General features: G+C 34.5%; 38 protein-coding genes and 1 pseudogene (1 of these 39 running past the window's edge). 4 read left to right on the top strand and 35 right to left on the bottom strand.

The annotated features are described in order from the left end of the window. Positions 1-408: 408 nt before the first annotated feature. The 5 genes from F9279_RS13010 to F9279_RS12990 all read right to left on the bottom strand — a co-directional run bounded on the left by F9279_RS13010 (position 409) and on the right by F9279_RS12990 (position 8,860). Positions 409-1,377, bottom strand: coding sequence for a DnaD domain-containing protein (locus tag F9279_RS13010; protein ID WP_152113660.1), 969 nt, complete (start codon positions 1,375-1,377; stop codon positions 409-411). A gap of 1,231 nt (positions 1,378-2,608) precedes the next feature. Continuing rightward, a complete protein-coding gene (locus F9279_RS13005) occupies positions 2,609-3,409 on the bottom strand; it encodes an SMI1/KNR4 family protein (RefSeq protein WP_152113658.1) in 801 nt (266 codons plus the stop codon). Between the two features lie 189 nt (positions 3,410-3,598). After that, positions 3,599-5,479: a DNA mismatch repair endonuclease MutL gene (gene mutL / locus F9279_RS13000; RefSeq protein WP_152113656.1), complete on the bottom strand. Its 1,881-nt coding sequence runs from the start codon at positions 5,477-5,479 to the stop codon at positions 3,599-3,601. Between the two features lie 15 nt (positions 5,480-5,494). Further along, positions 5,495-8,101 (bottom strand): DNA mismatch repair protein MutS, encoded by a 2,607-nt coding sequence (gene mutS / locus F9279_RS12995; RefSeq protein ID WP_152113655.1) that lies wholly within the window; start codon positions 8,099-8,101, stop codon positions 5,495-5,497. Positions 8,102-8,308: 207 nt separating this feature from the next. Continuing rightward, the gene (locus F9279_RS12990; RefSeq protein ID WP_152113653.1) at positions 8,309-8,860 is read right to left on the bottom strand and encodes an outer spore coat protein CotE; all 552 of its coding nucleotides are present in this window, start codon (positions 8,858-8,860) and stop codon (positions 8,309-8,311) included. Positions 8,861-9,193: 333 nt separating this feature from the next. Between F9279_RS12990 and F9279_RS12985 the strand changes: the two genes are divergently transcribed. From F9279_RS12985 to F9279_RS12975, 3 genes are all read left to right on the top strand, one after another. Next, entirely contained in the window at positions 9,194-9,595 is a 402-nt protein-coding gene (locus tag F9279_RS12985) for a hypothetical protein (RefSeq protein WP_152113651.1), read from the top strand. 34 nt (positions 9,596-9,629) lie between these two features. Continuing rightward, positions 9,630-9,938, top strand: a complete 309-nt coding sequence (locus tag F9279_RS12980) for a hypothetical protein (protein ID WP_152113649.1) — start codon at positions 9,630-9,632, stop codon at positions 9,936-9,938. Positions 9,939-10,037: 99 nt separating this feature from the next. Next, entirely contained in the window at positions 10,038-10,400 is a 363-nt protein-coding gene (locus F9279_RS12975) for a hypothetical protein (protein ID WP_152113676.1), read from the top strand. 81 nt (positions 10,401-10,481) lie between these two features. On the opposite strand, the gene F9279_RS12970 is transcribed toward F9279_RS12975, so the two are convergent. The 15 genes from F9279_RS12970 to yfmF all read right to left on the bottom strand — a co-directional run bounded on the left by F9279_RS12970 (position 10,482) and on the right by yfmF (position 27,091). After that, a complete protein-coding gene (locus F9279_RS12970; protein WP_152113647.1) occupies positions 10,482-10,862 on the bottom strand; it encodes a RicAFT regulatory complex protein RicA family protein in 381 nt (126 codons plus the stop codon). Continuing rightward, positions 10,862-12,394: a tRNA (N6-isopentenyl adenosine(37)-C2)-methylthiotransferase MiaB gene (gene miaB, locus F9279_RS12965; protein ID WP_152113646.1), complete on the bottom strand. Its 1,533-nt coding sequence runs from the start codon at positions 12,392-12,394 to the stop codon at positions 10,862-10,864. Before miaB ends, F9279_RS12970 begins: the two co-directional genes overlap by 1 nt. 200 nt (positions 12,395-12,594) lie before the next feature. Beyond that, positions 12,595-13,518, bottom strand: coding sequence for a dipeptidase (locus F9279_RS12960; protein WP_152113644.1), 924 nt, complete (start codon positions 13,516-13,518; stop codon positions 12,595-12,597). Between the two features lie 235 nt (positions 13,519-13,753). Further along, a complete protein-coding gene (gene spoVS / locus F9279_RS12955) occupies positions 13,754-14,014 on the bottom strand; it encodes a stage V sporulation protein SpoVS (RefSeq protein ID WP_016201204.1) in 261 nt (86 codons plus the stop codon). 1,041 nt (positions 14,015-15,055) lie between these two features. Continuing rightward, complete coding sequence (locus F9279_RS12950) at positions 15,056-15,853, bottom strand: TIGR00282 family metallophosphoesterase (RefSeq protein ID WP_152113641.1); 798 nt, start codon at positions 15,851-15,853, stop codon at positions 15,056-15,058. A gap of 158 nt (positions 15,854-16,011) precedes the next feature. Then, on the bottom strand, positions 16,012-17,583 hold the full coding sequence (gene rny / locus F9279_RS12945) for a ribonuclease Y (protein WP_152113674.1): 1,572 nt from the start codon (positions 17,581-17,583) through the stop codon (positions 16,012-16,014). A 497-nt stretch (positions 17,584-18,080) separates the two neighbouring features. Continuing rightward, a complete protein-coding gene (gene recA, locus F9279_RS12940; protein ID WP_152113639.1) occupies positions 18,081-19,127 on the bottom strand; it encodes a recombinase RecA in 1,047 nt (348 codons plus the stop codon). Between the two features lie 204 nt (positions 19,128-19,331). After that, complete coding sequence (locus F9279_RS12935) at positions 19,332-20,567, bottom strand: competence/damage-inducible protein A (protein WP_152113637.1); 1,236 nt, start codon at positions 20,565-20,567, stop codon at positions 19,332-19,334. 54 nt (positions 20,568-20,621) lie between these two features. Then, positions 20,622-21,200 (bottom strand): CDP-diacylglycerol--glycerol-3-phosphate 3-phosphatidyltransferase, encoded by a 579-nt coding sequence (pgsA, locus tag F9279_RS12930; RefSeq protein ID WP_152113635.1) that lies wholly within the window; start codon positions 21,198-21,200, stop codon positions 20,622-20,624. Between the two features lie 135 nt (positions 21,201-21,335). Continuing rightward, complete coding sequence (locus F9279_RS12925; RefSeq protein ID WP_152113633.1) at positions 21,336-22,232, bottom strand: helix-turn-helix domain-containing protein; 897 nt, start codon at positions 22,230-22,232, stop codon at positions 21,336-21,338. A gap of 20 nt (positions 22,233-22,252) precedes the next feature. Then, positions 22,253-23,044: a YmfK family protein gene (locus tag F9279_RS12920; protein WP_152113631.1), complete on the bottom strand. Its 792-nt coding sequence runs from the start codon at positions 23,042-23,044 to the stop codon at positions 22,253-22,255. A gap of 314 nt (positions 23,045-23,358) precedes the next feature. Continuing rightward, entirely contained in the window at positions 23,359-23,616 is a 258-nt protein-coding gene (locus F9279_RS12915) for a DUF3243 domain-containing protein (RefSeq protein WP_152113629.1), read from the bottom strand. 96 nt (positions 23,617-23,712) lie between these two features. Further along, complete coding sequence (ymfI, locus tag F9279_RS12910) at positions 23,713-24,435, bottom strand: elongation factor P 5-aminopentanone reductase (RefSeq protein WP_152113627.1); 723 nt, start codon at positions 24,433-24,435, stop codon at positions 23,713-23,715. A 92-nt stretch (positions 24,436-24,527) separates the two neighbouring features. Further along, positions 24,528-25,811, bottom strand: coding sequence for an EF-P 5-aminopentanol modification-associated protein YfmH (gene yfmH / locus F9279_RS12905; RefSeq protein WP_152113625.1), 1,284 nt, complete (start codon positions 25,809-25,811; stop codon positions 24,528-24,530). Then, positions 25,811-27,091, bottom strand: a complete 1,281-nt coding sequence (gene yfmF / locus F9279_RS12900) for an EF-P 5-aminopentanol modification-associated protein YfmF (protein WP_152113623.1) — start codon at positions 27,089-27,091, stop codon at positions 25,811-25,813. Before yfmF ends, yfmH begins: the two co-directional genes overlap by 1 nt. A gap of 189 nt (positions 27,092-27,280) precedes the next feature. On the opposite strand from yfmF, the gene gpmA reads away from it, so the two are divergent. Continuing rightward, the gene (gene gpmA / locus F9279_RS12895) at positions 27,281-28,072 is read left to right on the top strand and encodes a 2,3-diphosphoglycerate-dependent phosphoglycerate mutase (protein WP_152113621.1); all 792 of its coding nucleotides are present in this window, start codon (positions 27,281-27,283) and stop codon (positions 28,070-28,072) included. A gap of 117 nt (positions 28,073-28,189) precedes the next feature. Here gpmA and F9279_RS12890 read toward each other — a convergent pair. The 15 genes and pseudogenes from F9279_RS12890 to F9279_RS12815 all read right to left on the bottom strand — a co-directional run. After that, positions 28,190-28,653: pseudogene (locus tag F9279_RS12890) on the bottom strand (VOC family protein). A gap of 279 nt (positions 28,654-28,932) precedes the next feature. Next, a complete protein-coding gene (locus F9279_RS12885; protein ID WP_152113619.1) occupies positions 28,933-29,499 on the bottom strand; it encodes a DUF2812 domain-containing protein in 567 nt (188 codons plus the stop codon). A 1-nt stretch (position 29,500) separates the two neighbouring features. Then, the gene (locus F9279_RS12880; RefSeq protein ID WP_152113617.1) at positions 29,501-29,803 is read right to left on the bottom strand and encodes a PadR family transcriptional regulator; all 303 of its coding nucleotides are present in this window, start codon (positions 29,801-29,803) and stop codon (positions 29,501-29,503) included. Positions 29,804-30,822: 1,019 nt separating this feature from the next. After that, positions 30,823-32,118 (bottom strand): IS110 family transposase, encoded by a 1,296-nt coding sequence (locus tag F9279_RS12875; RefSeq protein ID WP_152113615.1) that lies wholly within the window; start codon positions 32,116-32,118, stop codon positions 30,823-30,825. 227 nt (positions 32,119-32,345) lie between these two features. Next, complete coding sequence (locus F9279_RS12870; protein ID WP_152113613.1) at positions 32,346-32,660, bottom strand: hypothetical protein; 315 nt, start codon at positions 32,658-32,660, stop codon at positions 32,346-32,348. Positions 32,661-32,922: 262 nt separating this feature from the next. Beyond that, a complete protein-coding gene (gene pyrH, locus F9279_RS12865) occupies positions 32,923-33,657 on the bottom strand; it encodes a UMP kinase (protein ID WP_152113611.1) in 735 nt (244 codons plus the stop codon). Positions 33,658-34,014: 357 nt separating this feature from the next. Continuing rightward, complete coding sequence (locus tag F9279_RS12860; RefSeq protein ID WP_152113672.1) at positions 34,015-34,512, bottom strand: DUF3267 domain-containing protein; 498 nt, start codon at positions 34,510-34,512, stop codon at positions 34,015-34,017. 504 nt (positions 34,513-35,016) lie between these two features. After that, the gene (gene plsY, locus F9279_RS12855) at positions 35,017-35,640 is read right to left on the bottom strand and encodes a glycerol-3-phosphate 1-O-acyltransferase PlsY (RefSeq protein ID WP_152113609.1); all 624 of its coding nucleotides are present in this window, start codon (positions 35,638-35,640) and stop codon (positions 35,017-35,019) included. Between the two features lie 380 nt (positions 35,641-36,020). Beyond that, positions 36,021-40,634, bottom strand: coding sequence for a LysM peptidoglycan-binding domain-containing protein (locus F9279_RS12850; RefSeq protein WP_152113607.1), 4,614 nt, complete (start codon positions 40,632-40,634; stop codon positions 36,021-36,023). A gap of 1,071 nt (positions 40,635-41,705) precedes the next feature. Continuing rightward, complete coding sequence (locus tag F9279_RS12840) at positions 41,706-42,404, bottom strand: polysaccharide deacetylase family protein (RefSeq protein ID WP_152113603.1); 699 nt, start codon at positions 42,402-42,404, stop codon at positions 41,706-41,708. A 211-nt stretch (positions 42,405-42,615) separates the two neighbouring features. Further along, positions 42,616-42,903, bottom strand: a complete 288-nt coding sequence (locus F9279_RS12835) for a hypothetical protein (protein ID WP_152113601.1) — start codon at positions 42,901-42,903, stop codon at positions 42,616-42,618. 250 nt (positions 42,904-43,153) lie between these two features. Then, positions 43,154-43,624 (bottom strand): NUDIX hydrolase, encoded by a 471-nt coding sequence (locus F9279_RS12830; protein WP_152113599.1) that lies wholly within the window; start codon positions 43,622-43,624, stop codon positions 43,154-43,156. Between the two features lie 147 nt (positions 43,625-43,771). Next, positions 43,772-43,951, bottom strand: coding sequence for a hypothetical protein (locus tag F9279_RS12825; protein WP_152113597.1), 180 nt, complete (start codon positions 43,949-43,951; stop codon positions 43,772-43,774). 406 nt (positions 43,952-44,357) lie between these two features. Then, entirely contained in the window at positions 44,358-44,846 is a 489-nt protein-coding gene (locus tag F9279_RS12820; RefSeq protein WP_152113595.1) for an NUDIX hydrolase, read from the bottom strand. A 134-nt stretch (positions 44,847-44,980) separates the two neighbouring features. Next, positions 44,981-45,532: the 3' portion of a protein kinase domain-containing protein gene (locus tag F9279_RS12815; protein WP_152113593.1), read on the bottom strand. 324 nt of this gene lie beyond the right edge of the window; only the last 552 of its 876 coding nucleotides appear in the window; its start codon lies off the right edge, out of view; its stop codon occupies positions 44,981-44,983.

Raw genomic sequence — 45,532 nt, 5'->3', positions numbered from 1 at the left:
AGATACATATTCTTTATACTCTTGTGAAAAGTGCTTTCCCATATTTTGAACACGTCCTTTTAAATGATAGTTTTATTATAATAAATTCTCATTTATACGTGTCCACTTTTTAGACTAACTCTATTTTTTCTTACTTAACCGGAAAAACTCCGCTTATTATCCTCAAAATAACAGTTTTCCTGGATATAACCGGAAATTCTCCGGTTATTTTATTTGCTATTATTGAAAATTTGGTTGGTGCATCAAACATTATATTAGCACCAAGGTAAAGTTGCTTTAATCCCTCACTGTAAGCTATTTGGAACCCTTCGCATAGCCATAGTCCAGAGTTTTATTCTGTATATAAGGTTTAAACAATGTTTATTAAGGACCTCTCTTTGCTCGGTTTCATACTTTATCTTTAATTGATTATCCATTTCTAAAAGCTGCTATCCTTCTTTCTATATCCCATCTTTTCATTTCCATATCTTGTTGGTTTCCGATACTTTTTTCTTTTACCTCGTGATAATTTGGTTTCCTCATATAATCTGGTATAATTTCTTTCCTCATTATTTTTTTCTGGTTACTTCTTCGTTGGTGTGCTTTATTATCTTGATATACTTGCATTAATGTATGTACTTCTTCAACAGAGTTCACTTTTTTCTCTGCCCAATTTCTCAAGATGGTGTCCACATAAGAGAAAGTTTTTGCTCCACGCTCCACTGCTATTTCCATTGCCTTAAGAACAAGCTCCTCACTAAGGTCTTCACACCACATCTGTATCTTTTGTGAAATATGCCCTGCAATTATTCCAAATCCATTCTGCTCAAAAAAGTGAAATGGGTTCATGCTTACTTGTTTATTTACTTCTTCTTTTAATATATTTGAAGTACTCTTTGGTATTGCTCTTTCATCATGAAAATGGAAGCTTTCATTTTGAAAGTTCGAACTCTTCATTTTAGTTTCTGATAAATCAATGGCTAATCGAGAACCTTCAAGATCATAACCTAAGCTAACTAGATCTTCTTGTATCTTCATTAAATTAAGCCGATATTGAATAGTTTTATCCCAGCGAAACTTAGGATTAGTCCTAGTAATTAGCCAATTCATTTCTACTAATTTTTGTAGATAGCGTCGCATAGTAGCCTCAGAATTAGTTATCATACATTCTTCTGCTAATTCCGCTGCAGATTTATAAATCCAACCATGCTTATGCTCTAAATTAGGCTCCATACTATTGTGAGCAAGGCACTCCTTCTCTTCTTGAATAAACAAATCAAAGTCAGTAATACGTTCAGACCAATACATCATCTGATTCAACACAATAGCCAATTTATAATCACCAGTTAGCTCCACAAGCTCTTCTTTTATGACTACCTTCTTTGTTCGCGATTTCATAAGATTCTCTCCTCTCTACTACACAGGTTCTTCTAATTACTGTCACTGTTAAAATCAACTTAGTAACAACTTGTCACTTTATATATAGATAATCAGACGATAAAAGGACTGGTTTTTCCAAAAAAAATTTTTTCAAGGTTAAAAGTGTTTCTGTTTAATTTAAGAACTGTTGTAACAATAGTTAATATATCTGCTGGAAAATTTTATTTCTTTTACTACATAAACTTAGTAATTTTTGAAATTAATTTCTCTTAACTATAATTTCTAAAATTACCGAATCGGTAGAATTAATTAGAAGATTTATTCCTTTTACATAATCATAATGAGTTGAAAATTTAGTTATACGTGGTCTTCAAACGTTAGTCCCTGGTGTGCCTGATTGGAGAGCAAGTAGAATCCCAAAAACTTTAATGATAGTTATTCCGATTTAGCCTATAATAGGAGTATTAACATTTTGGAAGGATATTCATTGTGAAAAAACAAAAACCTTGGTATCTCAGAAAAAAATTTCTATACTTTATATGTATCATTACACCACCAATCGGTTACATTGTATTGGTTACTAATCTAAGAAAAATTAATCAAAAAGAGAAAATTAATCTCCTCACTGTTTCAACTATTTTGACAGCTATATGGGTTTTGAAATTTTTACCTAAAAACATAGAATTATATATTTGGGGTTTTATATTAGCTATATTGATAGGCAATTTTATTTTAAAGCGTTTTAAGAGGGATAAGTAATAAAGTTAGAGAAAGCGACACTAGGATACATAGTTACTTGTATTTTAGTTACACTATGAGGATTATTTAGTTTTTTAGATCCTATTACTGCTATACGCGTATGTTTTAGAAATGAAAACTTACAGCATCATTTATTGAAAAATTCTTTTAGAAACGTTGTGGTTGGTATACTTTACCCTGTTGTTATATGGTTACTATTTATTAAACTTGTTTAATAAATCTATGTACTGGTAGAGTAAGAAAGTAATCAAACAATATATGATTTATTACGAATACTATATATTATTCCATTGGAACTTAAAAAAGATGACCCCCTGTTCAATACAGAGATCATCTTTTTATGGCAGCTTAGACTTTTAAAAAATGTCCTTTAGAATGGATACACTTTATTAAACAAGTTGGGCTGTTTTATTTTTATATGTATTAGTTTTTGTGCTTTTATTTTCTATTGGTTCACTAGTTCTTCCATTTTTTTCTTCCTACAGGAATTCTATTGTTCGTTTAAAGAATCGTTGATTAACATCAAAAACGTTTCAAATAGCTCCTTGTCACTTTGACCAAAAACTGACTTTATTTTATCTATAAATTCCCTAGGCACATTATATCCTTCCGTTATTACTCTATAAGCTTTTTCTCCCGCAAATTCGACTACCTCTGAATCATTATGGTCTAGTAATCTTATTATCTTATCAAGATATTCAACCATGACAGGTTCCTCATAAATCTTATCATGATATCCTTCAAGACCTCTTATAATATCTTCAGCTTCCTTGCTACTTACTAATTCTCTAACTTCTTCCAAGGTAAATGTAATTACACCATCTACTTCACCATCCTCTTCCACTTCATGAATATATAAATGTTCTAGCATTATTTCAAATGAGTCATAAATTGTTATTATTTGATCTTCATCTGTTTGTATAAATATAATCTTAGGCTCTTCTGAACTATTATAATCAAGTGCTAGCCATTCATGTCCATCTCCACTTAGCAAAATAATATTCTTTCTGTTAATCTCCCATTCTTTAACGTAATAATCCGTTTCCATTATTCCTTCCTTCTTTTTAATACCTAATAAATGATCTATTAGGATATGATCATCATCTTCCCAACGATTAAGAGAAATGGGCAATGCATTATAAAGTAAATCTCCTCCATTCTTTTTCTTTAATAGATCTATATACGCTTGTGGAAGTTTTACATTAAAATGTTTTTCTGCAAGATTTATATCTTCATCAGTTAACTTCTTTAAAGTATAGCTACTTTCCCACTCATCATTCCAAATTTTCATAGACTTTAATCTCCTTTTCTATAGTTAAGTATTTATTGCTCCCAGAGTTGGTATACTACTACGCATCACGAAAACTCTGATTTATCTAAATATAGAATAATTTTTAACAGAGGGGAAGAGTGTTTGGTCAAATTAAATAAATCCAAAACAAAAAACCCTTAATTAATAAGAGTTTCTTCTACAAATTCTCTACATCACACGCTTAAACATCTTCTCCATCTCATAAGTAGAATACTGCACAATAATCGGTCTTCCATGTGGACACGTAAACGGATCGGACGAATGACGTAGCTCATCTAGTAAACTCTGAATCTCATCATTGCGCAAATGACGGTTAGCCTTAATCGATCCTTTACAGCTCATCATGATGGCTGCTTCTTCACGCAGTTTCTTGATATCCACTTTTTTCATGGTCAACACTTGTTCAATCATATCTTCAATTGTTTCCTTCTCTTCTCCTTTTGGAAACCATTGTGGATGGGATCGCACTAAGTAGCTTTGTTGACCAAAGGGCTCAAGAAATACGCCCACTTTCTCTAATTCTACTTTATTTTCTTCAATTTTCATCCATTCGTCTAAAGAATAATCGAGTGTTAGAGGAAGAAGCATTTCTTGGAGCTCTTTATGCACTTCTCCTACTTTTTCTCGATAAAACTCATACTTAATACGTTCTTGAGCAGCATGCTGATCAATGATATATAATCCTTTTTCATTTTGGGCAAAAATATACGTTCCGTGCATTTGTCCTATTGGATAGAGTGGTGGTACTCTTGATCCCTCTACTACCTCTGCCACTTCGACTTCTTCCCATTCCTCTTCTTCCATAACTGGTGGTGAAGGAGGATTTACTTGAAAAATAGGTAGCTGAAACTCCTCTTTTTCTTCTATCGCAAATGTTTGTTCCCTTTCTTCCACTATAGGCTCATCCCAAGTTTCCCTCCCTTCTTCTTTTGGAAGAGAAAAAGTGGTATCAAAAGATGGAACAGATACTGGAATAGAAGGTTCTCTTACTGTATCAAAACTAAAACTCGCTTGCTCTTCTTTTGGCACAGGCTTCTTCTCCCGAATGAGTCCTGCTGGAATTAATTCTTTCTTTTTAAAAGCTGCTTTAATGGCATTGCTTACTAATTCATGCAACTCTTGTTCTTTACTAAAGCGAACTTCCATTTTTGATGGATGAACATTGACATCGACTAAAATGGGATCCATTTCTACATTTAATAAAACGATTGGATATCGGCCAATTGGAAGTAACGTATGATAACCATCTTGAATACTGCGAACCAAGGAGTAATTTTTAATAAAACGGCCATTTATCATCGTAGATATATAGTTTCTAGATGCTCTTGTTATCTCTGGTAATGCAAGATAACCTGTGACAGTGAAATCAAGAGAACTTGCTTGGATCGGAATCATTTTCTTCGCAATGGCCAAGCCATAAATACTTGCGAGAACTTGTCTTACATCTCCATTTCCATTTGTATGAAGAAGCTTTCTATCATTGTGCACTAGGCGAAAGCTAACTTCAGGATGAGCAAGGGCAAGACGATTAACAATATCCGTTATGTTCCCAAGCTCTGTATGAATGGATTTCATGTATTTTAAACGTGCAGGTGTATTAAAAAATAAATCACGAACAATAATCTCCGTTCCTCGTCTGCTTGATGCTCCCTCTTGTTTCACAAGATGACCACCTTCAAGCTCTACCATTACCCCTTTTTCACCCGTTGATGTAGTTAGGGTGACTTGAGAAACAGAAGCGATACTTGGTAAAGCTTCGCCCCTGAATCCCAATGTTCTTATGCGAAAAAGATCGTTTTCGTCTTTAATTTTGCTTGTTGCATGTCTGGAAAAAGCGGTTAACACATCTTCTTCATCAATTCCTTGGCCATTATCTAGTATGCGAATACTTTGTAATCCTGCCTCTTCAATAAAGATTTCTATGGAAGTACTTTTTGCATCTATGCTATTTTCTACTAATTCTTTGACAACAGAGGCTGGCCTTTCAACTACTTCACCTGCAGCAATTTTATTTGATAGTGCATCATCTAGTTGAATTATTCTTGCCATTTTTATCCCTCTTTCTTAATCGTTTCTCACCTTTTTTTGCAAATCATACAGTATATTCATTGCTTGCATAGGTGTCATTTCTAATATATCTAAAGATTTTAGCTTACTTACAATTTGCTTCTCTTTTGAATTTGTCGTCTTAACCTGCTTTTTCTCTTCTGCTTGAGAGTCGAAGAAAGATAATTGAGCTTCTTCTTTTTTGTCTTCTACTTGAACAGTCTCTTTTACCACAGACACTTCTTTCGTATACGTCTCTGTTTGTTCAAGGCTTGCGAGTAGTTCTTGTGCACGCTCAATTAATGCTTCTGGAAGTTCTGCTAGCTGTGCAACATGAATTCCATAGCTTTTATCAGCTGCTCCTTCTTTAATCTTATGAAGGAAAACTACTTTCCCGTTTTGTTCCATTGCACTTACATGCACATTGCTAAGGGATGGTAATTCTTGTGCTAATACAGTAAGTTCATGATAGTGAGTGGAAAATAATGTTTTTGCGCCTACTTCATGATGAATATATTCAATAATGGCTTGAGCAAGTGCCATTCCATCATAGGTGCTTGTCCCTCTTCCTATTTCATCAAATAATATTAAGCTATTATTTGTTGCGTGAAGAAGGGCATTTCTTGCTTCCAACATTTCCACCATAAAAGTACTCTGGCCTGAAATAAGATCATCTGCAGCTCCTATTCTGGTGAAAACTTGGTCAAATAGTGGCAGCACTGCTTTTTCTGCTGGAACGAAACAGCCTATCTGAGCAAGAATGCTAGTTAAAGCAACTTGACGCATATACGTACTTTTACCTGACATATTTGGTCCTGTAATGAGCAGTAATTCTCTTTCTTTATGCATCGTACAATCATTTGCTACATAGCTTTGTGAGTTCATGACCTTTTCTACTACTGGATGACGACCATTAGTGATAGAAAGATTTCTATCTGAAGAGAATGAAGGTTTCACATAATGACGGTCTTCACTAATAGTGGCAAAGCATTGTAAAACATCTAGCATACTTACCGTTCTTGCCAAACGTTGTAGTCTTGGAATATACTCTTTGACTGTTTCACGAATGTTAGTGAAAATCTCATATTCTAGTTCTACCATTTTCTCTTCTGCCTGTAATATAAGACCCTCTTTTTCTTTTAGTTCTGGAGTTATATAGCGTTCTGCATTGGCTAGGGTTTGTTTACGCTCATATTGACCCTCTTGTAATAAATGCACATTTGCTCTCGTTACTTCAATATAATAACCAAATATACGGTTATAGCCTATTTTCAATGATTTAATGCCTGTTTTCTCGCGTTCCTGTCTTTCTAATTGAGCAATCCATGTTTTCCCGTTTCGGCTCGCATCTCTGTAGCTATCTAATTCTTGATGATATCCATCTAAGATGATATTTCCTTCTTTGATGGATAATGGTGGATTCTCCACAATGGATGATTCTAATAAATCAGTGATATCTTCACAAGGATCTAGCTGATTAGCAAGATTACTTGCTTCTTCTGAACCAAGCTCTACAACGATTTGCTGTATGATCGGTACTTGCTGTAGTGATTTTTTTAACTGCACTAAATCTCTAGCATTTACATTCCCAAAAGCAACTCTTCCTGCTAGTCTTTCTAAATCATACACTTCTTTTAACTTTTCTCTTAAATCTTGTCTTTCAAAGTAGTGACCAATCATGGTTTCTACTAGATTTTGGCGGTATTGAATTTCTTCTTTATTTAATAATGGACGATCAATCCATTGCTTTAAAAGCCGTCCCCCCATCGCTGTTTTCGTTTCATCTAACAGCCATAGTAAAGAACCTTTTTTTCCTTTAGAACGGATAGTCTCTGTTAGCTCTAGGTTTCTTTTGGAATGGTAATCAATCTTCATAAATTGATCCATTACATATACAGAAACTGGCTGCAGGTGATCAAGACTTCTCTTTTGTGTACGGTGAAGATATTGAAATAAACGGGAAACAGTTTTCTCTATCGATTCGTCTTGAATATCCTGTAACAAAGATGGCTGGATAGATGTTACTTCATTTTCAATAGATAATGTCACTGTGTTTCGTTCTTGTAGCCTTCTACGGAAATCTTCTGGAAAATCACTTGCTATTACTACCTCTTTTGCACCTGAAGTAGATAATTCATTCAGCACTGCCTCTATCCCACTTAAGATAGTTGCTTTGCTTTCTCCAGTGGAAAGATCTGTATAAGCGAAGCCAAATTTCTCATTAAAAAAAGCTGAGATTGTCGCTATATAGTTATTTTCCTTATCAGATAAATTCTTTCCTTCCATCATCGTACCTGGTGTGATAAGTTGAACAACTTCTCGTCTTACTACACCTTTTGCTTGCTTCGGATCTTCTGTTTGCTCACAAATAGCAACCTTATAGCCTCTTTCTACTAATTGCTCAATATAGTTAGGTGCTGCATGATGAGGTACTCCGCACATTGGAATACGATCTTTGCTTCCACCATCTCTGCTTGTTAACGTAATCTCCAGCTCCTGTGACGCTTTAATCGCGTCATCAAAGAACATTTCATAAAAATCTCCTAAACGAAAAAATAAAAAGGCATCCTGATAATCTGCCTTTACCTGTAAGTATTGTTGTATCATCGGGGTATATGTTGTCATAACTTCCTCCAAAGCTCCAGTTCATGTCTATTATGCTAGTATTATACCATAAAGAGAGGCATATTTTCAGTGGAGGGATTTGGGAACTTTAAAAAGAAGATTCGCGAATTAATGGAAGTTTTTCACGAATAGAAAAAGTGTTTTCGCGCATAAAGCAGTAATACTGTTTAACAACAAAAGAAAAAAGACTAGGAAAAGCTCCTAGCCTTACTCTTCTTCTCCGCCTACTAGAAAATCTGGATTTAATTCTTCAAATTCTTCGTCTTCTACCTCATCTTCAAACCATGCATCATCATCGTCTTTTCCACAATGGTCTGTGCAAACTTCTACACAAATTTTTGTTTCTCCAATTACTTCTACAATGAATTCTCTCTCTACATGAACAATAATTTTGTTGCCATTTGGAGAAATAACAGCTTCAATGCAGTTCGGCTGTTGTAATACGCGAGCAATTACATCATGGTCTTCTAAGCAATCTGGATCACGATACTTTAATTTCACCACATCTGTATACTTTACGCGCTCTGTTACTACTTCCGTTTGTGTATTGTCATTATAAGAATACCAAACGTTGATATCATAATATCCACAAATTTCTACTGTTTTACCAACCTTTTCTGCTTCATACGTATGGTTGATAATCCAGCAGCCCAAAATACTTGAAGGGCTGTTATCTGGGCAAATCGTATGATTGGATTTTGTAAACTTGCGTCCTTTCGCTACGACTGCCTTGGTAATAATCTCTCTATATTCTCCCATTTTCGAGCGAAACCTCCTCATTCATTTTCATTTCATCCTATGCGGGATAGGAGTCTAGTGTGCGTTAATTTTTAAAGACTATAAGTAATGCTTAAACCTACTTCATTGTATGAATGAAATGGGTAAGTGTGCCGATTGAGACGATTTTTCTAGACTAATCCATTAATTTCTAAAGAAGAGAACCGCTTTTTTTACTTTCTTCTATAAGATCACCCTTGATTACATAAGCTTTCAAACACTTTCACTAAAAAATACGCGTTTTAATCAATGCATTCGCGGATACAGCTTGTTTCCTTTTCTATATACTGTACTATACAGAAGGGGGTGAGGGAGTTGGCAGGGTTATTTAATAAAAACGATAATACAGATTTTAAAATTAATGTAAATGGAAAAGATGTTTCTGCTGAAGAAGGTGCACAATTAGCGAAAGAATTCTTCAACAAAATGACATCTGAAATGGGTGGAATAGTAAATAAAATTGCTAAAAACACTACAGGTGTTGAAGCACTAAAAGAGAAAATACCTTCCGATATTAATTTGGATTCCATTAAAGAGAGAATTATGCCACATGTAAACGTAGATTCCTTTAAGGAATATGTAAATGAAGAGACACTTAGTAAGTTACAAGAAAAACTACCTGTAATCGATGCTTCAAATGATGATGGGAATATTAAATTAAATGTAAATGGTAAGCCTCTCTTTACGCTTAACCTTTCTGATTTTATTAAGAAATAAGTCTTTAAATATCCTTGAAAGGAGGTGAAATCATATGTTATCTAACACATTTGATTGTAAAAGAGGGAATGGTTCTGTTTTAGGTACAGATGATGTAACTAATTCTAAAAGCAAAGCAATAGGAAACAAAGGCACAGAACTACGCGGATTCACTAATGCAACTCAAGGTAATGGTAACCTTGCTAACCAATTCTCTGCTGCTGGTGCTGCTGGTGGTGCTGCTGTAGGTGTAAACTTATTGAACTTCTTTATTGGTGGTATCTTAGTAAATGCAAACATCGCTGGAGATGCAACTGCAAGCTCTTATAACGGAAACACTCCTGAAATGATCAACGAAGGTTAATTCTTCTCACACTATTCATTCATGTAGCATAGGATAAAGGGCAGCTTCACTTAGGTGAATGCATGCCCTTTTTTACATAAAAAAGTAAGGGGTGATATGATGGATAAGTTTGAAGATAACTCAACAACTGGTTTAACGGCTGAAAAATTAAGAGAACTTGGAGTACCCGAATCGTTAATTGATAAGATATTAGAATCTGGTGGCCCGTCTGTGAATACACATGCAGAGGGTGGAAATGGTGGAAGTGCAGTCAGCCTTACGTATGTAGATAATTATTCTGTGCTGTTCCTTGTCTATACCTTTTTGCTTCAAAGTACAGAAAATAGTAACTCAAAGGATCGAGACACAAAATATTTAAACAAAGCACTTCTCCAAACATTACAAACGGCCATGAAAGAGCAGCAAGAATATCGCAAAGCATTTTTACAAGCAATCAATGTCCTTAATAACCAAAATAAATAGAAAGAACGGTCTATCCCCCTTTGGAACAGACCGTTCTTTTTTATACACTGGTATTTTTACCGCTATACTTAAAAGTACCGTTTATTTATTATCCTTCTCTTCATTGGAGAGAAGGTCTTGTTCTACTTTATTAGAAATGGTTCTTGTCACCATTTGAAGCAGATCATTTACTTCTTCTTGTGATTCTCTAAAATCACTCACAATAGGTAAATCATCAATTTCCCTCTGCAATTCATCTATCTTTGCTTCGGTTTCTTTCCAAGCAGTTACCTTACCATAATGCTGTAAATTAACTGCTTGTTTTTGTAATTTTTTTATTTGAGCAATACGATCATTCACCTTTTGATTAAGGTTGATTTGTTGTTCTGCTCGTTTATAAAATTCTACTTCCTCTGTCTCACTAATCATTTTGGCAAGGGCTTCTGTTCGTGCTAGAATATCTTCTTTGCTATATTTAGCCATTAGTTTGCCTCAACAGCTTCTAGTACCTCGATCATTTCCCCTTTTAGAGACCATGTTCTAGCATCTGTGATTTTCACTTTTACTAATTTACCAATAGCTGATTTTGGTCCAACAAAGTTCACTAATTTGCTCTTACGTGTATATCCAGCAAGTACGTCTGGGTTATTCTTACTTTCCCCTTCGACTAATACCTCTACCACTTGATTCTCATAGCTCTTCATGGATTGTGCTGACATTTCATTCACAAGTGCATTTAAGCGTTGTAGACGCTCTTTTTTCACTTCCATTGGTACGTTATCTATCATTTTTGCCGCTGGTGTACCTTCTCTTGGAGAATAAATGAACGTATATGCAGCTTCAAAACCAACTTCTTTATAAAGAGACATGGTTTCTTCAAATTGCTCATCTGTTTCATTTGGGTAACCAACAATAATATCTGTTGTTAACGTTAAGTTTGGTATAGCAGCCTTCATTTTTCTTACTAATTCTAAATACTGCTCTCTTGTATATTTACGAGCCATAATTTTTAATACATCTGTTGAACCAGATTGAACTGGTAAATGAATATGCTCTACAAGATTTCCGCCTTTACTTAATACTTGAATTAAATGGTCATCAAAATCTCTTGGGTGACTTGTTGTAAAACGGATACGAGGAATATCAATCTTGCTAATCTCTTCCATTAGATCGCCTAGACGGTAAGTAATGTCTGTGAAATCCTTCCCATATGCGTTAACATTTTGACCAAGTAAAGTAATTTCCTTATAACCTTGAGCAGCTAATTGGCGTACTTCCTGAATAATATCCTCTGGACGACGACTACGTTCTTTTCCACGAGTGTAAGGAACGATACAATATGTACAGAATTTATCACAACCATACATAATGTTAACCCATGCTTTAATTTGCCCATTACGTACTTTAGGAAGGTTTTCAATGACATCTCCTTCTTTAGACCATACTTCTACGACCATTTCTTTAGACATGTATGCTTCTTGAAGGATATTAGGTAATCGGTGAATATTATGTGTACCGAAAATCATATCAACTTGTGTGTAGGTTTTTAGAATCTTGTTAACTACTGATTCTTCTTGGGACATACATCCACAAACACCGATTAATAGATCTGGTTTCTCGATTTTCAAGTGTTTTAAGTGCCCTAGTTCCCCAAACACTTTATTCTCTGCATTTTCACGAATAGCACAAGTGTTAAGTAAAATAACGTTCGCATCATCCACTGTGTCTGTTGCTTCATAGCCTAATGCTTGGAAAATACCAGCCATTACTTCTGTATCATGTTCGTTCATTTGACAGCCATATGTGCGAATATAGAATTTGCGACCTTCACCAAGTCCACGGAATTCTTCTGAAATAGCAAAATCAGCTTCATAGCGAATTTCTTCTTTTCCACGTTTTTTTGCATCTTTTAAAGATGGTGCTTTATATACGGTTTGGAAGTATTGACTATAATCTTTTTCAGGTTTTTTATCTACTGTTAATGCTTGACTCTCTAATCGTTGTTTTTCGTTCATTTTACCATTACTCCTCTCTTATCGATGCGAAACCATCCATAAGCTTTTGTTAAATGCTAGTTAATTTATCATATGCTTATTTCTTTTATAGACATATTTACATTATTCTAGTATAAGCCTTTCGTGTTTTGAAAACAATAGGTAGGTTTCGTGTACATTTTTTCCCCATACTTAAAGAAGCAACAGGATATTCTGTGCTTCTACTTTGGTAATCTTTTAACCATATTTTTATACAAAAATTTTTCTACTTGGCTAGCACTATAGTATTTAAGTAGTTCATTAATAAGATTAGGGTACGCCTTTTGACTCTCTAATCCTTTGACCGTAGTAGTGATTCCATCAAAGTCTGATCCAAACCCCACATGATCCTCTCCACCTAACGAACAAACATAATCTAAATGCCGTAATATATCTGTCAAGTCTGCGAAATCGGAGCAACTCAAAAATGGAGGTACAAATGTAATACCTATTACACTTTTTAATTCTATTAATGCTTTAATCTGATCATCTCGTAAATTACGAGGATGCGGACATAAGCTATAAGTATTAGAGTGAGAAGCATACGGGTGATCCGCTGTTTCTATCACATCCCAAAATCCTTGTTCCGACAAATGAGAAACATCTATCCAAATCTTCTGTTTATTTAATAGTTTTATCACTTCTGTTCCAAAAGCAGTTAATCCACCCCCACGTGGTTCAAGTGCTCCATCCGCTACAGCATTCGCATAGTTCCATGTTAACCCAACAGCCGATACACCAAGTCTTAATAGAGTTTTCAGCTTCATTAAATCGGTTCCAATGGCATCACAGCCCTCAAGTGTTAGTAGTGCTCCTATTTCCCCTGATTGTAATTGATTTATTTCTTCCTTTGTCTGCACATGTTTAATTTCTGGATTAGGTTTAATAATCTTTTCGTGAAAAATATCTACCATTGTTAGAGCTGCTTCAAACTGCATATCTGGATGAACACTTTCTGGTACATAGATGGCAAAGGACTGCACTTTAGCGCCACTGGATAAAAGTGTTTGCTTTGTCACATGTAGCTTATCACTATTTTGAAACTGAATGGTTTTATCCAAAAACATTTTAAATAATACATCACAATGTCCATCAAAATAATACAAGTACTCCACTCCCCAAATATCTATTTATCCCTTATTATATGCTACTATTAATAGCGAGAATATATCTTTTCATAAAAAAAGTGGTCTCTAAAAGGGCTCGCACGAACGATTTACTCAATCGAATATGCTACTTCCTTTTTGAAGAAACCACCTTCTTACTAGTATCTGTAGTAGAATAACATTTGGAAAGTATGTATCTATATTTCTACTTTCCTTCTTTTCTTATGTTCACCTATTATCTGGGTTCTACAATAAGCTTGATAGCGGTTCTTTCTTCGCCATCAATCACAATATCGGTGAAGGCAGGGATACAAATTAAATCCACTCCGCTAGGTGCTACAAATCCTCTTGCGATAGCTACTGCTTTAACCGCCTGATTTAATGCACCTGCACCAATTGCCTGGATTTCTGCTCCTCCTCTTTCTCGTAGAACACCTGCAAGTGCACCAGCTACAGAATTGGGACTAGACTTTGCTGAAACCTTTAATATCTCCATTTCTAGCTCCTCCTTGTTTAACCCCCCCGAATGTTACATTGAACACATCAGGATATATATCATTCCAATGTTACTATATTCCAGCTTTCATACACTTATTCCAGCTTGGACATAAAAACTTCAAATTAATTGTTTGAATTAGGTATGTGGTGATTGTTGTTCTGACTGGGATGGTTTGTTTTTTTTATATAAGTCTGCATTTGTAATAGTATGTGCGTGTTTTTGTTGGTATGACATTATTGGGTGGAGTTTATCATTAGGTTTTGTTGTGTGGGGTTGGGTTGGGTTGGGTTGGGTTGGGTTTGGCTGATTTTGTGGTTTTGGTGGTGCTTAGGCTTTGTTGGAACTTCTTTGCTTACTTTTTAGGGCTTCGGTGGTGCTTATAGGCTTTGTTGGAACCTCTTCGCTTGCTTTTTGGGGCTTTCGTGGTGCTTATAGGCTTTGTTGGAACCATTTTGCTTGCTTTTTGGGGCTTTCGTGGTTTTTATAGGCTTTATTGGAACCATTTTGCTTGCTTTTTGGGGCTTTCGTGGTTTTTATAGGCTTTATTGGAACCATTTTGCTTGCTTTTGGGGGCTTTTAATGGTGCTTATAGGCTTTATTGGAACCACTTTACTTGCTTTTTAGGGCTTTAATGGTGCTTATAGGCTTTATTGGAACCACTTTACTTGCTTTTTAGGGCTTTCGTGGTTCTTATAGGCTTTATTGGAACCACTTCGCTTGCTTTTTAGGGCTTTCGTAGTTCTTATAGGCTTTATTGAAACCACTTTGCTCGCTTTTTGGGAATTTCGTGGTGCTTATAGGCTTTGTTGGAACTTCTTTACTTACTTTTTGGGGCTTCGGTGGTTCTTATAGGCTTTATTGAAACCACTTTCCTCTCTTATTGCTGCCTTTGTAGTTCTCAGGACACTTCTTCCTAAAAGTCTGTAATAGAAATCTCCCCCATACTTCTATTTTTCCTATTAATAGGTTAAATTCCTTTCCATAATTATAGTGAAAAAAAGACCACTCTAAAAAGTAGTCTTTTCTCCAAGTCTATCTTTACGAAAAAAATGGATGATCATCATTTATTAGTATGCGATCAATTTTCTTCGCTTTACCAGTCTTTTTATCTACCTCTATTAAACAGCCACTTAATTGAGCTCTTCCATCCTTTGGTGGCTCAAATCTTGTTGGTAGATTAGTAAGAAATCTGTTTAACACTAATTCTTTATCCATCCCAAGAATAGCGTCATATGGCCCTGTCATTCCAACGTCTGCCATAAATGCTGTTCCGTTTGGAAGGATTCTGTTATCTGCTGTTTGAACATGTGTATGTGTTCCAACTACTGCTGTCACTCTTCCGTCAAGATACCAACCCATTGCTTGCTTCTCACTAGTTGCCTCTCCATGAAAATCAACAAATATAATATCTGTGCGCTTCTTTGCTTCCTCTATTAAATAATCTACTACAAGAAAAGGGTCGTCACTAGGATTCATAAAAGTACGCCCCTGTAAGTTAATTACAGCTACTTCTATATCATTTATTCTTACAAAAATCATCCCTTTGCCAGGATTGTTTTCTGGAAAATTAGCTGGTCTTACTAAGTATTTTGCATCATCAATAAATTCAAAGATTTCACGATTATCCCATGTATGATTTCCTAAAGTAACAGCTTGGGCACCAACTTCTAAAAAGCTTCGATAAATTTTATCGGTTATCCCTTTGCCTCCTGCAGCATTTTCGCCATTAATTATCGTCATTTGCGGATGGTATTTCTCTTTTAATTTTGGGACATACTCCTTAATCATATCTCGACCCATTGAGCCGACTACATCACCAATAAATAAAATATGCATTTATTTCTTCCTACTTTCTTTATTCACTATGTAACAGTTTAACATATATCCTCAAGTATTTAGTAACCTATATCCACTAATTGTAGATAGCTTTCCAGATAGTAGAAAGCAAGTGTATCCTCTCAAAATAAAAAACGGTGCAAACAGCACCGTTTTTTTTATTTCGCATATTCGACTGCTCTTGTTTCTCGGATAACAGTAACCTTAATATGTCCTGGATAATCTAGTTCTTCCTCAATTTTCTTGCGAATATCGCGAGCTAATCGATGTGACTCTAAATCATCTACAATTTCTGGTTTCACCATTATTCTAATTTCACGACCAGCTTGAATAGCAAAAGATTTTTCTACACCTTCATAGGATTCCGAAATTTCTTCTAATTTCTCTAGTCGACGAATATAGTTTTCTAGAGTTTCTCTTCGTGCTCCTGGTCTTGCAGCTGACAATGCGTCAGCAGCAGCTACTAGAACAGCAATAATAGAAGTTGGTTCGGTATCACCGTGATGGGAAGCAATACTGTTTATTACAACAGGATGCTCTTTATATTTAGTAGCAAGCTCTACTCCAATTTCGACATGGCTTCCTTCTACTTCATGATCAATCGCTTTTCCAATATCATGTAGTAAACCAGCTCTTCGTGCAAGTGTTTGATCTTCTCCTAATTCTGCAGCTAAGATTCCAGATAACTGAGCTACCTCCATACTATGTTTCAATACATTTTGACCATAGCTTGTACGGAATTTCAATCGACCAAGAATCTTAATTAAATCAGGGTGTAGACCATGAACTCCCACTTCAAAAGTAGTTTGCTCTCCAATTTCGCGGATATGTTCATCCACTTCTCGACGTGCCTTATCCACCATCTCTTCAATTCGAGCTGGGTGAATTCGCCCATCCTGAACTAATTTATCCAGTGCAAGTCTTGCTGTTTCTCTTCTTATTGGATCAAAACCAGATAGTATAACCGCTTCTGGTGTATCATCAATAATTAAGTCAATTCCAGTTAATGTTTCAAGGGTACGAATATTACGTCCTTCTCGACCAATTATTCGACCTTTCATTTCATCATTAGGAAGATTAACAACGGAAACAGTAGTTTCAGCAACATGATCTGCTGCACATCTTTGAATAGCTAGTGACAGAATTTCTTTTGCTTTTTTATCAGCCTCTTCTTTAGCTCTTGTGTCACTTTCTTTAATCATGATTGCAATATCATGTGCTACTTCTTGCTCTGTACGTTCTAAAATGATGGACTTAGCTTCTTCGCGAGTTAAGCTAGAAATACGCTCTAGCTCCGTTTGTTGCTTGCGAACCATCTCGTCCACTTTGCTTTCCATCTCTTCCATATGCTGTTGTCTTTTATTTAGAGAATCATCTCTCTTCTCTAACATTGTTTCACGTTTATCTAATGCATCTCCCTTACGATCAAGGTTTTCCTCTTTTTGCAATAAACGATTTTCTTGTTTTTGTAGTTCATTTCTGCGATCACGAACTTCTAGCTCTGCTTCACTACGAAGCTTGTGAATCTCATCCTTTGCTTCTAACAAAGCTTCTTTTTTCAATGCATCTGCTTCACGCTTTGCATTTTCAATAATTTGTTCAGCAGTCATAGTTGCATTGCTAATTTTTGCATTTGCATTGGACTTTCGAATAGAATATACAACAAAGCCAACAACCACGGCAATAATGATTAGAACAAGCAAAATGGAGATGAGCATCATTGGATCCATCATTTTCACCTCCTCTTGCTATAAAATTGTGTTCGTTACGATTTTAAAAGTATTGGCTTAATGTTTTTCTTTTTCAATCGAAAATTCTCCCTAGTTCCATCCTTTGTATCTAGGTTTTTCATACTTATAAAAATGTAAATTATACAATTTAATTGTATAGTTGTACCAATTCATTGTCAAGACCTTCAACTGGTAGGATTAGCCTAATTCTCTAGGATGAAACGGCTTACCTAATTTGAGTTAGAAAGGTAAATAAGCAATTTACAAAAGGAAGAATTTAGTATTTTATAGACTTTATGTATTATTGTCAAAATATAGATTGATTAAACTCATTCTCATCAAAAAAGATAACGTTCATCGTTTATGTACATGATCGTGTGAACGACTTCAGAAAAATAAATGTCTTGTTCTACATTGCACAAAAATTTTTTTGAGATAATTATGTGAAAAATAGCAATGAAGATATTATTTCTTCATTGCTATTTTTTATTATCCTATTAATCAATTAAACCAAGTTGTTCTTGGTCTTCCTCTTCGTTAGGCTTTAACGTCACTTCTTTATCTAAGCCATAATGGTCACGAATTTTTTGTTGTATCTCTAGACGAAGAGATACATTCTCTTTTAGGAATAGTTTTGCATTTTCACGACCTTGACCAATTCTTTCATCATTGTAAGAATACCAAGATCCACTTTTCTGGACAATTTCAAGTTCAGAACCGATATCGATAATTTCTCCCTCTTTAGAGATACCTTCACCATACATGATATCTACTTCTGCCACTCTAAATGGAGGTGCTACTTTATTTTTTACTATTTTAATTTTCGTTTTATTACCAACCATTTCTGTTCCTTGTTTCAGTGTTTCAGCACGACGTACTTCCAAACGTATAGATGAATAGAATTTTAATGCTCTTCCTCCAGGAGTTGTTTCTGGATTTCCAAACATTACACCAACTTTTTCACGAATTTGGTTAATGAAAATAGCAATCGTTTTAGACTTATTAATTGCACCTGACAATTTACGAAGTGCTTGAGACATTAAACGAGCTTGAAGACCAATATGTGAATCTCCCATTTCCCCTTCAATCTCTGCTTTAGGAACAAGTGCTGCAACAGAGTCAATAACAAGAATATCTACCGCTCCACTACGTACTAATGCTTCCGCAATCTCTAAAGCTTGCTCTCCTGTATCTGGTTGTGATAGTAATAGTTCATCAATGTTAACACCTAATTTTTGTGCATAAACAGGATCTAAGGCATGCTCTGCATCAATAAATGCTGCTTGTCCACCAGAAGCTTGCACTTCTGCAATAGCATGAAGTGCAACTGTTGTTTTACCAGAACTTTCAGGACCATAGATTTCGATGATACGTCCTTTTGGATATCCACCTACACCAAGTGCAGCATCCAATGCTAGTGAACCACTAGGAGAAGTTGAGATAACTCTATCTGCTTGTTCTCCTAATTTCATAATACTACCTTTACCGAATTGCTTTTCTATTTGTTTTAAAGCCATTTCTAACGCAGCTTGACGATCGCCCAAAAAGTTCTCCTCCTTATATATAAAAATGAACTATTTTTTAATAGATTCATTTGTTGTGCAAAAGATTTCTATATCTAATATAACTTCTTTTTCTCTATTTGTACAGCAAAAAGTAGAACATTCATTCGTTTTTTTATAACACTCTATTAAAAAGGGAAGGACGTAAGTAAATACCATTTACTTACGTCCTTCTCCATCTTAACATTATTGATTTAATTCTCTTAACAAGAAATATTGACCATATTTTACACTTCTTGTACGATTGCCTTCTCTTGTACCACTTAATAAGATTTGCTCTACCTTTGTTTTTCCTTTTACAGAGATCCCGATATAGACAGTTCCTACAGGATGACCCTCTAATTCATCAGGTCCTGCAACACCAGTAAAACTAATTCCAATATCTGCACCTAGTAAACTTGCAACATTTTCCGCTAGTTCTTTCGCACACTGTTCACTCACAACACCATGTTCTTTAATGGTAGATTCTTTTACTTGTAGAAGATTTTGCTTTACTTCATTTGTATAACAAACGATTCCACCACTAAAAATCGAGCTTGCACCAGGAATATTCGTCATTTGCTGTTGAAACATTCCACCTGTTAGACTTTCTGCAGCAGCTACTTTTAAGCCTTGCTTTAATAAAACATCCGCTAACTCATTCATAAGAGTAGTATCATCATATCCATAGAAAAATTCTCCCACTCGGTCGAAAATTTCCTGCTCTGTTTTTTGAATAAGATTTTCTGCTTCCTCGATTGAATCATGTTTACATGTAATACGTAAAGTTACTTCTCCATCACCAGCAAGAGGAGCTATCGTAGGATTTGTTTGGCCATCAATTAAATCTAAAATTTTTGTTTCTAATAGAGATTCTCCAATTCCAAAGAAACGTAAAACTCTCGATAAAATAATATCCTTGTTCGATAGTTTTTCCTGTATTGCCGGATATCCATATTGAACAAACATTGGCTGTATTTCTTTTGGAGGTCCTGGCAATAACATATAAAAGCGTTTATCCTTCTCTAAGAACATACCAGGAGCCATTCCATGATCATTCGGTAGGACGAGACTGTCAGCTAATACTAATGCTTGCTTTTTATTATTTTCTGTCATGGTACGCTTTACTTTATGGAAATATTCTTCAATGGATTGAAGTGCTTCTTGATCAGAAATCAATTCCTTCCCTAAATGAGTAGCAATCGTTTCTTTTGTTAAATCATCTTTCGTTGGACCAAGGCCACCAGAGAAAATAAGTAAATCAGCTCGCTCTTCCGCAATGCGAATGGCTTCTTTTAATCGATTGGCATTATCCCCTACAACCGTGTGATAAAAGACATTCACTCCTATGTCAGCCAATTGTTTTGAAATAAATTGGGCATTCGTATTTGCAATCTGTCCTAGAAGTAGTTCAGAGCCTACTGCGATAATTTCTGCATTCATTCTTACTCCCCCATTCCTTGTTCTCCCTATGTCTCTTAAAAAACTAATTCTTATCTATTTAGAAGATAGAAATACTTTTTTATTTTTAGCAAAGTAATCCCAACCAGACCAGATAGTAAAAATTAGCGCTACCCAAAGCGCAATTATATCTACACGTAATGAAATTAATTGAAAAATCATATTATGTAATAACAAAGCAGAAATAGCTACAATTTGTGCCCATGTTTTAATTTTCCCTAACATGTTCGCAGCTACTACTTCTCCTTCTCCAGCTAAAATGGCTCTTAGGCCAGTAACAGCTGTTTCTCTACTTATTATAATAATAGTGATCCAAGCTGGTGCTAATTCTGCATCAACGAGTACAATTAGAGCAGCAGCTACAAGTAATTTATCTGCTAAAGGATCTAAAAACTTCCCTAGAGTTGTTACTAGATTATATTTTCTAGCATAATACCCATCAATCCAGTCTGTAGTGGATGCAAGAATAAATACTAGTGCCCCTACAAAATGTTCTACAGGTAATGTAGCACCAAGTAAAGTCATTTCTCCCCAGTTAAAATCTACTAGTGTAATCACTAGAAATATTGGGATTAAAAGAATTCTTGATACGGTAATCTTATTTGGTAAATTCATCTTTTTTCCTCCGTTACTAACTATAAACTTCTTTAATTTAATCAAACAATAGTATTATACCTTATATATAGCCCGAATAGCGAAAAAATAGTCATCAAAATGATGACTATCTTAAGTGCTAGAAAAAAGCTATACTTACTGTGGTGTTTCCTTTACATACTTAATGCTAATATCTTGTCTTGATGAAGAATCACCAAGATCTACTTTTTCATCATTTACATAGAGATCCACTTGACTGTTCCCGATGATGATTAAAGCCGCTTCTTCCTGTGATAAGTCTACTTCTTTCGATTCTGTTTGACCACTTTCAAGTATGCCTTGGAAGAAGGAATAGTTCTTACCATTTTGTATATCTGTCCACACTTTTCCTTTTGCTACTAGTTTTACAACAAATTTTTCAGCATTTTTCAGTTCAAAGGTTGTTGTTCTACCTTCTGTACCCACATTTGTTATTTCTTGCTTAGGTTTTTCTTCTTCTGCTGGCTGCTCATCTATTGTAGTATTTTCTTCTTCTACTACTTCTTCGCTGCTGTTTTCTGTTTCTTCTGCTTCATTTTCCTTTTCTGTTAAGGTATCTGACTTCTTATATACAGAGTCATTTACTGTTGTATTATTCTCCACAGGATCGGAATTAGAGTCCTTAGAATTCACAAAATACCAAATCATAAAGATGATCCCAATTACTACAAGAACAATTAAAATGGTTGGAAGTATATCAAACACTTTTGAGTTTTTAGAATCAAGCGTTTTTCTCGAATTCACTCTGGATAAATTTTGAGAGATTTCTTCATTCACAGGAGATGGAATTTCTCCTTCAAATTCTTCAAACAACTCTTCTGGCGAGAGATCAACTGCCTCTGCATACTGTTTTATAAAGGCCCTTACATAAAATTTACCTGGCATCATACTATAATTACCTTCTTCAATGCCAGTTAAATATCTTACTTGAATTTTGGTAATTTCCTGTAGCTCTTCTAACGTTAGCCCTTTTGCTACTCTAGCTTCTTTTAAACGATTTCCTAATTCACTCAAATATAACACCTTCCAACTTACTAAAAATCAAAACCTTGAAATTCACTACCTAAAGCAAAAGCATTCTTTTTATGAAAATCGTAAATAATTTCTTCTCCTGGCTCATGTCTTAGCTCAATAATATAATCAAAATCTTCTAATGTGTATTCTGTATTATGTACAAATGCATCTGGATGTTCTACTACTTTAATAAAAGGCAACTGCATGACTTCTCTGATTACTGCCCAGTGGCGTTCATTTATTTGCTTAGAGGTTACTATACCATCAATAATAAATAAATTATTATCATTATATTCACCGTGCATTAAGGATTGGCGAATCGTCTGCTTTAATAGAGTGGAGCTAATTAAAAGCCACCTCTTATTTGCGTTAACACTTGCAGCAACGATAGATTCCGTTTTCCCCACACGAGGCATTCCTCTTATTCCAATTAACTTATGGCCCTCTGTTTTAAATAATTCAGCCATAAAATCAACTAATAGCCCTAATTCTTCCCGAACAAAACGAAACGTTTTTTTATCATCTGCATCTCGTTGTATGTATCTTCCATGTCTGACTGCAAGCTTGTCTCGTAATGTTGGTACTCGAAGCTTAATTACTTTTATTGTGTCCATTGTATAAAGAATAGATTCTAGTCTTTTAATCCGTTCTTCATCTTTTGCTAACATCAATAGACCTCTACGTCCATCATCCACACCATTAATCGTAATAATATTTATTGAGAGCATACCAAGTAAAGAAGAAATATCTCCTAATAAGCCAGGTCGGTTTTTTTGAATTTCATATTCTAAATACCATTCCTTTTGTTCCAAAAAAGTCCTCCTCACGAGTTGCTAATAGGTGACATGATTCTTTTTTTACATTCTACTCTATCATAAAGGATAAGGGGAAATAATCAAAGAAAAAACAGGGAAATCCACAAAAAATATTGAGATGAAGTTAGTTAACAGCAAGTATTATGTATTCTTGTTCATTACTTTCATTAGCTTTGCTAATGATACTAGATATTCTTACAGATTTAACATGACTTTAGCTTGCTTTTTTTTGAAAATCTAATGTAAAAAAGGGAACTTAATAAATGGGATTCATTTCCTATTCATTAAGTTAACCCTATTTTTATAAAAACCTATTTTGTGCCGTTATTTTGAACTAATTTAACCATCATGTTAGCAATTGCATGCTGCTCTTCTTCAGAAGCAACAGACCATAAATCTGCTAAGATTTTTTCTTGGTCATTTTTAGGTTGTACTTGGTTAGATAAGTAATCTCCAATTTGGAAAGCAAGATCTCCCACAACCTCTTTGTTCATTCCTTCGTTTTGTGCATGGTGAAGACGATCACCTAAGAAATCTTTCCATTGATCCCAGTTTTCTAAAATAGACATATGAAATACTCCCTTCCTTACCTTAAGTGTATTACATAGGTTATTTTGGATACTTTCTTGTAATTATATGCATATAATTTTATTGGAAAAGTATTCTCATACATTCCATCCACCGTTCAGTGACATCACTTGCCCTGTCATATAAGAAGATTTATCTGATAGCAAAAATAAAACACTTTCTGCAATTTCCATTGGCTGACCTAATCTTCCCATAGGAATTTCTTCCATTAGCATCTGTTTATCCGCTTCTGTGAATGTGTGTAACATGTTTGTATCTATTGCTCCAGGAGCAACGGCATTAACACGAATCCCATTGTATGCTAATTCCTTACTTAAAGCTTTGACAAAGGCAATTTGCGCTCCTTTAACAGTAGAATAGGCCACCTCCATAGCAGAGCCAATTTGACCCCATATACTCGATATAACGATAATACTTCCTTGTTGTTTAGTGAGCATCTTTGGTACTAAGTCTCTAGTTAATCCCATCATGGAATGTACATGAATATTCCATAATTCCTCCCACTCCTGATCATGATTATCTACAAATAGCCCGTATGTACTTATTCCACTTGCATGAATAATGCCATCTATGGAAAAGACATTCTCAAGAATTGCTTTATAGCCCTTTTTTTCTGATAAATTCGCTTGGATGGCTAGATATTCGCCACCATACACTTCTATCTCTTCTATTAACTGTTTAATCGCTTCCTTGTTTTGATGATAATGTAAATATAGAGAATATCCTTCTTTCGCCAATAGCTTTGCAATAGCTTGTCCAATTCCACCAGATGCACCTGTAATTAAAATTCGTTTCCCCATATTGATCCCTCTATTTCTCTTGAATATACTTGCAAAAATAGAGTCAAATCTCACCTAGTATCGTACTTGTGAGATTTGACTCTTTAACTTCCTTATTTAGGTACTACTTGACAAGTTGTTAGTCTATCTTCTGCAATTAATCTATTTGCAGCATATTTAATATCCTCTATTGTAATTTCTTCTAAAGTTGGCACCACATCAAATAAGTTCATATCATTAAATGCATAACGTGTAAATTGATTAGCAATATATTCTGGTGAATTTACCGCTCGAAGAAATGCACCTATTTTTTTCTTTTTCGTTCTTTGTAATGTTTCATTGGAAAATTCAATATTTTTCGCACTTCTTAATATCTCTTTAATTGCATTCTCCAAGCCATCTGGATTACTAGTATCTCCACCAATCATCGCGAAGCCAAAGCCCTGTTCCTGTGTATAGTCATAAGAAAAGGTATCATCAATTAAGCCCTCTTGGAAAAGATGTTGATAGTTTTCCGAGCTCTCACTAAATAAAGCATCTAAAAGTAGGTTAATACTCAACTCATTCTTCAACATTTCTTTACCAGACTGATTCACATCGATTGCCTTTATGCCCACCAAGCATTTTGACGTGTGTACATTCATTTTTAACACTTGCTTTTCTTGACTCACATGCTCAGGCTCTTCCTCAAATTTCCTCTTAATTTCACTATGGTTTTGATAATCCTTCTTCGCCTGATTTTCCTTTATTTTTGCTATATATTCCTCTGGCTCTACAGGGCCTATGATGAAAAGGAGCATATTACTTGGATGGTAGAATGTATGGTAGCATTCATACAGCATATCTTTTGTAATATGAGAAATGGATTCGATCGTACCAGCTATGTCAATTTTAACTGGATGATGAACAAACATATTTTGAATTAATCCAAAATATAACCGCCAATCTGGATTATCATCATACATCGTAATTTCTTGACCAATAATTCCTTTTTCTTTCTCTACTGTTTTTTCCGTAAAGTAAGGATCTTGAACAAAATTAATTAACGTTTCTAAATTCTTCTCGACATTTGAAGTGCTAGAGAATAGATAAGCTGTTCTTGTAAAGGAAGTAAAGGCATTAGCACTTGCTCCATTTTTACTAAAGTCCTGAAAAACGTCGCCATCTTCTTTTTCAAATAATTTATGCTCTAAAAAGTGGGCAATTCCATCTGGAACCTGATTAAAATCATTTCCATCTAGAGGAATAAAGGTATTATCAACAGACCCATACTTTGTAGTAAAGGTACAAAATGTTTTATTAAATCCTTTTTTTGGTAAAATATACACCTTTAAACCATTGTCTAATTGTTCATAATATAATTCCTCTTGCAGCTGTTCAAATGGTATCTTTTCCATTAAGCATTCCCCTCCGATCCAGTTAAGAAATAAACAGTATCTAATTCTATTTTACTAGCAGCCGCAATAATTTCTTCTCTTGTTACCTTACTCATTGCTTTCAACCATTCTGCCATGTCCACATAGCTATCACTTACACTGTTATGATAGAATAACTCGACCATTCCTCGAGATGTATCTAGTGTCTCTAGCATTTGATTGTGAATGACTGCTTTTGTTTGCATCATTTCTTGGTCTGTGAATTCGCCTTTTTTCATTAAGTCCATTTGCTCTTTGATAATCTTCACAGCTTTTTCGTAATTTTGATTATCAATACCTGACATAACTAATAGCAGTCCTTTATGACTTTCTAAACGACTAGCTGCATAATAGGCTAAACTTTCTTTTTCACGTACATTTAGAAACAGCTTTGAATGAGAAAAGCCGCCATATATACCGTTTAATACTTGTAATGCAAAATATTCAGCATCTCCATAAACGATATTTGTTCGGAATCCCATATTCAATTTTCCTTGTTTAATATCTTGAACTTCACGAACTTCTTTTACCTTTTCTACAGAAGAAAAATTTCTTCGGTCAATAGATTGCGCGTTTCTTTCTTTAAATGGAAATATTTCTTCTATATAAGTAGAAACATCTGAAACATCTAAATCTCCAACCATATAAACATCTATCTGGTCTTCTGCTATTGCTTGTTGATAATATTGATATAGCGATTGTGGGGTAATACTGTCTACTTCCTCTTTATCTCCATAAACACTAATCGCATATGGTTCGTTCTCACACATAATATCGACAACACGCTGATTAGAATAGCGCATTTTATCATCAAAGATGGATTGAATTCTTTGTTTAAGCGCTCTTTTTTCATTATCAACAATACTTTGTTCAAATGCTCCATCTGTTACATTCGGATGAAAAATGACTTCAGATAAAAATTCTAGACCTTTTCTTAATAATGGCGAAGGATCTGATAGAAATTTCTCATTTACTATTTCCAACGTGAAGGAAACAATATGATATTCACCCTTTTTAGAAAGGTCAATAAAAAAGGTTGCTCCATATAATTCCTCTACATAAGAGCGAAGTTTTGTCGTCGTATTATATTTTTCTGCACTATTCTGCATCACATAAGGAAGCAATGCCCGGTGAGTTACATTTTCTTTAGCAATTGGCGTTCTCCACTTAACAACAATGTTATTTGTTTTAAACTTATCTGTCTTGACCGTATGTAATTGAAAGCCTTTGAATTTCGTTATTTGTTCCGTTGCGACACTCATAACATACCTCCTAATTAATCTACCTCAAATAATACACTATTTCCTAGTATTTACTCCAATTATAAGGTTATTCCCTGTATCTATAGAACATTAACATTTTTTCTATAATATCTACATTTATATGCATGGAATATTTCCATCTTATTGGGGAATATATAGAAAATACTAATGAATAGAATGGAGAACGTAATGAAAAAGCTTGTAATTATTCGTCATGGAGAGAGTCTTTGGAATGTAGAGAACCGCTTTACCGGGTGGACAGATGTTGATTTATCGAATGTAGGCTTAACAGAAGCACGAGAGGCTGGCATTATCCTTAAAAGAAATGGTTATATCTTTGACATAGCTTATACTTCCTATTTAAAAAGAGCTATTAGAACACTTTGGATTCTTCTTCATGAAATGGACCAAATGTGGATACCAGTACATAAAACCTGGAAGCTAAATGAACGGCATTATGGTGCATTACAAGGTTTGAACAAAACAGAAACCTCTCAAAAATATGGAGAAGACCAAGTACAATTATGGAGAAGATCCATGAATATCCAACCACCAGCTTTAACAGAAGATGATCCTAGATATGCCATAAAGGATCCTAAATATCATGATTTGAAAAGGGAAAACATTCCATTAACAGAAAGCTTAGAGGATACAGAAAAACGGGTGCTCACCTTCTGGAAAGAGGAAATTGCACCTACTCTTAAAGCTAATAAAAAAGCAATTATAGCTGCACATGGAAACACTTTACGAGCAATTGTTCATTATTTAGATCATGTATCCTCAGATGGTATTGCCTCTTTAAATATTCCAACTGGTATTCCACTTGTCTATGAATTGGACGATGACTTACATCCAATTAGACATTATTACTTAGGAATTGATGGGGAAGTACCTGCTGGAGTTATTCCTAAGCATATTCCGCCAGAGTGGTTAGACAAGGAAAATATCAAAGATCCAACAGTTAATGTACAGGAGGAATAGAGAGAAATTCTAAGTTTGGATTCCTCTCTATTCTTCTTTTCCAATATTGACTTGCATCCTTTGTTAATTATCAAGATGAAAACCAAATTTATAAAGGAAATGCATATCTATGCTAGATTACTGCTGTGATTTAGGTTTTTTTTTTTGTTGTTTTTCCTCCGCTAACTCCAAAATAATTCCCTCTGGTCCTCGAACGTAGCATAACTTATATCTTTCTTCATACTGCTGGTCTCACTAAAGATATAAGTTCCCTTCGTTTTCAATGTAGCTACAACAGCTTCAATATCTTCAACTGCAAATGCAATATGTCGGATACCCAATGTATTTGCACTGGATTGCTGAATACCTTTATCATCTGTCGGTGTATGAAATTTGATTAACTCAATCCATGTTTGACCGTTCGGCAATCCTAATCCTACACAAGCTACTTTAACGTCATGAAGCCCAATTGCATATCCCATTAAGTCTCCTTCCATTTCCCATTCCCCTTTCACCTCAAGTCCAAAATCAAGAAAAAACACTTTAGCTGCTGAAAGATCATTGACGATTACACCAACATGATCTATTCTATTGAACTTCATCTCCCACATCTCCTTTGGTCTATTTTTTCCATGCGTAGATTCTTAGTTTCACTATTCGATGTTTTAGTTCTGCATTCCTTCCTTAAGTAAACTGCTTGTTACTTTAATAAGGGAAAAGCTATTCTTTGTTATTGACTATCGCCCCCGTTACTTTAAGTACATTACTTCACAATCTTTTGCTCACCAATAAAACTCAATCCCTTAATTGAATTTTCCATTCAAATAGACGCTTTCTCCTTAAAGAAAAGCGCCTAACTGTAGTGAATATATTATCCTCAATTATTCTTTTAATTTTGAATATTTTCGATAAACTCTATAGAAACTGCTACCTAGGAAAACAACCATAATGGCGGGAATCAACCTTAAAAGGGCAAATGGTGTCTCAAATAAAAAAGCTTTCCAAAATAATGAACCTTTCATATTCCAAAGACCTTCGGTTAAATATAAACCTGAATCTTTGTAAAGTATATATGAAACAAACAATAACAATAAACCTAAGCCAGATGAATAACCCATCAATCTTTTATAATAATTACTCATTGATTGGCGGTCTGAGAAGATTTCATTTTGATTATCGATTACTTTTTGCCAATATTTAATTCCACCAAGCGATGAGCCATATACATAACTCCAACCGAAGTCTTGATAAATCCCTTTGTAATCTTTGGACTTTTTCTTTGATAAATAATCTTGATAATCCAGTCGCATCACATATCTCTTGTCGGTTTTTTCGAAAGTATATATACCGAATCCACTAATATTTGTACAACGATAGCCTTTTTGTAATTGCTCGTTCAGCCATTGTTCCTCTTTTTCAATATCAAAAAACACCTTAAACTTCTTCATTTTATTCACTTCCTTCGTACAAGGATAAAATATGCAATAACCTGTTTTGTTCCACTTTCAAAATTGCGCTTCCTTCAGAAGTTATCATATAAACTTTTCTCCGACCCGAATCTCCAACAGGTTCAATCCAACCATGCTTACTCAAGTTTTCAATCGCACCGTATAATGTACCAGCTGCTAAAATAACAGAACCGTTACTTATCTTTTCTATCTTCTGCATTACGGCATAGCCATGGAGTGGCTCACGCAGAACTAATAAAATATAATGCATGGTTTCAGACAACGGTAATAATTTATGTTTCATACATTCACCCCCTTATTCAGTTCAGCTATATAGTTAAACTTAATAATAATATAATTCAGTTCAACTGAATAGTCAACAATACTTTTGAAATTAGGCAAAGAAACTTAAAATAAAGCGTTGAAATCAAGGAGAAATTCAATTTAAAAAGTCGCTTTTCCTCTTACGTAAGGAAAGCGACTTTTGGTGTTGTCTTATTTAATTAATGGATCCCTTATTGAACTGTATTTACTAATCTTTCTTTAAATAATCTACCATGTTTGTTGATTAAACAAAAAAAAGGATTGACTTTACACCCCCCATTCGTTTAAAAAAAGATTTAACAGTGTCAATTTAATCTATTTTTAATTAGTAAAGCTTAATTATTCATTCAAAAAAGGTTACTCCTGCAGTTTATTTATGAACAGTCATGATTTTATATGTTGCAATAATAGCTTTTAAAATCAAAACAATTTTCTTCGTCAAAGAAAGTTAAAAATTTCTAATCGGTACGCAATATTTCCAAAACAGCCAAAGGCATTATTAGGCACCTACATACAGTTTCAAAAATAAAAAAACAACATGTCATCTTAACAGGCTGCTGTTTTTTGATTCAATTTCTGTTCAACTAAACTCCCTCAATAAACAAACACTTATCTCTTAAATACTCAGTTTCTCTCACTATTTCTACATAACTTGTTTAGTCTAATAGATTTGGTTAGTAAGAACAGAGCCCAATCAAACAGTTTACGAGAAAAATGAGCGCAAGAAACTAGCCAACCTACGATAATTTTCTAAAAGTTGGAAGATTAGGTATGTACGCACCAATGGATGTCCACATATCTTATGGGGGTCTACCCTCCCAAGTCTCACAGAGTCTTCGCTCCCACATTCCTTCGTTCAACCTTTCCATAAGGTGGATGTCGGTCATGCTGCCCCACAGGATCTAAGTCCTTACGTTAGTTGCGTTGCCGACTAATCCCATGCTGATTTTGTCCGTTCATCTTTTCAAATCTATTTGTTAATAGTTAGTTTAATAGTGATTAAGCTGCTACTGGTTCTTGGATAAATGCATGCATATGAGGGATGTCCTTCAACATCTTCTCCTCTTGAAACACAAACTGTTTCTTACCAATAGAGAAGAGTATACGGATGAGCTTATTACACAAAGCAATTAAAGACTGCATCTTTTTCAACGGATTGTCAGGTCTCGTTGTGTAGTAATGATGTAGGGCTTTAAAGGCTTTGTTCTTGGCTACTAGAATCATAGATGCCCGGAATAACAATGCTCGTAATTTCTTTCGACCACGTTTGGTTATTCTAGTCCTCCCTTTATGCTTACCTGATGTATTTTCTTTTAAGCTAAGTCCAGCCAGTTTGGTTATTTGGCGTGGATGATTGTATTCACTCAAATCACCTACTTCAGCGAAGAAACCTGCCACTGTATCGCGTCCAATTCCTGTTATTTCTAACATTTGATCAACGCCTGGAATATCTTGAAGTAGTGTATCCAGAGTTTGGTCAAGCTCTTCGAACTTGTTTTGAATGAGTTCATACTTTTGGATTAACGTTCTTAATTCCATTTTAGCCATCATGGCACCCTGACGGATGCCAATCGAGCGATTGGCTGCTTCTTTTAAAACTTGAATCTTCTTAATCCCTATACTGCGTTTCACTGCTTGTCTAAGGTATTCTAGTAATTCTTCTTCTGTATATCTCACCAGTTCTTCCGGTAATGCTTCAAGCTTTAATAAATGAAGAGCTGCCTTCCCTTCCCAACTTTTAAAAACAGTAAAGAACTCTGGAAAATAACGATCAATCCAGTTGTGTACCTGTCCTTGCACTATTTGTAAGTCTACATTTAATAGATCACGTAATTTCTTAGCCACACGCAGTTCTGCGAAAACTCCTTGTGGTATCGTTGGTTCGGAGTATCTACCATCTTTGACTAGTTGTGCAATGACTTTTGCGTCTTTAACATCATTTTTAGTTGGCGAGTTATCGTCTAGCTCCTTACTGTGCTTGACGTGTAAGGGGTTGACCGTGACGAACTTAATCTGTTCCTCCTTTAGAATATGAGCTAAATTAAGCCAATAATGCCCTGTTGGCTCCATTCCAGTAATGACAGACTCCATTTCGTATGAATCTTTAATTTGAGTAATCCAATGAATAAATGTCCTAACTCCTTCTTGAGTATTATCAAAAAAGCAAGTAGAACCTAGCTCTATTCCTCGATAGTCCTGTGCTCTAGCTACGTGATGATGTTTGGCAATATCAATACCAATGACTAAGGTTTTAGGTGTAATTTGAGCTATTTTATGATTTTGGTTATAATTCATGTTGAGACCTCCGAATAGATATTTTGTTCCTTTTTGCTGGCCAGCTCAGGACACATTTATCTTATCAAGAGGTCTTCTTTCATTCAAACCGCATTTTCACTTATTACAGGAATGCTGCCCCTTTTCTCCCATAAGCAAGGTTTCACTTATTACAGGATTGCTACCCCTATAGCGACATTAGAGAAGATCTACCTTTTATTTAAGGAAAGCCCCCGTTGGTTGAAGAGTTAAAAAGGAATTTCGCCTATAAAAAATGGAATAAAAACCCCAACAGTAGAAGCAATTACAATTAACCAAAATGTTTTGGAGGTTAATCTTTCTTTCAGTAACCGACTTTCCTTTGATACAAAGGAGAGTACAACTGTATATAAACCTAAAAGCATAAATGATAAACCAAACCATACGACCCAAACGTTGCCCATAAATCTAATTCCAGCACTTTCATAAACATTTTTTAGAACATTATCAGTTAGTAAAAAACCAACAACTAAGAATAGTATAATTTCAATTGTAGTAATTAAATACATTTTCCAAATAGCCAACTCTTCACCCTCCCAACAACAACCAAATTTACCCATATTTATTATAACATTGTTCCTGCACTAAATTGCCAATTTACTTCCATAAACAATATTTCCTTACTACAGGAATACTGTCTGTGACTTTTAACATAGTAAATAACAAGAGAACCTAACTAGCTTATAATAATAGACTAATTTGGTTGGTTCATAATAAATTACTTTATTAAGTTTCTATACTATTCACTTATGTCACTAACTCAGATTAACCTGTATGTTTCTTACATTAAAGTAAAGTCGTCTCACCCTTATTTATTATTGTCCCTATACGCTCACCCTCTGAAAGTCTCTTCATAACACCAGGTTCATTGAAATCAAAAATATGTACAGGTAGATCAAAGTCTCTTGCTAATAATAAAGCCGATTGATCCATTACTTTAATATTTTTTTGAACAACATCATTATAATTTAATTGTTTAAACATTTTAGCTTCATTAGATGTATTAGGATCAGCAGTGTATACGCCATTTATCCCTTGTTTAGCTACTAAAATGGAATCACAATTCATTTCAACAGCCCTTTGGACACTAGGATAATCTGTTGTTACAAATGGCTGTCCATTTCCACCGCCGAAGATTACAATATATCCTTTATCTAAGTGTTGCATAGCCTTTAGTCTAATATAAGGTTCTGCAACAGACGGAGCGGGAACGGAAGTCATTACCCTAATTTCCTTTACTGTTTTACTTTTCAACACACCTCTGAGCATCAAACTATTAATAATAGTTCCTAGTGTACCAATATTATCAGCTTCTACTCTATCAATCCCCCATTTGCTGGCTAAGTTACCTCTAAAAATATTCCCACCGCCGACTACCACGCATACTTCAATTCCGATATTAGTTAATGATAAGATTTCATCAGTTATATGTTCTAAATTGTCTACACCAAAACTTTCACCTTCATTACTAACTAAAGCTCCACCACTTAATTTAAGTAATACTCTATTGAATTTGCCCATTTTATTCCTCCTCAAAAATAAAGGAGCCAAAGTGATTAACTTTAGCTCCGATTAAAAATATTAAAATGGAAGAACATAGATTAAATAACATCTTTTGCATTAACATAAAATCTACCCCTTCCATTTGTTTTTTCCATTTTATAACATGAAAATTGATTGTTCAAGTACAAATTTAATAGCTTTAACATCATGTACATTTGATTTATGTAAAATCAAACTTCTTTCACTAACTTACTTTGTTACTTTAATAAGGGAAAAGCGCTACCCCGTTATTGAAGAATCGCACCCGTTGAAGAACAACTAAGGTTTTTACTATGCTCAGGCTATAAATAAGTCGTCTGATTATGAAATTATTTATTAATTATTTACTTTGTAGTAACCTCTGCAATAAACTGTGTTCCTTGGTTTTATAGCTATTAAAAAGGAGTTGTAGATATCTGAAGAGGAAATTAATGAATTAAACCAACATATAAATAACAAGATTTCTCTGCTATTACCTGTTGTATAGAGGGACATAATAGCAGGCACAACAGATAATATAATAAAGGGCAAACTCATAAAAACCCAGAATCTCGATTTTGAGAGAGGTTCATTAGTATTTAGCCAAAAAAATATACCGCTAAATGTTAAACTGATATCACCTTTTTTGTATATAACAATAATATGTAAACATTCGTGAATGATGAAGACAAGAATACCTATTATGATGAGTGAAAAAATATTAATATTAGTGAATCCCGACCTAAAGAAATAGGGTATTAGAAATATAATTATCTGGAGTATATATACAAAATTCATATAATGTTTTCGATACCAATTATTCCGTATGAAAGGAGTCCATTCTGAAAAATCCATATTTTTTTGTGGTAAATGTCGAAACCAAATAATCATAGATAGATACTCACCTCCCTCATTTACTTTCTATTTCTTAGATCATTGTTCCACAATTCTGCCCCTATAGCGACAGAAGAGAAACGTTCCCCATTTATTTAAAAAAATAGTACCCGTTAGCCTAGTAATACAATCTTTTATATTCACCTACCTATTCGTTCAAGTATATATGAATAATTGTCAAGTGAAATAGTTGTTTGTAACAACCCAACATTCATCAGCCTTATAATAATTTTTATTTGTGGCAACTTTTGTTTAAGTACAATATTTCACATTTTACTTAAACTTGTAACTGCCTTAAAAAGCACAATATCCTTATGAGCTTCAATGTGCCCGTTCGTTATGTGTATTTCTTTTCTACTCCCGTATTTTTTTCAATAATAATACAGGTATAATGCTACCTATAGTTGAAAAGAAAAGATCTTCAACTATTAATTTCATTGTTGGAACAATTTCCGTAAAAATTATTCAAAAAGAGAGTTTACTTTCTGACCCTGAAAGTAGTCTTTGAATATTTTTCATATGTCTAAAAATTACCATAACCGACATTAAACAAACAAATATATTAAAGTAAAAAGTATGACCCCAAAATGGGATAAATGAAATAGCAGCAACAAGTATTGTAGCACCTATTGATCCTAAAGAAACATAACGAGTTACAGCGACTAATATCACAAAAAATCCAATACATAGAATTGCCAAAATCCAGTCAGCCATAAATAATACAGCCACTGCTGTAAGTGCGCCCTTACCTCCTTTAAACCTAAAATATATCGGCCAGTTATGCCCTATCACTGCTCCAGCTCCTGTCGCTAGAAGGCTTAAGCAATCACTAGCATCCCCCGAAAAAAAGGAAACATTTAAGTATAAGCCTATTAAACATGCAATAATGCCCTTTAATATATCACCCACAAGGACAAACGCAGCAGCAGATTTACCTAATACTCTTAAAGTATTAGTAAGCCCGGCATTTTTACTTCCATGACTTCTTATTTCCTTGCCATATATTTTCCCTACAATCACTGCAGTATTAAGGCTTCCTAAAAGGTAACCCAAAACTAACGCAACAAATATCCTTAAAACGTCCAACACTTATCATCACTCGCTCTCACTTATCTTTCTAGCAATAAAAAGCTTTACTATCCCTAATGTTAATATTCTCTTTTTAAAACTAGAAAACCTTCTTCAATTAAACTGCATCTTTTCTTTCATCTTTCACTAACCGTATTTGTGACACAAGAAAGGTTCTCTTCATTTATTACAGGAATGCTGCACCGTTTCTACCTTCATTATAAGAATGCTTGCCCAATTTCAGAGAGTTCTACTCTCGTTAATGAAAGTGCTCTTTAAACACAGCTCTAAAAAGCCTCTAACCCTTAGCAAAAAGGATTCGAGGCTTTTTCATTATTTAAAGGAACTGAAAGTTATTAAAATGAAATTCTTCCAACTCCTTAGTCGAGGTGCTTAATTAATTAAAGTGTGGTAATTAATAACTTCTGTCCAATATAAACGATATCCTCATCTAAATTGTTTTCTTCTTTTATCTTAGCTACAGTGGTATTATAACGTTTTGCAATGACTGATAAAGAATCTCCATTCACAACTATATAGGTTTCTGGCTGGGAGTTAACGACAACAGAGTCCTTTGTATTCGTTGGCAGCTTCAATGTTTGTCCAACATATATTACATCAGAAGTAAGACCATTTAACTCTCTTATTTTACTAACAGTAGTATTATTTCGTGCAGCAATGACGGACAAAGAATCACCACTAGCTACTTGATATATAAGTAATTCCGTTTCAAGTACTGTTGAAGCAGTTTCTGATGAAGTTGTTGTTATAGGCAATTTTAATGTCTGTCCTATATAAATGTTATCAGATGTTAGTTGGTTCAGCTCTTTTATTTGACTTACAGTAGTATTGTTCCGATTTGAAATCAGCCATAAATTATCTCCTGCTTTTACAACATACGTTTTGTATGAAGGAACAGTTGCAGGTGAACCTTTATCAACTGTCGATGTAACAGGAACCGTCAATGGAAGAACACTAGCGTAACTATTCCAAACCTCTACTCGCTCCTGTGTGATACTCCAATTGCCAATACCCCGAAGATTGTACTTGTTCACAAATGCTAACTTTTGCTTAATAGATTCTTCGTTTTCATACCAAATTATATAAGTACCAGGTGTCCATACACTCCCTCCGATTATTGAAATCGGGTCGCCTTCTTTGATCGTAATGACAGCTTTAGGCGATTTACTAGCTTCATCTAATACAACAGTACCATTATATTTCTTCACTAGATCGTCTACCTGTGTATTAGTGATTCCATACCCTCCATAAGATATCCCTTCTATCCAATATCGTCCATAGTGAGCAACTCCAATCACAATTTTTTCAGCACTCACCTGCTTATTTAAAGCATATTGAATAGAATCTTCTACCCAAGGTGCACTAGCTACAGGACCTGACATCCCACCTGGGTAACTTTCATCATAGCTCATAATCATTAAGTAATCAGCGTACTTTGCCAAATTAGTATAGTCATATGAACCATGCCAACCAGTTGTCCAGTCATTTGGATTTGCTGCAACTGCCACCGAAACTTCTTTTGATAAAGGTATCTTTTCACGTAAAAGTTTAACAAATTCTGTATAATTATCTCGATCGAGATCGGTTACATTCTCAATATCTACATTCACACCGTCTAAATTAAATTTTTCTATAGCATCGGCAATTTGCTGTGCTGCCAGTTCTCTATTTTCTAGCATCATCCTACCTAGGTTGCGGTCCCAATGGTTACTTAAAAATGGAACTACTCGAATTCCTTGACGATGCATTTCATTAATAAATGCTGTATCAACACTATTCGAAAGCTTTAATGTTCCATCTGTATTAATATCAAAATAGCTAGGGGATACCGTATTAATAGCGCTAGAAGTCTGATTTACAATGTCAACATATTGACTAGTATTCCCTGAGTATAAATAACCAAGGTTCATTACCTCACTCGCTGTCACTGGTAAGAGTATTTTTTGATTCCGTTCGACCTTGTCAGTTTCTAAATCATTTAGTTTTCGTAATACTTCAATAGTTGTATTATAGCGCTTCGCAATAATTTCCAAGGTATCTCCTTCCAAAACACTATACTCAAATAGGTTGAATGCTTCTCCTTCACTGCTATTACCTACACTATCTGTTTGTGTAAGAAAGCCAGAACGAATATCTTGAATATCCACCCCATTTAGGTGAATGGCAAGTGAATAATAACCATTCTTATCGGCTGTTGTAGTTGCATTGCTTAACTTCGTTCCTTCCGAATTCAGAAGATGTCCACTTATCTTGGCATACGGTTCAGCCATACCTATAATTGTATAAACGTTTTCTATACCGCCTAAATGAAAACCACTCTTCGAAATATCCAGGTTTTCAATTATACTATCTTTAACAATTGTATAAACAGTGGGATTTCCCTTATTTCCAACTTTGTCTGTTTGGGAAATGGTCATGGATAGTTGACCATCTTTCAAAATGGATAAATCAAAGTTCAAATTAAATCCATTATTTGAGACAGTTGCAGTTTTTGTAATGTCGGTATCACCATCACTGAGTATCACTTCAACATTGGTACCTTCCTCTTCACTTGTACCTGTAATAGAAAATTGACTTTGATTCTCTCTATTTACATAAGGAGGATATGCTAATGATACCTCTGTTGGTGCTTTAGTGTCCTTTAAAAGGTTTAACGTATCCAGTTCTCCTATATTCCCAGCAGTATCCATAGCCCTAAATGATAGAATGATGTTTCCATCATTAAAAGTACGAAAGTCGATAGGAATATCAAAGTTTCCATTTTTATCTGTTGTTAAGCTATAGGAAACACTTCTATTATTATCTGATGCGCTCATTTCAAGCTCAACAAAAGGTTCTGATATGCCACTAACTGTATAGTTGGACATATTTTCCTCATATATAGCTGGCAGTTCATTTAATGTGAAAATAGTTGGAGGTTTCGTATCTTTCTTTAATGTTTTAACAGTAACAGGGCTTTTGTTACCTGCTGTATCTATTTGCACCATTTTAATTACTACATCTCCATCATGTAGGCTAGATACATCAACAGGCATTCTAAAATCCCCGTTACTATCTACTTCTCCTTCCATAGTAAGCGTTTTTCCTGTACCATCTGATATTTCTATTAAAGTCTTTAAAGTAGGCTCTCCTAATCCAGTTAATAGAAATGCAGCTTGATTTGCTTCATTAATATCATTACTATTATTTAAAATAATGGGAACCGGAACTTGAGTATCCTTTATTGTCGTTAACTTCGCAGCTTTACTTTGAATCCCATTTGCACTTGTTTGTATTGCCGTGATGGTTAACGGCGAATCCTGTAGGGTACTAACATTTACCATGGTCGTAAAAGTACCATTCTCATCTGTCATAGCTGATGCTTTAACATTTGGATTGATACCATCAGAGATTACTATATCTACTGTTGAGTTTTGACGTGCAGTACCAGTTATTTGGAATTCTGAGGCTGTTGTACTGTTTATTTGCTGGGTAACATTCATCACTGGCGGTTCTAAACTTGCTTCTTTTGTAATAGTAAATTGTCTTTCTTTGCTAGCATTACCAAAAGAATCTGTTGCACGTACAATTATGGATAACTCACCATTCTCTAATGTGCTCAAATCAAAATTAGAACGAAATTCTCCAAGTTCTGTTGAAGTTACAGTGGAACTAACGGACGAATTCAATCTGTCAGAAACTGTTATATCCACGACTACATTCGGTTCTGTTACACCAAAAATAGTATAGTTTCGAACATTATTGATTGAAACTTGCTGCGTCGTATCAACCACTGGTTCAGATGGGGGCACATTATCAGTAGAATCATCACTCGGAATAGTCAGTTTTTGACCAACATAGATTATATTACTCGTTAGTTTATTAATAGTTTTTAATTCTTCAACGGTTATCCCAAATCTTTTTGCAATCAGGGACAAGGAGTCTCCCGATATTACTATATAAGAAGTTGCTTCAGTATTCTTTGTTTCAGATGGTGACGGTTGTATTTCTTGATTTGTTGGAATACTAAGAGATTGTCCAACAAAGATTACATCAGAGCTCAATTTATTTTGTATCTTAATATCCTCAACGGTTGTATCGTATTTTTTTGCAATCAAAGATAAGCTATCACCAGTGACAACCTTATATGTAATTAGGTTGTTGTATGTTGTTGGTGGTGTCTTTATTTCATCTATTGGTGGAGTTAATTCTGTAGTAATATTCCCAGATGAAATTTGTGGAATCTTTAACACCTGACCAATTTTAATTATATCGGTAGAAAGGTTATTTAAAGTTCGTACCTCCTCCACCGTTGTTTGGAACCTTTTTGCAATAACAGATAGAGAATCTCCTGCAACAACAGTATAACTCTCTTCCACTAATGTAGAGGAGGGCGAAGATATTGTGTTACTTGTTGTACTATTATTTCTATCAAGATCAGTCACTTGGGGAATCTTTAGCTTTTGACCGATCTTAATTACATCGGTAGTAAGTTGGTTATAGGTACGAATGGCAGAACTGGTTGTATGGAGCTTTTTTGCAATTAATGAATGGCTATCACCTGAAGTAACAGTGTAAGTATAAAAAGGTAGTTTCAGAACTTGTCCTACATAAATAGTATCCTTAGTTAGTCCGTTAACCGTTTTTATGTCTGATACAGTTACTGAAAATCGTTTCGCGATAGTGGAAAGACTCTCACCAGATTGAACCTTATATTCATCATAAAGAAATGCTGACTCTATTTGCCCTATTGTTGATGCACTAACCTGGTTATAATTAGCTCCTATATAGATGGTTGTCACCAACATTGTACCTACCATAACTTTGGCAGTGGATATGGAAATAAGCGAAAATTTATCACGAATCAAACTATTGATTTGTTCCTGAAGGCTAGTTCTATTCTTGTGTAAACGCCCAAGCTCATCAGAAAATTCCTCATAGGAAGGATTAAGATACACAATTAAAGTATAATCATTCTCATTTTGAATTAATTCATAGTTATTTATTTTCACCATTAACACCTCAGTTTTAATCTAACCTACCAATTAAAAGATTATTCCACGCGCTTGCTACTTTGAAGATATAAATTCCAGCAGCTACAAGAATATCAACTAGAACCGCTTCACCTTCTGTGTGAGAGTAAGAGGGTACGTCTTTGAATCCTTTTTAAATCTCATCTGCTGCTACATTCTTACTATCTCCACTTTATACTGCAGTAATCTTTTGCACTTGCTCTAATGGAACTTCACCATGGATTAACTTTGTCATTTTTTTGATAAGGTTTTAAACAGAGAAATATACAATTCATAAAATCAAAAGGTGCAATCAGTTAGATCGCACCTTTTCATACTGTTGAAAAACAAAATTGTCTATGGAAAATTTGTGAAAATAGAGATAACTCCCCTCGTAACACAATGGTAAACGAGGGATTTTTCTATGTACTTCACCCATTCAAATATGGAAATAGTAGGAATTTGGAAAAGCTATGAAATAATGTATGATGCTTCGTACCATAAAGAATTTGGAAAAAACCACTTTAAGAAAAATAGTCGTAGAAATCCTCTTATTTTCATTACTTCCATGAAAAACAAAGGAAATAGACGGAGAATTACGCCTATTTCCTTAGAACACATGAAATCGGAGGCATTTTTCTTACTTAACCGGAAAAATCCGCTTATTAGCAAGGAAATTAACATTATATTTGCCATTAGTCGGAATTCTCCGCTTAATTTTATCCAGATGATTTATGTTTCAGTGGTGGGACTCCTATGGAATCTGCGAAAGCTTTATACCCTGCAGGCAAAAGGCAGACTTCGGCTAAAGCTTCGAGCCCCATGGAAAGCGAATCGAACGCCTGTAACAAAATCCAAAACCTTATTTAGCGAATTAATTACTTATACAAGTTCTTGACACACTCATGTTATAAAAATATGAATTAGAGGCATTTTCATTGACATCATCTTTTTTCAACAAGCTGAAAAGGTGCAATCAATTAAATCGCACCTTTTTTATGTTTTATATATCCATATTCAATAAGAAGGTCTATCACATCGACAATCCTTTTTATTGTTTGAATCATTTATAACTTATAATTCCTGAAGTTCATTGACCGTTACAAACGTATAACCTTCGTTTACTAGTGCTTGTAAGATCCCTTCGATTGCTTGAAGTTCTTTACCAGTATCGTCATACATTGGATGCATCAAGATAATCGAACCTGGTTTAATATTATCATTCACATAATTTACTTTGTCAGAAGCAGTGGTGTAATAGGTATCTGGTTCGATATTCCAAGTTATTGTGTCTCTATTATGTTTATTTAAGTAATACGGCAATCCTACAAGTTTTTTCCCGTTTGGTGGTCGAAAATCAATTTCACCTTTATATCCAGCCTCTTGAATTAATTGGTCTGTTTTTTCAATTTCATCTTTGATAACGGAAGGTGTTCTTAATATCATTCGAATATGGGAATAAGTATGATTTCCAATTTGATGCCCTTTTTGTACTATTTTCTTAGTTTCCTCTGGGTGTTTTTCTATGTCTTGACCAATTAGAAAGAAGGTAGCCTTTGCATTATATTTTTCCAATAGCGGCAATATCTGATTTATATTCTTTGTTGGACCATCATCAAATGTTAAAGCAACCACCTTTTGATTTGTCTCCACCTGTTCGGTTAAACCTCCAAATAATTGGTATGTTCTAGAATTCATTAATTTATATGTACCAAGTAATAAAAGGAAAACTAACAGAATCACTATTCCAATAAATATTAATTTCTTTTTCATAAATATGTCCTTTCTATCTAGAATTTTTTAAGAGAATCTAATATTAACGCAGAAAACAACAAACCCTCCAAGTTAGTTTTATCTTAAGGTAAACGGCCCCTTTTCAACCATAAGCAAGAGAAGGTTTTATTTATTCCAAGAATGCTGCTCCGTTAGTTACATAAAGACTTTCACATTAATTGCATATTATATAAATGTGTGACAAAAGTAATTATTTCTTACCTTTTAGTTCTAAAAGTATAGGTGCTATATTTAGTAAGATAGAAACAATTGTCAAAAACCATAATGCCCTTTCCATCCCAGGTACTACATCCATTATAGCTGCCCAATCTTCCACTTCTACCCATACCGAAACAAGACTGTATTCTGCACAAAGTGTTAAGGCTGTAAATGCTAATCCTATCGCCATAGCAAGCTTATAATCCTTTCCTACTTTATACATATAAAGATTTATAAAAGTTGATACTATTGCAATAACTCCAAATATCATAAATAACATTACTAACCTCCATATATTTTATTTTTGTCGTGTAATACTACTAATCTGTATCATCTCTATTTTTTACCTTACTTTTTTATTAGACATTAATATTTCAAATCTTATTTTATAGTAAATGCCCTTCCTTTTGTGGTTTTTTATTAACAAACCTGACCTTATAGTGCCATAATACACGAACAGGTGCATTAATCCATCTTGGATCCATGCACCTGTTCGTTAAAGATTATGTATAATTATTTCGAAATTATTTTTATTTAAATACACCATTTCTGTTCGAACACCAATCTTCTAAGGCATCTTCGTGTTGTTTTGTGAATAATTTCGGGATTTGATCTATAGGGAAGTACTTTAACTCTAAAGTCTCCATACCATCTGCGGTAAGCTCCCCATCAATTGGCTTACATTGAAAAAAGTGAGTGATAGTCTGAGCTTTATCTCCGTTCGGAAACTCACTAGAATATTTAGAGTAGACACCAATAAGATGTTCGACTTCCACATTTAATCCTGTCTCCTCACGTATTTCTCGTTTAGCGGTTTCTTCAAGCGATTCTCCAAGTTCCATAGCACCACCTGGAAAACCCCACTCATTTCTATCTCCCCGTTTTTGTAAAAGAATTTCATTTTGTTCGTTATAAACAATTCCTCCAGCAAAATTAAGAAATATTAAATCGTGCCCCACTTTTCCCCGAATATAACGAATGTAGTCCTTATTTGTAGTCATAAACCCCTCCTGTTTATAGCCTCTATCTATTAGCGTTATTAAATTAACTTGCAACTTTCTACCATAAGTAAGGATTCCCTTATTACAGGAATGCTGACGGTTAGTACCGAATAAAAAGAGCTTGAACCTCTCCTTTATAATTTTACATTAATGGCCAATATGATCGGTATCACCACTAATTGGTTCTATTACTTTTCTATTATTGTCTGTTACAAGACTTTCCATTTTCTCAATGGATTCTCTCGAATATGAATAAAAGGCAATACCCAAAATGATGATAGCTACTAATACAATAAAAATGGTTTTTTTGATAGGTAATTCTCTCATCAGATTCCCCCTTCTCTTAATTATACAGATATTTAAGTAGAGTGGAAATAAATTCCTTATCCAATAATCCTAAACCTTTAACCCTTTAGACAACTTACTACCGCTCTTTTTTTCCTTCATTTATTACAGGAGTGCATTAGCTTTTGTGTATGTATAATCATTCAAAAAAAGAACACAATCATTATTAGATTACTGCTCTCATTAGGTACAATTTTGTTTATAAAAAAAACATAGTCTGCTAAAAAATCTTATTATCATTCAACCCTTATTTCTTTTACATTATATAGATTTCTATCATAATCCTTCTTCCATAAACCTTTATCAATTGTGACATAAGAAGGCTCTCATTTATTCCATTTCCAAGTGAAACTAAATAACTACCCTCCCCAAGAAAAAAAAAGTCTACTTACTTTTTTATTACCCAATGCTCATAAAGTTCAACATTAATTCCCAACTGTTTGTCTTCTATCCAATCCAAGGCTTTAAGAACTAACGGAGAAGCATTTTCTATCGTGACATCCTCCTTCGAAACCCATACAGCTCCAAGCGAGTCTTGCCCTTCAAATTGTAAAGGCTTGGTTAGCTCTCCATTTACTATTTTCACTTGATAAAAAACTGCTATATGATGAACATCAGTAAACTCTTTCCATCTCCAAGGGAGCATAAAATCTGTGACACCTAAATTTTGTTTGATCTCTATTTCAAAACCAGTTTCCTCAAGAAACTCTCTTTTCATTGCAATCGACAAGCTTTCTGCTTCCTCTAGACTTCCCCCAGGAAGGTCAAAACGGTTTATATATGGTCCTCCATTCTTGTTTATTACCAATAGCTTTTCATTTTCAAAACAAATTCCATAGACGCCAAAAGCTCGATGGTACTTTTTATATTCATCCATTCCCTTCCCACCTTTCGTTCATATTTTCTTCACAATTCTATCATCTTGTTCAACTATCCTGTCCCTCTACCGACATAAGAAATCAGTGCCATTTGCAACTGGTTCTATTTCATCAACCCAAACAAATACATTGTTTACAATCCCTGTTTTAAGGCTTTTTCCCAAGCAGATATAAATTCTTCTATTGTTGAATATCTTTCTGATCTATCTAAAGAAACTGCTCTAATGGCTACTTTATACAGCTCCTGTCCTCCATCCCACTTTGAAATGGAGCGATCTAGTTCTCCGCCTAACAGCCCAAATGAGATTGCTCCCATATTATATACGTTCGTTCTTTCATCAATTTTAGAACCTAACTTAAACTCTTCTGGAGACATGAATCTTGATGACCCCCACATTCGACCCATTTTATTAATAAATGGTTTTTTCTTATATAAATCAATATCACAAATCTTTGTTACATTATTTTTGAAATCGTATAATATACTCCCGTCGTAAAAATCAACTGCTACATAGTTATTCCTTTCCACATTCAGATGAAAGTCTACTATACTCTTAAATGACTTTAAACGTTGTTCAATTGGTAATTGTTTAAACCGATAAAAAGGAGAATCGGGATGATTATATTTATAAGGTGGCGGAAATGACCAATGGGAGTGAAGACATTCACCTTCAAACCACTCAAA

Source organism: Bacillus sp. B1-b2 (genome assembly GCF_009183415.1).
Lineage (GTDB): Bacteria > Bacillota > Bacilli > Bacillales > Cytobacillaceae > Niallia.
This window is presented reverse-complemented; position numbering and strand designations above follow the sequence as displayed.

Excerpts from the sequence above, each read along its gene's own strand:
- ymfI (WP_152113627.1), bottom strand. The coding sequence starts at position 24,435 with ATGGGGAAACGAATTTTAATTACAGGTGCATCTGGTGGAATTGGACAA.
- yfmH (WP_152113625.1), bottom strand. The coding sequence starts at position 25,811 with ATGGAAAAGATACCATTTGAACAGCTGCAAGAGGAATTATATTATGAA.
- F9279_RS12980 (WP_152113649.1), top strand. The coding sequence starts at position 9,630 with ATGTTATCTAACACATTTGATTGTAAAAGAGGGAATGGTTCTGTTTTA.
- F9279_RS12880 (WP_152113617.1), bottom strand. The coding sequence starts at position 29,803 with ATGAAACATAAATTATTACCGTTGTCTGAAACCATGCATTATATTTTA.
- F9279_RS12975 (WP_152113676.1), top strand. The coding sequence starts at position 10,038 with ATGGATAAGTTTGAAGATAACTCAACAACTGGTTTAACGGCTGAAAAA.
- pgsA (WP_152113635.1), bottom strand. The coding sequence starts at position 21,200 with ATGAATTTACCAAATAAGATTACCGTATCAAGAATTCTTTTAATCCCA.
- F9279_RS12820 (WP_152113595.1), bottom strand. The coding sequence starts at position 44,846 with ATGGATGAATATAAAAAGTACCATCGAGCTTTTGGCGTCTATGGAATT.
- F9279_RS12935 (WP_152113637.1), bottom strand. The coding sequence starts at position 20,567 with ATGAATGCAGAAATTATCGCAGTAGGCTCTGAACTACTTCTAGGACAG.
- F9279_RS13010 (WP_152113660.1), bottom strand. The coding sequence starts at position 1,377 with ATGAAATCGCGAACAAAGAAGGTAGTCATAAAAGAAGAGCTTGTGGAG.
- F9279_RS12850 (WP_152113607.1), bottom strand. The coding sequence starts at position 40,634 with ATGGTGAAAATAAATAACTATGAATTAATTCAAAATGAGAATGATTAT.
- F9279_RS12950 (WP_152113641.1), bottom strand. The coding sequence starts at position 15,853 with ATGCATATTTTATTTATTGGTGATGTAGTCGGCTCAATGGGTCGAGAT.
- F9279_RS12835 (WP_152113601.1), bottom strand. The coding sequence starts at position 42,903 with ATGTTATTTATGATATTTGGAGTTATTGCAATAGTATCAACTTTTATA.
- spoVS (WP_016201204.1), bottom strand. The coding sequence starts at position 14,014 with ATGGAGATATTAAAGGTTTCAGCAAAGTCTAGTCCCAATTCTGTAGCT.
- F9279_RS12830 (WP_152113599.1), bottom strand. The coding sequence starts at position 43,624 with ATGACTACAAATAAGGACTACATTCGTTATATTCGGGGAAAAGTGGGG.
- F9279_RS13005 (WP_152113658.1), bottom strand. The coding sequence starts at position 3,409 with ATGAAAATTTGGAATGATGAGTGGGAAAGTAGCTATACTTTAAAGAAG.
- F9279_RS12875 (WP_152113615.1), bottom strand. The coding sequence starts at position 32,118 with ATGAATTATAACCAAAATCATAAAATAGCTCAAATTACACCTAAAACC.
- rny (WP_152113674.1), bottom strand. The coding sequence starts at position 17,583 with ATGGATCCAATGATGCTCATCTCCATTTTGCTTGTTCTAATCATTATT.
- gpmA (WP_152113621.1), top strand. The coding sequence starts at position 27,281 with ATGAAAAAGCTTGTAATTATTCGTCATGGAGAGAGTCTTTGGAATGTA.
- F9279_RS12970 (WP_152113647.1), bottom strand. The coding sequence starts at position 10,862 with ATGGCTAAATATAGCAAAGAAGATATTCTAGCACGAACAGAAGCCCTT.
- F9279_RS12825 (WP_152113597.1), bottom strand. The coding sequence starts at position 43,951 with ATGAGAGAATTACCTATCAAAAAAACCATTTTTATTGTATTAGTAGCT.
- F9279_RS12915 (WP_152113629.1), bottom strand. The coding sequence starts at position 23,616 with ATGTCTATTTTAGAAAACTGGGATCAATGGAAAGATTTCTTAGGTGAT.
- F9279_RS12840 (WP_152113603.1), bottom strand. The coding sequence starts at position 42,404 with ATGAAAAAGAAATTAATATTTATTGGAATAGTGATTCTGTTAGTTTTC.
- yfmF (WP_152113623.1), bottom strand. The coding sequence starts at position 27,091 with ATGAGTGTCGCAACGGAACAAATAACGAAATTCAAAGGCTTTCAATTA.
- mutL (WP_152113656.1), bottom strand. The coding sequence starts at position 5,479 with ATGGCAAGAATAATTCAACTAGATGATGCACTATCAAATAAAATTGCT.
- F9279_RS12860 (WP_152113672.1), bottom strand. The coding sequence starts at position 34,512 with ATGGATTTTTCAGAATGGACTCCTTTCATACGGAATAATTGGTATCGA.
- F9279_RS12990 (WP_152113653.1), bottom strand. The coding sequence starts at position 8,860 with ATGGGAGAATATAGAGAGATTATTACCAAGGCAGTCGTAGCGAAAGGA.
- mutS (WP_152113655.1), bottom strand. The coding sequence starts at position 8,101 with ATGACAACATATACCCCGATGATACAACAATACTTACAGGTAAAGGCA.
- F9279_RS12885 (WP_152113619.1), bottom strand. The coding sequence starts at position 29,499 with ATGAAGAAGTTTAAGGTGTTTTTTGATATTGAAAAAGAGGAACAATGG.
- pyrH (WP_152113611.1), bottom strand. The coding sequence starts at position 33,657 with ATGGGCAAATTCAATAGAGTATTACTTAAATTAAGTGGTGGAGCTTTA.
- miaB (WP_152113646.1), bottom strand. The coding sequence starts at position 12,394 with ATGAACGAAAAACAACGATTAGAGAGTCAAGCATTAACAGTAGATAAA.